Source organism: Nocardiopsis sp. KDC1DS13DA1 (assembly GCF_055632325.1).
The window spans coordinates 52,652-108,890 of the sequence record NZ_JBVMUY010000040.1 but is presented as its reverse complement, the minus strand read 5'-3'; the positions used below and the strand labels follow the sequence as shown (position 1 = coordinate 108,890).

General features: G+C 72.0%; 57 protein-coding genes (1 of these 57 only partly in view). 37 read left to right on the top strand and 20 right to left on the bottom strand.

Annotated features, from left to right (window positions below; genetic code table 11):
- From ACTVAJ_RS26030 to ACTVAJ_RS25980, 11 genes are all read left to right on the top strand, one after another.
- On the top strand, positions 1–476 hold the final stretch of the coding sequence (locus ACTVAJ_RS26030) for a DNA repair ATPase (protein ID WP_470390902.1). The gene continues 4,582 nt to the left of window position 1, outside the view; only the last 476 of its 5,058 coding nucleotides appear in the window; its start codon lies beyond the left edge, outside the window; the stop codon is at positions 474–476.
- Positions 477–723: 247 nt separating this feature from the next.
- Complete coding sequence (locus ACTVAJ_RS26025; RefSeq protein ID WP_470390901.1) at positions 724–906, top strand: thiazolylpeptide-type bacteriocin; 183 nt, start codon at positions 724–726, stop codon at positions 904–906.
- 201 nt (positions 907–1,107) lie between these two features.
- Positions 1,108–1,290, top strand: coding sequence for a thiazolylpeptide-type bacteriocin (locus ACTVAJ_RS26020; protein ID WP_268644742.1), 183 nt, complete (start codon positions 1,108–1,110; stop codon positions 1,288–1,290).
- An 81-nt stretch (positions 1,291–1,371) separates the two neighbouring features.
- Positions 1,372–2,271 carry an ABC transporter ATP-binding protein gene (locus tag ACTVAJ_RS26015; protein WP_470390900.1) on the top strand — a complete coding sequence of 300 codons (900 nt, stop codon included), beginning with the start codon at positions 1,372–1,374 and terminating at the stop codon, positions 2,269–2,271.
- Positions 2,268–3,107 carry an ABC transporter permease gene (locus ACTVAJ_RS26010; protein WP_470390899.1) on the top strand — a complete coding sequence of 280 codons (840 nt, stop codon included), beginning with the start codon at positions 2,268–2,270 and terminating at the stop codon, positions 3,105–3,107. The genes ACTVAJ_RS26015 and ACTVAJ_RS26010 overlap by 4 nt, the downstream gene beginning before the upstream one ends.
- Positions 3,104–5,809: a lantibiotic dehydratase gene (locus ACTVAJ_RS26005; protein ID WP_470390898.1), complete on the top strand. Its 2,706-nt coding sequence runs from the start codon at positions 3,104–3,106 to the stop codon at positions 5,807–5,809. The genes ACTVAJ_RS26010 and ACTVAJ_RS26005 overlap by 4 nt, the downstream gene beginning before the upstream one ends.
- Positions 5,806–6,942, top strand: coding sequence for a hypothetical protein (locus ACTVAJ_RS26000; protein ID WP_470390897.1), 1,137 nt, complete (start codon positions 5,806–5,808; stop codon positions 6,940–6,942). The genes ACTVAJ_RS26005 and ACTVAJ_RS26000 overlap by 4 nt, the downstream gene beginning before the upstream one ends.
- On the top strand, positions 6,935–8,533 hold the full coding sequence (locus ACTVAJ_RS25995; RefSeq protein WP_470390896.1) for a hypothetical protein: 1,599 nt from the start codon (positions 6,935–6,937) through the stop codon (positions 8,531–8,533). The genes ACTVAJ_RS26000 and ACTVAJ_RS25995 overlap by 8 nt, the downstream gene beginning before the upstream one ends.
- Positions 8,524–10,314, top strand: a complete 1,791-nt coding sequence (locus ACTVAJ_RS25990; protein ID WP_470390895.1) for a TOMM precursor leader peptide-binding protein — start codon at positions 8,524–8,526, stop codon at positions 10,312–10,314. Before ACTVAJ_RS25995 ends, ACTVAJ_RS25990 begins: the two co-directional genes overlap by 10 nt.
- On the top strand, positions 10,266–11,660 hold the full coding sequence (locus ACTVAJ_RS25985) for a nitroreductase family protein (protein WP_470390894.1): 1,395 nt from the start codon (positions 10,266–10,268) through the stop codon (positions 11,658–11,660). Before ACTVAJ_RS25990 ends, ACTVAJ_RS25985 begins: the two co-directional genes overlap by 49 nt.
- A complete protein-coding gene (locus ACTVAJ_RS25980; protein ID WP_470390893.1) occupies positions 11,657–13,438 on the top strand; it encodes a thiopeptide-type bacteriocin biosynthesis protein in 1,782 nt (593 codons plus the stop codon). Before ACTVAJ_RS25985 ends, ACTVAJ_RS25980 begins: the two co-directional genes overlap by 4 nt.
- Positions 13,439–13,481: 43 nt before the next feature.
- Here the strand turns inward: ACTVAJ_RS25980 and ACTVAJ_RS25975 are convergent, their stop codons facing one another.
- On the bottom strand, positions 13,482–14,087 hold the full coding sequence (locus ACTVAJ_RS25975; RefSeq protein ID WP_470390892.1) for a suppressor of fused domain protein: 606 nt from the start codon (positions 14,085–14,087) through the stop codon (positions 13,482–13,484).
- A 97-nt stretch (positions 14,088–14,184) separates the two neighbouring features.
- On the opposite strand from ACTVAJ_RS25975, the gene ACTVAJ_RS25970 reads away from it, so the two are divergent.
- From ACTVAJ_RS25970 to ACTVAJ_RS25960, 3 genes are all read left to right on the top strand, one after another.
- Entirely contained in the window at positions 14,185–14,760 is a 576-nt protein-coding gene (locus ACTVAJ_RS25970) for a TetR/AcrR family transcriptional regulator (protein WP_470390891.1), read from the top strand.
- 19 nt (positions 14,761–14,779) lie between these two features.
- On the top strand, positions 14,780–15,388 hold the full coding sequence (locus ACTVAJ_RS25965; RefSeq protein WP_470390890.1) for a DUF4865 family protein: 609 nt from the start codon (positions 14,780–14,782) through the stop codon (positions 15,386–15,388).
- A gap of 269 nt (positions 15,389–15,657) precedes the next feature.
- The gene (locus tag ACTVAJ_RS25960; RefSeq protein WP_470390889.1) at positions 15,658–17,481 is read left to right on the top strand and encodes an acyl-CoA dehydrogenase; all 1,824 of its coding nucleotides are present in this window, start codon (positions 15,658–15,660) and stop codon (positions 17,479–17,481) included.
- A gap of 330 nt (positions 17,482–17,811) precedes the next feature.
- Here ACTVAJ_RS25960 and ACTVAJ_RS25955 read toward each other — a convergent pair whose 3' ends face one another.
- Positions 17,812–19,110, bottom strand: a complete 1,299-nt coding sequence (locus tag ACTVAJ_RS25955; RefSeq protein ID WP_470390888.1) for an MFS transporter — start codon at positions 19,108–19,110, stop codon at positions 17,812–17,814.
- A 573-nt stretch (positions 19,111–19,683) separates the two neighbouring features.
- Here ACTVAJ_RS25955 and ACTVAJ_RS25950 point away from each other — a divergent pair.
- From ACTVAJ_RS25950 to ACTVAJ_RS25940, 3 genes are all read left to right on the top strand, one after another.
- The gene (locus ACTVAJ_RS25950) at positions 19,684–20,067 is read left to right on the top strand and encodes a hypothetical protein (RefSeq protein WP_470390887.1); all 384 of its coding nucleotides are present in this window, start codon (positions 19,684–19,686) and stop codon (positions 20,065–20,067) included.
- Between the two features lie 127 nt (positions 20,068–20,194).
- Complete coding sequence (locus ACTVAJ_RS25945) at positions 20,195–21,244, top strand: aldo/keto reductase (RefSeq protein WP_470390886.1); 1,050 nt, start codon at positions 20,195–20,197, stop codon at positions 21,242–21,244.
- A 370-nt stretch (positions 21,245–21,614) separates the two neighbouring features.
- Complete coding sequence (locus ACTVAJ_RS25940) at positions 21,615–22,166, top strand: GerW family sporulation protein (RefSeq protein WP_470390885.1); 552 nt, start codon at positions 21,615–21,617, stop codon at positions 22,164–22,166.
- A gap of 3 nt (positions 22,167–22,169) precedes the next feature.
- Here ACTVAJ_RS25940 and eccD read toward each other — a convergent pair whose 3' ends face one another.
- Entirely contained in the window at positions 22,170–23,510 is a 1,341-nt protein-coding gene (gene eccD / locus ACTVAJ_RS25935; RefSeq protein ID WP_470390932.1) for a type VII secretion integral membrane protein EccD, read from the bottom strand.
- Positions 23,511–23,730: 220 nt separating this feature from the next.
- Here eccD and eccCa point away from each other — a divergent pair, with 220 nt between their 5' ends.
- Positions 23,731–27,693 carry a type VII secretion protein EccCa gene (gene eccCa, locus ACTVAJ_RS25930; protein WP_470390931.1) on the top strand — a complete coding sequence of 1,321 codons (3,963 nt, stop codon included), beginning with the start codon at positions 23,731–23,733 and terminating at the stop codon, positions 27,691–27,693.
- Positions 27,694–27,737: 44 nt separating this feature from the next.
- On the opposite strand, the gene ACTVAJ_RS25925 is transcribed toward eccCa, so the two are convergent.
- Positions 27,738–28,088, bottom strand: coding sequence for a DoxX family protein (locus ACTVAJ_RS25925; RefSeq protein WP_470390884.1), 351 nt, complete (start codon positions 28,086–28,088; stop codon positions 27,738–27,740).
- A 110-nt stretch (positions 28,089–28,198) separates the two neighbouring features.
- Here ACTVAJ_RS25925 and ACTVAJ_RS25920 point away from each other — a divergent pair, with 110 nt between their 5' ends.
- The 10 genes from ACTVAJ_RS25920 (at position 28,199) to ACTVAJ_RS25875 (ending at position 38,993) form a co-directional block, all read left to right on the top strand.
- Entirely contained in the window at positions 28,199–29,149 is a 951-nt protein-coding gene (locus ACTVAJ_RS25920) for a LysR family transcriptional regulator (RefSeq protein ID WP_470390883.1), read from the top strand.
- Positions 29,150–29,211: 62 nt separating this feature from the next.
- On the top strand, positions 29,212–30,360 hold the full coding sequence (locus ACTVAJ_RS25915) for a hypothetical protein (protein WP_470390882.1): 1,149 nt from the start codon (positions 29,212–29,214) through the stop codon (positions 30,358–30,360).
- A gap of 328 nt (positions 30,361–30,688) precedes the next feature.
- Complete coding sequence (locus tag ACTVAJ_RS25910) at positions 30,689–31,021, top strand: hypothetical protein (protein WP_470390881.1); 333 nt, start codon at positions 30,689–30,691, stop codon at positions 31,019–31,021.
- A gap of 49 nt (positions 31,022–31,070) precedes the next feature.
- On the top strand, positions 31,071–33,731 hold the full coding sequence (locus ACTVAJ_RS25905) for a TPR repeat domain-containing protein (protein ID WP_470390880.1): 2,661 nt from the start codon (positions 31,071–31,073) through the stop codon (positions 33,729–33,731).
- Positions 33,732–33,735: 4 nt separating this feature from the next.
- On the top strand, positions 33,736–34,299 hold the full coding sequence (locus ACTVAJ_RS25900) for a hypothetical protein (protein WP_470390879.1): 564 nt from the start codon (positions 33,736–33,738) through the stop codon (positions 34,297–34,299).
- Positions 34,300–34,495: 196 nt separating this feature from the next.
- Entirely contained in the window at positions 34,496–34,834 is a 339-nt protein-coding gene (locus tag ACTVAJ_RS25895) for a hypothetical protein (RefSeq protein WP_470390878.1), read from the top strand.
- 42 nt (positions 34,835–34,876) lie between these two features.
- A complete protein-coding gene (locus ACTVAJ_RS25890) occupies positions 34,877–35,170 on the top strand; it encodes a WXG100 family type VII secretion target (protein WP_470390877.1) in 294 nt (97 codons plus the stop codon).
- A gap of 14 nt (positions 35,171–35,184) precedes the next feature.
- A complete protein-coding gene (locus ACTVAJ_RS25885; protein ID WP_116246335.1) occupies positions 35,185–35,544 on the top strand; it encodes a hypothetical protein in 360 nt (119 codons plus the stop codon).
- 73 nt (positions 35,545–35,617) lie between these two features.
- The gene (locus ACTVAJ_RS25880) at positions 35,618–37,972 is read left to right on the top strand and encodes a protein kinase domain-containing protein (RefSeq protein ID WP_470390876.1); all 2,355 of its coding nucleotides are present in this window, start codon (positions 35,618–35,620) and stop codon (positions 37,970–37,972) included.
- Between the two features lie 91 nt (positions 37,973–38,063).
- Positions 38,064–38,993, top strand: coding sequence for an AEC family transporter (locus ACTVAJ_RS25875; RefSeq protein WP_470390875.1), 930 nt, complete (start codon positions 38,064–38,066; stop codon positions 38,991–38,993).
- 240 nt (positions 38,994–39,233) lie between these two features.
- On the opposite strand, the gene ACTVAJ_RS25870 is transcribed toward ACTVAJ_RS25875, so the two are convergent.
- The 4 genes from ACTVAJ_RS25870 to ACTVAJ_RS25855 form a co-directional block, all read right to left on the bottom strand.
- The gene (locus tag ACTVAJ_RS25870) at positions 39,234–40,631 is read right to left on the bottom strand and encodes a dihydrolipoamide acetyltransferase family protein (RefSeq protein ID WP_470390874.1); all 1,398 of its coding nucleotides are present in this window, start codon (positions 40,629–40,631) and stop codon (positions 39,234–39,236) included.
- A gap of 19 nt (positions 40,632–40,650) precedes the next feature.
- Positions 40,651–41,631, bottom strand: coding sequence for an alpha-ketoacid dehydrogenase subunit beta (locus tag ACTVAJ_RS25865; RefSeq protein WP_470390873.1), 981 nt, complete (start codon positions 41,629–41,631; stop codon positions 40,651–40,653).
- 3 nt (positions 41,632–41,634) lie between these two features.
- Positions 41,635–42,750: a pyruvate dehydrogenase (acetyl-transferring) E1 component subunit alpha gene (pdhA, locus tag ACTVAJ_RS25860; RefSeq protein ID WP_470390872.1), complete on the bottom strand. Its 1,116-nt coding sequence runs from the start codon at positions 42,748–42,750 to the stop codon at positions 41,635–41,637.
- 405 nt (positions 42,751–43,155) lie between these two features.
- A complete protein-coding gene (locus tag ACTVAJ_RS25855; protein ID WP_017601257.1) occupies positions 43,156–43,767 on the bottom strand; it encodes a sigma-70 family RNA polymerase sigma factor in 612 nt (203 codons plus the stop codon).
- 283 nt (positions 43,768–44,050) lie between these two features.
- Here ACTVAJ_RS25855 and purS point away from each other — a divergent pair, with 283 nt between their 5' ends.
- The 5 genes from purS (at position 44,051) to purL (ending at position 48,869) form a co-directional block, all read left to right on the top strand.
- Positions 44,051–44,293: a phosphoribosylformylglycinamidine synthase subunit PurS gene (gene purS / locus ACTVAJ_RS25850; RefSeq protein ID WP_470390871.1), complete on the top strand. Its 243-nt coding sequence runs from the start codon at positions 44,051–44,053 to the stop codon at positions 44,291–44,293.
- 158 nt (positions 44,294–44,451) lie between these two features.
- A complete protein-coding gene (locus ACTVAJ_RS25845; RefSeq protein WP_470390870.1) occupies positions 44,452–44,928 on the top strand; it encodes an ATP-binding protein in 477 nt (158 codons plus the stop codon).
- Between the two features lie 308 nt (positions 44,929–45,236).
- On the top strand, positions 45,237–45,932 hold the full coding sequence (gene purQ / locus ACTVAJ_RS25840) for a phosphoribosylformylglycinamidine synthase subunit PurQ (RefSeq protein WP_470390869.1): 696 nt from the start codon (positions 45,237–45,239) through the stop codon (positions 45,930–45,932).
- Positions 45,933–45,972: 40 nt separating this feature from the next.
- Positions 45,973–46,497 (top strand): hypothetical protein, encoded by a 525-nt coding sequence (locus ACTVAJ_RS25835; RefSeq protein WP_470390868.1) that lies wholly within the window; start codon positions 45,973–45,975, stop codon positions 46,495–46,497.
- A gap of 77 nt (positions 46,498–46,574) precedes the next feature.
- The gene (gene purL / locus ACTVAJ_RS25830; protein ID WP_470390867.1) at positions 46,575–48,869 is read left to right on the top strand and encodes a phosphoribosylformylglycinamidine synthase subunit PurL; all 2,295 of its coding nucleotides are present in this window, start codon (positions 46,575–46,577) and stop codon (positions 48,867–48,869) included.
- A gap of 54 nt (positions 48,870–48,923) precedes the next feature.
- On the opposite strand, the gene ACTVAJ_RS25825 is transcribed toward purL, so the two are convergent.
- The 8 genes from ACTVAJ_RS25825 to ACTVAJ_RS25790 form a co-directional block, all read right to left on the bottom strand.
- Positions 48,924–49,112: a helix-turn-helix domain-containing protein gene (locus tag ACTVAJ_RS25825; protein ID WP_470390866.1), complete on the bottom strand. Its 189-nt coding sequence runs from the start codon at positions 49,110–49,112 to the stop codon at positions 48,924–48,926.
- A gap of 9 nt (positions 49,113–49,121) precedes the next feature.
- Positions 49,122–49,244, bottom strand: a complete 123-nt coding sequence (locus ACTVAJ_RS25820; RefSeq protein ID WP_470390865.1) for a hypothetical protein — start codon at positions 49,242–49,244, stop codon at positions 49,122–49,124.
- 60 nt (positions 49,245–49,304) lie between these two features.
- Positions 49,305–49,526 carry a hypothetical protein gene (locus ACTVAJ_RS25815; protein WP_470390864.1) on the bottom strand — a complete coding sequence of 74 codons (222 nt, stop codon included), beginning with the start codon at positions 49,524–49,526 and terminating at the stop codon, positions 49,305–49,307.
- Between the two features lie 176 nt (positions 49,527–49,702).
- Complete coding sequence (locus ACTVAJ_RS25810) at positions 49,703–50,020, bottom strand: hypothetical protein (protein WP_470390863.1); 318 nt, start codon at positions 50,018–50,020, stop codon at positions 49,703–49,705.
- Positions 50,021–50,100: 80 nt separating this feature from the next.
- Positions 50,101–51,192 (bottom strand): methyltransferase domain-containing protein, encoded by a 1,092-nt coding sequence (locus ACTVAJ_RS25805; RefSeq protein ID WP_470390862.1) that lies wholly within the window; start codon positions 51,190–51,192, stop codon positions 50,101–50,103.
- Positions 51,189–51,323 carry a hypothetical protein gene (locus ACTVAJ_RS25800; protein ID WP_470390861.1) on the bottom strand — a complete coding sequence of 45 codons (135 nt, stop codon included), beginning with the start codon at positions 51,321–51,323 and terminating at the stop codon, positions 51,189–51,191. The genes ACTVAJ_RS25805 and ACTVAJ_RS25800 overlap by 4 nt, the downstream gene beginning before the upstream one ends.
- 13 nt (positions 51,324–51,336) lie before the next feature.
- The gene (locus tag ACTVAJ_RS25795; protein ID WP_470390860.1) at positions 51,337–51,543 is read right to left on the bottom strand and encodes a hypothetical protein; all 207 of its coding nucleotides are present in this window, start codon (positions 51,541–51,543) and stop codon (positions 51,337–51,339) included.
- Complete coding sequence (locus ACTVAJ_RS25790) at positions 51,540–51,806, bottom strand: hypothetical protein (protein WP_470390859.1); 267 nt, start codon at positions 51,804–51,806, stop codon at positions 51,540–51,542. The genes ACTVAJ_RS25795 and ACTVAJ_RS25790 overlap by 4 nt, the downstream gene beginning before the upstream one ends.
- 92 nt (positions 51,807–51,898) lie before the next feature.
- Here ACTVAJ_RS25790 and ACTVAJ_RS25785 point away from each other — a divergent pair, with 92 nt between their 5' ends.
- Positions 51,899–52,246: a hypothetical protein gene (locus tag ACTVAJ_RS25785; RefSeq protein WP_470390858.1), complete on the top strand. Its 348-nt coding sequence runs from the start codon at positions 51,899–51,901 to the stop codon at positions 52,244–52,246.
- Between the two features lie 60 nt (positions 52,247–52,306).
- On the opposite strand, the gene ACTVAJ_RS25780 is transcribed toward ACTVAJ_RS25785, so the two are convergent.
- Positions 52,307–52,486, bottom strand: a complete 180-nt coding sequence (locus ACTVAJ_RS25780; protein ID WP_470390857.1) for a DUF397 domain-containing protein — start codon at positions 52,484–52,486, stop codon at positions 52,307–52,309.
- Positions 52,483–53,301, bottom strand: coding sequence for a helix-turn-helix domain-containing protein (locus ACTVAJ_RS25775; protein ID WP_470390856.1), 819 nt, complete (start codon positions 53,299–53,301; stop codon positions 52,483–52,485). Before ACTVAJ_RS25775 ends, ACTVAJ_RS25780 begins: the two co-directional genes overlap by 4 nt.
- Before the next feature lie 111 nt (positions 53,302–53,412).
- Between ACTVAJ_RS25775 and ACTVAJ_RS25770 the strand changes: the two genes are divergently transcribed.
- From ACTVAJ_RS25770 to ACTVAJ_RS25760, 3 genes are all read left to right on the top strand, one after another.
- Complete coding sequence (locus ACTVAJ_RS25770; RefSeq protein ID WP_470390855.1) at positions 53,413–53,607, top strand: hypothetical protein; 195 nt, start codon at positions 53,413–53,415, stop codon at positions 53,605–53,607.
- Positions 53,608–54,020: 413 nt separating this feature from the next.
- Complete coding sequence (locus ACTVAJ_RS25765) at positions 54,021–54,824, top strand: hypothetical protein (RefSeq protein ID WP_470390854.1); 804 nt, start codon at positions 54,021–54,023, stop codon at positions 54,822–54,824.
- A 132-nt stretch (positions 54,825–54,956) separates the two neighbouring features.
- Complete coding sequence (locus ACTVAJ_RS25760) at positions 54,957–55,094, top strand: DUF397 domain-containing protein (protein WP_470390853.1); 138 nt, start codon at positions 54,957–54,959, stop codon at positions 55,092–55,094.
- Positions 55,095–55,150: 56 nt separating this feature from the next.
- Here the strand turns inward: ACTVAJ_RS25760 and ACTVAJ_RS25755 are convergent, their stop codons facing one another.
- The gene (locus ACTVAJ_RS25755; protein ID WP_470390852.1) at positions 55,151–55,594 is read right to left on the bottom strand and encodes an ATP-binding protein; all 444 of its coding nucleotides are present in this window, start codon (positions 55,592–55,594) and stop codon (positions 55,151–55,153) included.
- Positions 55,591–56,052: a hypothetical protein gene (locus tag ACTVAJ_RS25750; protein ID WP_470390851.1), complete on the bottom strand. Its 462-nt coding sequence runs from the start codon at positions 56,050–56,052 to the stop codon at positions 55,591–55,593. The genes ACTVAJ_RS25755 and ACTVAJ_RS25750 overlap by 4 nt, the downstream gene beginning before the upstream one ends.
- Positions 56,053–56,239 lie beyond the last annotated feature (187 nt).

The window sequence follows — 56,239 nt, the reverse complement described above, 5'->3', positions numbered from 1 at the left end:
CGGCCGAGGTGGACCGGATCGTGTCGGTGCTGCGCAAGATGCTGCGCGTGCGCGAGGTGGTGCTGGCCAACAACCAGGCCTACATCGCCTCGGCCGGCCAGTCCGAGGACGCGCGCACGGAGCCGCCGTTCCAGCTCCAGGGGTCGTACCGGAACATGAACCGGCTGGCGGAGAGGATCGTGCCGGTGATGAACGACGCCGAGGTGGAGGCCGCGATCGACGACCACTACCTGGGCGAGGCGCAGACGCTGACGTCGGGCGCGGAGGCCAACCTGCTCAAGCTCGCGGAGCTGCGCGGGGTGATGACGCCCGAGCAGGAGGCCCGCTGGACGGAGGTCAAGGAGGCGTTCCGCCGGAGCCGCTTGCTCGGCGGGGCCGAGGACGACCCGATGACGCGGGCGATCGGCGCGATGGGGCTGCTCGCCGACCGGGTGGGGTCGATCGGCACCGCCATCGACCGCGCCGCGGAGCGGTAGCGCGACCTCCGCGTACGCGGGCCGTCACTCCGGGAGGGGTGGCGGCCCGTCCGCGTCCCCGGGCCGTGACGCCGCTGATCCGGAACGTGTCCAGCGGCGCCTCGCGGACCCGCGTTCGGCCCACAGGCGTGAACCGGGCACTACGACCGGATAAACACCCGAAAGCCCCCATGTTCCGCTGACCTGACATGTGCTATTTTCGCTTCCGCCCGGGGGTCAGAGAAGAACTCCGAACAAAGAGGACGCCATGCACCATTCGGCGGCACCAGAGATCGACCTGCCCGAACTCGACTTCGACGACATGGAGGTCATGAGCGTCCGCGAGGCGGTCGCCGTCCCCGAGACCGGCGCCACCAGCGGAAGCTCCAGCTGCACCTCCACCTCCTGCTGCGGCAGCAGCAGCTGCTGCTCCGGCGGGTCCTGCGGCTGAGCCCCACACCAGCCCCGCCCGTCCCCCACACCGGCCCGCCCCACCAGAACCAATCCCCACCGATTCACTTCGCATTAAGCGATCAAAGCGTGAATCGTTTCGGACGTACTCAAGCTGTGGGTGCGTCGGTCACATAACCGACACACCCATTTCGTGGTGTACGCACACCACGCCCCCGACAACTCCAGAAGAAGGTGTTCGATGGCCACGCAGGAATCCCCCACGATCGACCTGCCCGACCTGGACTTCGACGACATGGAGGTCATGAGCGTCCGCGAGGCGGTCGCCGTCCCCGAGACCGGCGCCACCAGCGGAAGCTCCAGCTGCACCTCCACCTCCTGCTGCGGCAGCAGCAGCTGCTGCTCCTCGGGGTCGTGCGGCTGACCCCTCTCCCGGGCGGCTCCCCCCTGTCCCCGGCGGAGCCGCCCCCCACACGCCCGTCTCCACGAACACCGAGGGCCGTACGTGCACGCGATCAACGCCATCGACATCACCAAGGACTACGGGAGGGGCCAGGTCCTCCACGGGGTCACCTACCAGGTGCCCACCGGGCGGATCGCCGCCCTGCTCGGCCCCAACGGAGCAGGGAAGACGACACTGATCGAGATCCTGGAGGGGCACCGGGGCCGGACGTCCGGCCGGTTGTCGGTGCTCGGCCTGGACCCGGGCGACCGCCGCGACTTCGCACGGCTGCGCCGCCGGATCAGCGTGGTCCTCCAACAGACGATGCTGGAGCCGGGGCTGTCCGTCCGCGACGTCCTGCGCCGCCACGCCTCCTACTATCCCGACCCCCTGGACGTCGACGAGGTCCTCGAACAGGTCGACCTCACCGAGAAGCGCACCGCCCTGGTCAAGTCACTCTCCGGCGGCATGCGCCGCCGCCTGGACCTGGCCCTGGCCCTGACGGGCCGGCCCGAACTGCTGTTCCTGGACGAGCCCACCACCGGTCTGGACCCCGTGTCCCGCCGGCGCATCCACGCCCTCGTCTCCGGGCTGCGCGACAGCGGCACCACCGTGGTCCTCACCTCGCACGACCTGGTCGAGGTCCAGGAACTCGCCGACCGCGTGGACGTCATCCGCGACGGGGAGTTCATCGCCTCGGGATCCCCCGAGGAGCTCGTCCGCGGCGCGCGGGCGTCCACCGTCGTGGAGTTCGCCGCGCCCGACGGAGTCGACGACCGCCTGCCCGAGGGGGCCTGCCTCGTCAACGGCCGCGTCCGCATCCACACCGACGACCAGGACGCCGTGGTACGCCGGGTCCAGGAGTGGGCCGAGCGGGAGCGCACCGAGATCACCGGCCTGACGATCGTCCCGCCCAGCCTGGACGACGCCTACGTAGCGATGCTGGAGGGCGGAGGGAAATGACCACCGCGACACGACGCCGTCCGAGCAGCTTCCTGCTGCATGTGGACAGCGAGCTCAAGGAGTTCTGGCGCTCCCCCATCACCCTGGCCTTCATCGTGCTGATGCCGGTCATGTTCTACGTCGGGTTCGGACTGGCCTTCCGCTCCCAGGCCGACGCGGTGCGCGTGGTCGGCGAGTACGAGATCACCCAGGCCAACCTGAGCTACGGCGGTGTCCTCGGCTTCGCCCTCATGTCGGTCGCCTTCGCCAACGTGGCGATCGGACTGGCCATCCGCCGCCACCACGGCCTGTTCAAACGCTTCCGCACCACACCGGTCAGCCCGGCGACCGTGATGGGCGCCTACCTGGTGAACACCCTGCTCACCGCTGTGATCGTGCTCGTGGTGGTCACCCTGATCGGTCTCCTCGGCATGGGTGTGACCCCGGATCCGGCCCGACTGCCCCAGCTGCTCGCGGCCCTCCTGCTCGGCTTCGTGTGCCTGGCCCCGCTGGGTGCGGCCGCCTCACTGCTCCCGCCGAACGCCGACGCCGCCGTCCCCATGGTGAACGGCATCTTCTTTCCCGCCGCGTTCCTGGCCGGAGGGTTCGTCATCCTGCCCCTGGGCGACACCGTGGGCGCGGTCGTGGACCTGCTCCCGGGCCGACCGCTGACCGTGCTCATCCAGGGCGCGCTCGCCGAGTCCGGCCCCGTCTGGGACTGGCCGTCGGTGTGGCTGCTGCTCGCCTGGTCGGCGGGGGGCACCGTGGTGGCGCTGCGCTGGTTCCGGTGGGCCTCGGAGCGCGAGCCGCGCGGTTTCGGATCGGGGAGGCGCAGGACCGCCGGAGGCGAGGAGTGAGCCTCCCCGGTATCGACTGCGTGGAGGGCCCCTACCTGGTCTCCCGTGTGAACCTGTTCCCCTACCGGCCGCTGCGCGCGCCCGGTCCCGCCGTGGCGGCGGACCGCTCCCTGCTGCTGACCCTGGCGGAGGAGGAGCGGCGGAGGGAGGGCCTGCGCCGGCGGTTGGTCGACGAGCTGCACCGGGCCGCCCCCGGGCTGGAGTCCGAGCGGCACCGCCGGGAGGCGCTGGCCGTCAAGCGCGACGTGTTCAACGACCGCCCGCCACGGCGGCTCTCCGAGGGCCCCCTTCTCGAACGGGTACCGCTCCTGGCCGCGTGGGCGCAGAGCTGGGCGGCCACCGCGGAGGCCGCCCAACGCCTCGACGCCGCGCACCCCGGAGCCCTGGCGGACGAGCGCGCCGTGCTCGCCGCGTGGGCGCGCGACCCCTCCGTGGACCGGAGCACGGCGCTGTCCAGCCCGGACCTGCACCGGGCGGTGGCGGCGCGCGCCGCGGCGGACGGACCGCCGGACAAGCGGGCGCGCAAGGCGGAGGCGGCGCTGGTCCGGTACTTCTCGCGGTCGACGGTGAAGGTCAGCCCCTACTCCCTCTACACCGGGGTCCACTTCGACGACCTGGAACACCCGGTGTCGGCGGACCACGAGGGCAAACCGCTGGACTTGTGGACCAGGGCCGACCTGCGTCGGCTCCTGCCCCGGCAGGCGGCCCGGGTGCTGGCCGCCGACCCGGAGGCCCGGTCGGGCCTGGAATGGGTGCTCACCGGCAGCGCGCGCCGTGAGGGCGATCGGCTGGTCCTGCGCCGGAAGCGCTGGTCGCCGCCGGGACCCGGGCTGCGCGCGGAGGCCTTCGGCGAGGAGGAGGTCCGCCTCCCGATGACCGGTGCGTGGGGCCCGCTGCTGGCCTCCCTCCTGGAACGCGCCCGGGTCCCGGTCCGGCACGACCGTCTGCGCGACGGCCTCGCCGCGGACCTGGACCGCCCCCCGGAGGCCGCGGCGGCCCTGCTGGACCGGCTCGTCGGGGAGGGGATCCTGGTCCCGTGGGCCCCGGCCGCCGAGCAGTCCCCCGACTTCGCCCGGAGCTGGCACGACCTGGCGGCGCGGCTGCCCGGGGCGGCCGCGGCCAGGGTGGCCGCCGCCCTCCGGAGTACCGGGGAGGTGCTCGACGGGTTCGGCGCCGCCGACGGTGCGGAGCGGGCACGCGGGATCCTCCGCCTCCAGCGGTCCTGGTCGGCGGCCCTCGGCGAGCCGGGCACGGCGACGTCGCCGGTGGTGGAGGACTGCTTCGTGTCGCACGGGGCGCCCGTCCCCCGCGCGTGGACCCGCGCCTGGTCGTCGGACCTGCACCGGCTGATGCCGCTGCTGTTCGCGCTGGACGACCAGCGGGTGCTGTCGGGCGCCCTGGAGAGCGTGTTCACGGCCCGCTACGGCCGGGGCGGCCGGTGCGCCGACCTGGACGGGTTCGCCGAACACGCGCGTGCGGCCTTCCCCCTGACACAGCGCCTGATGTCCGACGGAACCGGGGCCGGGGACACCGGCGCCGACGGCGCGCTGGCCGCGCTGCTGGCGGCCCGGCGGCGGGCGGTGGAGCACCTCACCGCGCTGGCGCGGGAGGACGCCGGGTCCGTCGAGGTGGACCCGGAGGTCGTGGACGAGATCGCCGGGCTCCTGCCGGAGCGGGAGTTCGCGGTGACCAGGTCCTTCGCGGTGTTCGGCCACCCCGACCGGGGCGGACTCGTCCTCAACCACGTGTACGGGGGGCGCGCCCGCTACTTCAGCCGGTTCCTCGCCGACCTCCCCCCTGACGTCCGCGCCCGCGTGGCCGACCACGTCCGGCGCCTGTCCCCGGAGGGCGCGGCCACCGTGCACATGAGGTCCGCCCTGGGGTTCAACGCCAACCTGTCACCGCTGCTGGCCGACGGGGAGCTGGCCCTGCGCGACGAGCCGGTCCTCGCCGACGGCCCCTCCACCCGCGACCTGGAGCTGGTGCACACCCCGAACGGCCTGCGGCTCGTCCTCGCCTCCACCGGCCAGGAGGTCGACCCCCTCTACACGGGGTTCCTCGTGCCGCACGCGCTGCCCTACGACGAGATGCTCGTGGCCATGGTGGCGGACTCGCCGTTCTTCTCGTTCGGCGACCTCGCCCTGGACCTGCACGAGCGCTGGTCCGAGCACCACATGGGCAGGGCAGCGGCCGAAGGCCGTCCGTTGCGGGTGGACGCCCCACCCTCCGCGCGGCGGCCCGGGGGCGGTGGCGGGACCCCGCGGATCTCCTTCGGCGACGTGGTGCTGTTCCGCCGCCGCTGGGCCGTGGACGCCTCCTCCCTGCGGGCGGAGCCGGGCGAGTCGGCCGAGGCGCTGTACCGCCGGGTCAACACGGAACGCCTGTCCCGCGGCATCCCCGACCAGGTGTTCGCGCGCCCCCTCCAGGGCGCCCGGCTCGGACCGCTGGAGCGCGCCATGGCGCCCAAGCCCCAGCACCTCGACTTCCTGAGCAGGCTGCACACGGCCACCGCGGCCAAGCGGCTGGCCCACCTGGGACAGACCCTGATGCTGGAGGAGTTCCTGCCGAGCCCCGAGGACGGCGGTCTGCGGGGGCCGGACGGCCACCACGCCACCGAGGTGTTCCTCGAACTCTCCGCCGTCCCCCGGCCCCCGTCCCCTCCGATGCCCGACCCCCCAGGCGAAGCGAGGCTGGTCCCTTGACCGTCGGACTCCGAGTGACCTACTACGACAGCGACAAGAGCGCGCTCCTGGGCGAGTGCCTCGTCCCGGCCGCCCTGCGGATCGCGGCCCGGGAGGGCGTCGACTCCGCGTGGCTCCACCTGCACTGGCGGCTGGGCCCGCACTGCGTGCTCTACCTGGACGGCGACCCCGTACCGGTGGCGGAGGCCGCCGGGTGCGCCGAGGCCGACGTCCGGGAGTTCCTGGAGCGCAACCCCTCCGGGAGCGCCCTCGACCCGGAGCGGTACGCGGCCTTCTCCGAGCGGATGGGCCGCTTGGAACTGGTGGCGCCGCCCTACGCGCCGCTGGAACCGGACAACTCCGTCCGCTGGCTGCGGGACGATCCGGTCGACACGTTCCTGCGCGGCCCCGAGGCGGTCGCGCTCAAGGGCCGGGTACTGACCGACGGGCTCTCCCGCGTGGCCGACCGGATCGGCGGGAACGCGGTGTCCTCGCACGTGTTCGCCGGGATGGGAGCGATCGCCACCCGCTACCCCGAGTGGGGGCTGCGCTCCGGATACCAGGCGTTCCTCTCGCACTGGAAGGAGTACTTCCACTGGTCCGACCCGGAGGGCACGGCGCAGGAACGGCTCGCCGCCTCCTACCGGGACCAGCGCGAGGGGCTGGTCGCCGCCCTGCGCGAGGTGCACGGGGGCACGACGGCGGACCCGTCCGCGCTGACCTGGCTCGAATGGACCGGGCGCTGGCTGCCCGAGGCGGTCGCGCTCGCCCGCCGGGGACACATCCTGCCGTTCCCGCACCCGGACCGCCAGGAGGCGGCGGCACGGTTCGGCGACCACACGCGGGTGCGCTGGAGCGGGTCGGACGAACGCTCCTACAGCGACTTCCACCAGGAGTTCAGGAAGCTGGACTTCACCAGGCTCGGCGACGGGCACGGTTTCGCGGCGTTCCGGTTCGTGATCAACTGCTTCTTCGACCTGCTGCCCCTCATGGGGGTGACGCCGATCCAGCGGTACTCCCTGGCCTACCTGTTCACCGAGGCGGCGCAGGAGGTGGTCGGCGAGACCTGGGAGCAGACCGTGGGCCGGGTCGTCGACCACCAGCAGAGCGACCCCGAACTGCGGCCGACTCTTCCGTGGGTGGGCGATGCCTGACCACACGGTTCCCACCCGTCTCAAGAGCGCCGTCCGCGCCCGTTCCCTCCCGGAGGAGGGGGTCGCCGTGAGCATGGGCGCGACCGCCGTCGTCGTCCGCGGGGCCCAGGCCGACACCGTGTGGCGGGCCCTGGAGCCCACGCTGCGCGCGGGTTTCGACCGCGGGGCCCTGACCGCCCGGTTCCCCGCCCGGGGGCGGCCCTTCCTGGAGGGCATGCTCGACCAGTTGGAGGAGCACGGCTTCCTGCGCGAGGTGGAGGAGGAGACCGAGCCCGCCGAGTCGGACCGCCCGGCCTTCGCCCACCTGGAGGCGATGACCCGCCGGCCGTTCGCGGCGCTGCGCGCCCTGCACCGGAGCACGGTCCGGGTCCGCTCCTCCTGCCCGCGTCTGGAGGCGGAGACCCTGCGCGCGCTGCGGCGCGCGGGCTTTCGCTCCGTGCGGACGGAGTCCGGGCCGGACCGCGGAACACTGCTGACCACGCGGCTCCTCGTCCCCGGGCACGAGGAGGCCCTGCACCTGGTCGCGGCCGGCGGGGGCGTGTGGGTGTCGGGACCCCGCGACGCCGCCGCCGGTCCCGCACTGGTCGAACGCGTCCAGGCCTGGTTCCGCGACCGGCCCCCGGAACAGGGCCGGCCCCCGCTGGGGGAGCCCGCGCTGGGGATCACCCGGTCCCTCGTCGCCGCCCAGCTGGCCCTGGCGCTGGTCGCCCACGTGGCCCGCTGCGCGGACGGGGCCGCCGCGGGCCCCGCCCCGGCGGCGGACCCGGAGTTCATGGTGACCACCGACGACCTCGTCAGCGAACCGCACCCCTTCGTCGCCCCGCCCGCCCTGGACCCCGCGCGCACCGCTCCCCCCGCCCCCGTGAACGCCGACGGCACGCCCCCCGCCGAGGCCCCCGAGCAGCTGGAGGCGGTCGCGCACCTGTGGGACCGGGTGTTCGGTCCGGTGGGGGCACCCGTCCCCGGCGACCTTCCCCAGCTCCCCGTGGGCCTGGCCCGGGTGGACCGCTCCGACCTCGTCGGCTGCGGTCTGACCACCGCGCAGGCCAGGGTGGACGCCCTGCTCGGCGGCCTGCACGCCACCGCGTGGCGGGACGGCCCGCGCAGGGACGACGGCGACGGGCTCGGACTCGGTCTGACGCCGACCGCCGCGGTCGGCGCGGCCGTCGGAGACCTGGTCCTGGCCGACGGGGCGGACGGGTGGAAGGACGTCGGTCCGCCCGCCCCGTCCGCCTCCGCGCGTCGGCTGTGGGCGGCGCTGACCCTGCGCTTCGGGGTGTCGGCCCGGCTCCTGGTCCGCACCTGGGAGGGGTTGTGGCTCGCCCGGGCGCTGACCCCGGAGGGCGACCTCCTCGGCTCCGGTGCGGCGGCCGACCCCGACGCGTGCGTGCGGGAGGCCCTGCTCCGCGCCGTCGCCGGGGTCCAGGCCGACCACGGCTCCGTGGTCCGCTCCGCGGCCCGGACGGACGCCGCCACCGCGTCACTCGCGCGGTGGGCCGGGGAGACCGGGCTGGTCCGGGTGGAGGAGCCGGTCGGCGCCGGGGAGTGGCGGCGGCGCGGTGTGTTCGCGGCGGTGGCCCGATGGTCGTGACCGCGCGCGTCCCCCACCCGACCGGCGCCACGATGGCCGCGCCGCACACCACCCGGGTCGGCGGGGGTGTGCTGTACACCGGGATGAACGGCGCCCTCGCGGTCCTGGGTCCCTGGACGCCCGACGGAGGCACGGGCTGCGCCCGCTGCGCCGGGCTGTGGCGGCGCGACCTGGAGGGCGGCGTCGACCCCGACCTGGCCGACGCCGACCCGTCCCTGTTCGTCCTGTGGTCGGACACCTTCGCCCGGCTGGCCGACGCCGCCCTCGGCGCCCCCGAGGAGCTGCGGCTCGCACTCGTCGCGGTGGACTGCCGTACCGGAGAGGTCACCCGGCACCGGTTCGTCCCCCACCCGCACTGCGCGTCCTGCTTCCCCGACGGGGCCGGTCTGGCCCCGCCGGGGACGCTCGACCCGCACACCCCCCAGCCGACCGTCGGCGACGCGCTCCGGACCCGGTCCATGGACCGGACCGGCCTGCGCGAGCGGCTGCTCGACTTCCGGTTCGGCCCGGCCGCGCACGTCTACCGCGACGAGGAGTCACCGCTGTCCCTCGTCACCTGCGAGACCGTGGCCCCCGGGCACTCCGCGCGCGAGGGCGGCTACGGCCGGTCCACCCGCTTCTCCGACAGCGAGGTCCCCGCCCTCCTCGAAGGCGTGGAACGCGTGACCGGCGGCCGCCGGCTCTCCGGCGCGGCGACGGTGTCCGGCTCCTACGCCCGGCTCGCCGACGACGCCGTGGACCCCGCACGGCTCGGCCTGCACGAACCCGGGTGGTACGGCCACCCCGCCTTCGACCCGGTCCCCTACACCCCGGACACCCCCACCACCTGGGTGTGGGGCTGGTCCACCCTGGAACGGCGCCGGGTCCTGGTGCCCGAACACGTGGCGTACTGGCACACCCGCGGGACCCGCTTCCTGTACGAGTCCTCCAACGGGTGCGCGGTGGGGGCGTCCCTGGAGGAGGCCGTCCTGTATGGCCTGTTCGAGGTGGTGGAGCGGGACGCGTTCCTGCTCGCCTGGTACTCGCGCACCCGGCTGCGGGAGGTGGACGTGAGCCGGAACCCCGACCTGGTCCACCTGCTGGACCTGCTGGAGGAGCGCCGCCTGACCCTGCGCATCCTCGACCTCACCTCCGACCTGGGCGTCCCGACCGCGCTGGCGACGGTGACCGCCCGGGAGGAGGACGTCCGCGACGGCCTGGCGCCCGCGCTCAGCCTCGCCACCGGCACGCACCCCGACCCCCGCCGCGCGCTCATGGCGGCGGTCGAGGAGACCGCCACCAACGCGCTCATGTACCCGAAGTGGGTGCGGATGCGGCCGTCGGTGGGGGTCGAGCGCTGCCGCCCCATGCTCGACGACTTCACCCTGGTCCGAACCCTGGAGGACCACACGGGCATGCACGGGCTGTGGGAGGCGTGCCCGCACTGGGAGTTCCTGGACGCTCCTGCGGGGACCGTGTCCGAGGAGGGGTTCCGGGCCGGTCGGCCCTCCTCGTTCTCCGGCGCCGACCTCACCGCCCTGCTCCGCGACCAGCTGGCCCGGATGCACGCCCTCGGCCTGGACGTCGTGGTGGTGGACCAGAGCAGCACGCCCTACGTGGCGGCGGCGGGGGTGCGGTCGGTGAAGGTGATCGTCCCGGGCGCGCTGCCGATGACCTTCGGCCACACCCACCGGCGGACCCGCTCCCTGGAGCGGCTCACCCGCGCGCACACGCTGTTCGAGGGAGGAGTCCCATGGGAGAGGCCCGGCACGATCCATCCGGTCCCGCACCCGTTCCCGTGACCGGCGGCCTCGGCCCCGTGCTGGCGGCCTTCCACGCGCAGTCGCACGGCAAGGACGTCGCCCAGCCGGAAACGCTGTTCTCCGGCCCGGCCCTGTCCGTCGGCCCGGCCGACGGCGCCGGGGAGTGGACGCCCGCGCTCCCCGCGCTGGAACCGCTGCGCGGTCTGGCCGCCGCCGGTCCCCCGCTCGGCGGTCCCTGGTCCCCCGTCCAGCGGATGCTCGCCGCGAGCGTGGAGGCGGTGCGGGTGCGCAGGCTGTCGGCCGCCGACCGCTACCCGGTGCACCGCGCCTACCCCTCCCCGCGCGGACTGTTCGGCGCCGACCTGTTCGTGGTGCCCGCCGGGACCCGGCACGCGTCGGGCTGCCTGCGGGTGGACCCGCGGTCGCACGCGCTCCGGCCGGTGGCGGGGGCCCGCGCCCCGGACGACCCGGAGGCGGTCCTGTCCCGGGGCCCCGGCCCCGCCCGCCTGGTCGTCGCGGTGGACCACCGGCGCTACCCGCCCGAGTACGGCCGGCTGCGGCCGTCGCTGGCCCTGCTGGAGGGCGGACACCTGGCGGCGACGCTCGGGCTCACCCTGACCCGCGCCGGTCTGCGTCCGCGGACACGGCTGGGACCCGCGGCCGTGCCCCTGCCCGCCGGGTACTCCCCCTGTGCCAGCATCACCCTCGACACGGGCGGCGGCGGGGACGGACCGGAACTGTCCCCCGAGTCGGTGGCCCGGGTCGCGGCGGCGGCCGCCCCGACGGGAACGCACCTGCGCGGCTGGCTGGACGACCGCACCAGCGGGATCTCCACCGCCAACCTGGTGACCAGCGAACACGTCTCGCCCGAACGCGGCGCCGGGGTCACGGCCGCGCTCACCGCCGCGCTCGGCGCGGCCCGGTCGGCCGCACCCGGCCCCGACGCCCTGCGGCTGTACCGGCAGGGGCTGACGGACGGCCGGATCGACGACCGCACCGCACACGAACTGGACTCCGACGGGGTCCGGCACCCCGGACGGCACGTCCCCCGGAGCACCGACACCGCCTTCTCCTCCTCCCTCGGCTTCACCCTGACCGCGGACTTCGCGCGCTGGGCCCGCGAGCACGGACAGCACGCGGAGTCCGTCCTGCACACCCTCCTCGGCTGGATCGCCCAGTGGGGGTGCCTGGGCGCCGCCGCCACCGGACTGTGCGCACGCCCCATGCGCAACTACGAGGAGGCGGAGTGGGCCGCCGCGCTCGGGTTGGCACCCGACCAGACCCCCGCCTACCAGCTGTGGGTGCGGGTCGAACGCGGCACCTACATGGACGTCCCCGTCGACGCCGCCGCACCGGTCCCCGACAACGGAGGGAGCACACCATGACGCGCGCCTGGTCGGCCGTGTACGTCCACCTGCACCGCGACCGCGACCGCATCGACGCGTTCCTGCTCGACCACCTGGCCCCCGACGCGGAGGAGCTGGTGTCGGCGGGGCTCGCGCGCGCCTGGTTCTTCCTGCGCTACTGGGACGGCGGGCCGCACCTGCGGGTGCGGTTCCTGGACGCGGACGCCGACGCCGTCCGGGGGTTCGCGGAGCGGATGCGCGCGGCGGCGCGCAAGACCGCCGGGGACGCGGTCGAGCTGCGGAGTTCCGACTACTACGCGCGGCTGCCCCAGGCGGACCCGGACCGCTGGCACGACGACGGCGACGTGGTCGACGCGGTCTACGAGCCGGAGACCGGGCGCTACGGCGGCCCCGGCGCACTGGAGGTGTGCGAGGACTTCTTCTGCGTCAGCACGAGGATCAGCCTGGCGGTGCTGCGCGCCGCGCCCCGGCCGGACCAGCGGCTGGTGGTGGCCGCCGACCTGACGGCGCTGGCCTTCGGCGTGCTCGGGTTCTCCGACGCGGAGGCCGTCGGGCAGACCCGGGGCTACTACTACGGCTGGGACTACTCCGCCGAGGTCACCCGCGGCGACGACCGGGCCAGGGAGGCGGCCGAACAGCTCTTCCACTCCTCGCCGTCGCGGTGGTCGGGACGGCGCGACCGGGTGGAGCGGCTGGTCGCCGCCGAGGGCGACTCCACGCACCACCTGTGGCACCGGGCGCTGCGGGAGACCGTGGAGCGCCTCCGGGGGATGGAGCTCACCAACGACCTCACCCGCATCGTGTGGTCCCTACTGCACATGACCCACAACCGCCTCGGGCTGGACATCGAGGACGAATGCCTGGTCGCCTGGCTCCTGTCGCTCGCCTACCCGCGCCGGGAACCGCCCGGCGACTACTTCTCCCCCGAGCTGACCGCCCCGGACCGGGTGTACGCCGAGGCGAGCAAGTACCGGGCGGAGACGATCGGCGACGCGCACCTGCCCCGGCCGGTACCGGCGCAACGGCCCCTCCCGCCCGCCATGGACGCCGCCGTGGTCGGCCTGCCCGACCCCGGTCCGCTCACGGCCGAGCTGGGGGAGGTCCTGGCCCGCCGGTCGAGCGCGCACGGGGACTACGGCTCCTACCTCGCCCTGGCCGACCTCTCCCGGCTCCTCGCCCACGCCGCGGGGACCAGCACGGCGCGCGCGGGCGGGTTCGGACGCCCGTCGTCCCCCGCCGTCCTCGACGGACGGCCTCCGGCCGCGGCACCCGCCGTCCCCTCACCCTCCACCGGCCCCCGGCGGAGGGCCGCCGACTCCGGCTTCTCCCCCCGCAACCACCCCAGTCCGGGCGCCGCCTACGCCACCGAGGTCCACGTGGTGGCCCGGCACGTGGACGGTCTGGCACCCGGCACGTACCGTTACCTGGCCGAGGAGCACGCGCTGCTGCGGACCGACGGCCCCCGGGACGCGGAGCGCCTGGCGGGCCTGTCCCCCTTCCTCCGGGAGGAGGCGGACGGACGCCCCGGGGCGGTGGCGGACACGGTCGGGGCCCTGGTGATCCTGGTGGGCGACGTGGGGCGGCTGCGCACCGGCTACGGGCAGCGCGCCCTGCGCCTCCTCCTCCAGGAGGCCGGGCACGTCGCGCAGAACCTGACGCTGTGCGCCACGGCGCTGGGGCTGCGGAGCCTGGTGGTGTCCGGGTTCGTCGACGACGCGGTCCACTCCCTCCTGCACGTGGACGGCGTCGACCGGGTGGCGCTCACCCTCGTGCCCGTGGGCGCGCCGGACCGCTGACGCACGGCCCCGGCGGCCCCGGGCGGTGCCGCGGCCCGTCGGTTCAGAGGCGGACCGACGCGCGCCCCGGCTCCGTGAGCAGTCTCGGGTCGCGGTCGCGCAGGAGGGCGACGAGCGGGGCGGCCGTGCCCGCCTCCTGCGCGTGCGCTCCCTCCTCGGCGGTCAGACCCACGAGCTGGAAGAACATGACCAGCCCGTTCTCCGTCCGCATGGCGCGGACCTCGGTGTCGGGGACGATGACCAGCGAGGTCATGTCACCGTTCGCGGGCTCCCCGCCGAGCGGCGACGGGGTGACGATCCAGTGGCCGACGTCCAGGTCGCTGCCCGCGAGGAAGCGCTCGGCCAGCGCGTGCAGGACGCGCAGGATCCAGGCGGGGACGGAGCGGTCGTCGGGGTCGCGGGGGATCCGGCAGGTGAACTCGAACCCCGCCCCGGAGATCCGCTTCTCCTCACTGGTCTTCTCGCCCAGCTCCGTCAGGCCGAAGCCCACCAGGAGCCAGTGCCCCTCCAGGGGGTAGGCGAGGACGCCGTCCAGGCCCTCCCCGCCCCGGCCGTCCGCGGCGAACTGGACGGTGAGGGGCTGGACGTCGGGGTACCTCAGCGCCCACTCCTCGTAGATCCGGGTGAGCCCGGGCAGCATCTCCAGCATGGTGTCGTGGCTCCCCACATCAGGTGTCCGTGCACGTCCGAGCATAGGAGCACGACAGGGCGAACATTCTGTACCTCATGGTATGTACAGTACGGGTGTGAACACAGCGGAACGACTCATCGAGAGCACCCGGGAACTCCTGTGGGAGCGCGGATACGTCGGCACCAGCCCGCGGGCCGTCCTCGAACGGGCCGGAGCGGGGCAGGGCAGCATGTACCACCACTTCCGGGGCAAACGGGAGCTGGCGCTGGCCGCCATCCTGCGGACCGCCGAGGAGCTGCGCGAACGCGCCGAGGAGCAGCTCCGCGGCCCGGGCACCGCGCTCGACCGGATCACGGCGTACATGCGGCGCGAGCGCGACGTCCTCAGGGGCTGTCCGGTCGGTCGGCTGACGCAGGACCCGGACGTGATGGCCGACGCCGAACTGCGCGCCCCGGTGGACGACACCCTCCGGTGGCTGCGCGGCCGCCTGGCGGAGGTGGTGGCGGAGGGACGCGACCGAGGCGAACTGGACCCGGCGACGGACCCGGACCTGATCGCCGCCGCGCTGGTCGCCGCCGTGCAGGGCGGCTACGTCCTGGCTCGCGCGGCGGACTCCACCGAACCGTTCCACCAGGCCGTGGCGGGTGTGCTCGGTCTCCTGGCCGACCGCTCCGCGACCGGATCCCGCTGACCCCGGAGGAGATCTCCCCGTGTACGCCAAGCAGTACGAGATCACCCTGCCCGCCGACCACGACATGAACACGATCCGCGCCCGCGTGGCGGCGGCCGGGCCGCTCCTGGACGACCGCGCCGGGCTGGGGCTCAAGGCCTACCTCATCCGGGAGCGGGGGGTGCACGGCTCCCCCGTCAACCAGTACGCGCCGTTCTACCTGTGGAACGACGTGGGCGCGATGGCCGAGTTCGTCGTCGGCGGGGGCGGGTTCCAGAACATCGTCCGCGACTTCGGCCGTCCCGCCGTCCGGCACTGGACCGGCGTGGCCCGCGAGCGCGGCCCCGCGCGCGACTCGGCCCCCCGGTGGGCCACCCGGCGGCTGACCGACCTCCCGGCCGGTTCCGGCACCGACGGCCTGGGCACCGCGGAGGCCGTCCGCCGGGAGATCGACGCCCTGCGCGGGCTCGCCGGGCACGACGGCGTGCACACCGCGGCGCTCGCCGTCGACCCCGAGCGCTGGAGCCTCGTACGGTTCGTCCTGTGGCGGGACGCGCCGAGCGAGCCGGACGGGGGCACCGAGCGGTACGAGGTCCTCCACCTGTCCGCCCCGCGCCCGGACCGCCTGCCCGACGGCCGCGCCTGGTGATCCCGGGAGGCGGTGCCCGGCGGCGGTGACGCCAGCCGCTACCGTTGCCCCGACCCCGTGCCGGACCCCGATCGGGAGCGGTTCCATCACCCTCCGCGACAGCGGGATTGCCGCCCCTGACCTGCGGCGCCGCCACACATCACTCGCCCGCGCGCCAGATGTGCCTTCCCCCACTGGCGCACAGTGCTACTGAGTAGTAACATTGACTTGTTACTAGTCGGTAGATCCGCGTGTACAGACACCGCGGCCGGGACACAGCGGAGCTGTCCATGACGCATTACAAGAGCAACCTGCGCGACATCGAGTTCAACCTCTTCGAGGTGTTCAACCGCCAGGACGTGCTGGGCAAGGGCCCGTTCGAGGAACTCGACGAGGAGACCGCCCGCACCATCCTCGACGAGATCAACCGGCTCGCCACCGGCGTCGTCGCCGAGTCCTTCGAGGACGCCGACCGCAACCCGCCGGTCTTCGACCCGAAGACGAACACCGTCGCCATCCCCGAGAGCCTGAAGAAGTCCTACCAGGCCTACATGGACGCCGGCTGGTACAACCTCGACCTCTCCCCCGAGCTCGGCGGCCTGGGCGCCCCGCGCTCCCTGGTCTGGTCCGCGGCCGAGCTCATCCTGGGCGCCAACCCCGCCATCCACATGTACTCGGCGGGTCCGGGCTTCGCGAGCATCCTGCACTCCGAGGGCAACGAGCAGCAGAAGGAGTTCGCCCGGCTCGCGATCGAGCGCGGCTGGGGCGCCACCATGGTGCTGACCGAGCCGGACGCCGGTTCCGACGTCGGTGCCGGACGCACCAAGGCGGTCGACCAGGGCGACGGCACCTGGCACATCGAGGGCGTCAAGCGCTTCATCACCTCGGCCGAGCAGGACATGACCGAGAACATCTTCCACCTGGTGCTCGCGCGCCCCGAGGGCGCGGGCCCCGGCACCAAGGGCCTCTCGCTCTTCCTGGTCCCCAAGTACCTGGTCAACGAGGACGGCTCCCTCGGTGAGCGCAACGGCGCCTACGTGACCAACGTCGAGCACAAGATGGGCCTCAAGGCCTCCACCACCTGCGAGCTGACCTTCGGCGACAAGCACCCCGCCATCGGCTACCTCGTCGGCGACAAGCACGACGGCATCCGCCAGATGTTCCTCATCATCGAGTACGCGCGCATGATGGTCGGGACGAAGGCGATCGCCACCCTCTCCACCGGCTACCTCAACGCCCTGGAGTACGCCAAGGAGCGCAAGCAGGGCTCCGACCTGACCGCCGGCGGCGACAAGAACGCCCCCAAGGTCACCATCACGCACCACCCCGACGTGCGCCGCAGCCTCATGACGCAGAAGGCCTACGTCGAGGCCATGCGCTCCCTGATCGTGTACACCGCCACCCAGCAGGACGCGATCCAGATCGCGCAGGCGGCCGGGGACGACGTCAAGGAGCTGGAGGCGATGAACGACCTCCTGCTGCCGATCGTCAAGGGCGTGGGGTCCGAGCGCTCCTACGCGCTGCTCGCCGAGTCCCTCCAGACCCTGGGCGGCTCCGGGTACCTGCAGGAGTACCCGATCGAGCAGTACATCCGCGACGCCAAGATCGACACCCTCTACGAGGGCACCACCGCGATCCAGGCGCAGGACTTCTTCTTCCGCAAGATCGTGAAGAACGGCGGCGCCGCCATCGGCAAGCTCGCCGCCGAGATCAAGGGCTTCGCCCAGAGCGAGGCGGGCAACGGCCAGCTGAAGGAGGAGCGCGGGCTGCTCCTGGAGGCGGTCGAGCACGTCGAGAAGATCGTCGAGATCATGATCGGCCACGCGATGGGGTCGGCCGAGGAGCCCCGTGAGCTGTACAAGGTGGGCCTGAACTCCACCCGCCTGCTCATGGCCTTCGGTGACGTCGTCCTGTCCTGGCTGCTGCTGCGCCAGGCCGAGGTGGCCCTGAACAGCATCGACGGCGCCGAGGGCGCGGACAAGGACTTCTACACCGGCAAGATCGCCGCCGCGCGCTTCTTCGCCGAGCAGTTCCTGCCGCGCATCGCCGCCGAGCGCCGGATCGCCGAGGGCGTGAACCTGGAGCTCATGGACGTGCCCGAGTCCGCGTTCTAGGACCTGTCCCGAGCCCGGAGGGGCGGGGCGGCCGGCGGCCGCCCCGCCCCTCGCGCGTTCCCGGGGCCGGACCGGCCGGACGAGCCCCACCTCCCGACCGGCTGTGCGGTGACCTCAGCGGTCAGCTCGACGCCCTGGTCACGGTGGAGCACGGTCGGACCGGCGCGTTCCGCCACCGCCGCGACGAAAAGGTCCGGCCCCCCGGGAGTCCGGTGCCGTCCTGTGTCCGCGAGCAGGGCCTGGACCCCGACCGCCCGCTCCTCCGCTGCGGGTGTGACGTACTCGACCGGCGTCGCGGAGAGCGGGGGACGGTCGGGGTGGTTCCCCGACTCACCGCCGGACCCCGCCGGCCGGACGCCGAAGGACGAGGCGCCAGAGCACCGCGGTCGCGCAGAGCGTGGTCAGGCAGAGGGGCGCGAACGCCCACTGGAAGGAGGTCGGCGACTCCGGCAGGACCTGGAGCACCGCCCCGGCCAGGACGGTGCACAGGACGGCGGTCGAGAAGCCCGCCATGTTCACCAGACCGGAGGCGACACCGGTGCGGCTGGCGGGGATACCGTCCCGGGCGAAGTCGAAGGAGACCGTCGGCGCCAGCGTCTGCCCCAGGGCGGTCACCGCCAGGACCGCGACCCCGACCTCCGTCGGAACCCCGCCCGGCCACAGCACCAGGAGCAGCAGACCCGCGCTCAGCGACGTGCCCAGGGTCAGCCCGAGCCACACGCGCGCGTTCGGCCGACGGCCGATGGCGGCGCCCGCGAACGGCGCGACCCACAGCCCTCCGGCCGCCAGGCCCGTCAGCGTGAGCGCAGCGGCCCCCTCAGGCAGCCCCAGGCCGCCCACGAGGAACGGGTAGCCCCACAGCACCATCATCATCGTGAACGGTGCCATGACGGCCGCGTGGTGGGCCATGCCGATCCTCGGCCCCCGCGCCCGCAGCGCCTCGCCGAGCGCCTCCCACACGGGGATCGGCTCGGCCGTGGTCGACCGCCCGGCCGCACCCGCGGGCCGGTCCCGCACGACCATCAGCACCAGCAGCGCCATGAGCGCCGTGAGGCCCGCCGTGGCGAGGAAGGCGGCCACCCAGCCCACGCCCTCCAGCGCCCACGCCAGCGGCGCCGCGCTGGCCACCTGACCGGTCCCCCCGACCACACCGGTGAGGCCGCTGACGAGGGCGTAGCGCGCCCGGGGGAACCAGAGGGCCGCCAGACGGATGACGTTGAGGAAGACGAGGGCGTCGCCGAGCCCGATGAGGAACCGCCCGGCGACGGCCGCCTCCACCCCGGGGGCGAGCGCGAACAGGCACGCTCCGGCGGTCATCGCCCCCATCCCGATCACGAGCGTGTAGCGCGGGCCGAGGCGGTCCGCCAGCAGCCCGGCGGGCACCTGGAGGAGGACGTAGACGAGGAGCTGGAGCATCGGCAGCAGGGACAGCAGTGCCGGGCCGACGTCGAACCTCTCCTGCGCCTCCAGCGCGGCGACACCGAGACCGTTGCGGTGCAGCATCGCCAGGAAGTAGCCGCCGACGGCGACACCCCAGACGATCCAGGCGCGGGCGCCGCCCGCGGGTTCGGCGGGGACGGAGCCGGAACCGGTCGTGGTCGGGTCACCGGATGTACTGGTCTGTGTCACTGCGCGGCTTCTCTCCTCGTTCGGGCCCGTCCCAGTGTCCTCCAGCCTCGTGACCACCCCATACACCGGGGTCGACGGGGACGCAAAACGGACGCGGCGGTACGTGGACCCGCGGCGGCGCAAGGCACAAGACCCGACCCGATCCGGGTAAAGACTCCCTCACCTGCGTAAAGTCACCGTGAGTGAGATATCGGCGCCCGGGCGTCGCGAAAACGGGTGAAGATCGCGACAGCGAGCGTGATACCCCGCATCTCTTCCAGCCGCGAAAAGACTCGCAAACCAGTTCGACACAACCATCCTGAACTGGGGGTTCTCTCCGTCTCGAAGCTGATACCCATTCGTTAATTGTGAGATTGGTCACACCCAAAAGCCTCGACCACGGAGGGTCGGTTGCTGCTAGCATCCGGAGCGCAAAGAATAACTACGAGGTAACGACACGGTTCACGCCTCACCAACTTTGCGGAGGAAACCCGCTCACGCGGTAGCGGAGACGGCACCCCTCGAACCGCGGCCCGTGGTCGCGACAAGCGCACACGGTCCACCCGCGGTACCCGACACACACTGGAGACGACCTTGAGTCACTGGCGCCTGAACAACCCCCGGGCCTCCCGGGCGAAGTCGGCCCTCGCCAGGCGAGTCAAGCACAAGCCCCGCCACGCCTTCTGCGCCGAGCGCGCGATCACGGCGCTCCTGGGTGAGCTCGCGTCCCTGACGTCCCGGCAGCTCTACTGGTCCGGCACGTCCGAGATGGCCGTCGTGTCGGTCCAGCGCGACGTCAACGTCTGGTGCCGCGACGGCCGGTTCTTCTGGAACGACCTCTTCCGCGGTGGCGCGACCGTCTCCCACCCCGCGAGCGACCCGGTGGGCGCCGCCGCCCTCCTCAACCCGTTCGCCCGGGTCCCCGAGCCCTCCTACCAACACCACCGCCGCGCGCTGGCCGGACTCACCGCCGCCTGACCCGCGACGCGCCCACGCGTCCCGCGGGCTCCCCTCGCACACGGTTGGCTCCACGCACCGATAACGCCCGGAATGTCCTGGTCTGCGAAACTGTCTCCTCAGAAGCAGACGGACGAAGGGACACACCGTGGGCACACACGTCGCCAGCGAGGACCGCTACGACTCCGTGGAGTACCGCCGCTGCGGCGACAGCGGCCTGCACCTGCCCCGCCTGTCCCTCGGGCTGTGGCAGAACTTCGGCGCCGACCGCGACTTCGAGGGCCAGCGCCGCATCCTCCTGCGCGCCTTCGACCTCGGCGTCTTCCACCTCGACCTGGCCAACAACTACGGCCCGCCGCCCGGCAGCGCCGAGGAGAACCTGGGCCGGATCCTCGACCGCGACCTGCGCCCCTACCGCGACGAGCTGGTCATCACCACCAAGGCCGGATACGTCATGGGCCCCGGTCCGCACCAGACCGGCGGCTCCCGCAAGTACCTGCTCTCCTCCCTGGACAACTCCCTCCGGCGGATGGGGCTGGACCACGTCGACATCTTCTACAGCCACCGTCCGGACCCGGACACGCCGCTGGAGGAGACCATGCTCGCCCTCCACCACGCGGTGACCTCCGGCCGGGCGATGTACGCCGGGATCTCCTCCTACGCCCCCGCCGCCACCCGCGAGGCCGCGCGGATCATGCGCGAGCTGGGTACGCCCCTGGTCGTCCACCAGCCCTCCTACTCCATGCTCAACCGGTGGGTCGAGGACGGCCTCCTGGCCGCCGCGGCGGACGAGGGCATGGGCGTGGTCGCCTTCTCACCACTGGCCCAGGGCGTTCTGACCTCCCGTTACCTGGACGGGAACGTGCCCGCCAACTCCCGCGCCGGGGTGGGTCGTCCCAGCTGGCGGGAGAACATGCTCTCCGAGTCCGTGCTGGAGCGGGCCCGCGCGCTCGACGGCATCGCCGCCGAACGCGGCCAGAGCCTGGCCCAGATGGCGATCTCCTGGGTCCTGCGCGACCAGGGTCCGCGCACGGTGACCACGGCGCTCGTCGGGGCCTCCAGCGTCGAGCAGCTCGAACACAACCTGGGCGCCCTGGACGCCCCGGAGTTCACCGACGAGGAGTTGCGGCGCATCGACGCCTGGGCCGTCGAGTCCGACGTCAACATCTGGGCCGGGGCCACCGCCTCCCGGCCCTGAGGGGCGGAGCCGGCCCGCCGCCGGAAGGGGCGGCCCGCGCCCTGGACGGCGATCGAGTACGTCCCCGGGCCCACGAACGCGTCCGGTGCGTCCGGGGGCAGCACCTCGCACAGGTGGTCCGGGGCGGGCGGCCCCTCGTGGAGACCGGGATCGGCCGGGTAACGTGAGGACGCATCGGTGCCGGGGCCCGTTCCGTGGATGCCGCTCGTCGCGAGCGGCGTCTTGGGCGCGGATCCCGCGAGGCCGAAGAGGGAGTCAGCCCGGGGTCGGCTGTCGACTCACGGGAACACGGCGAGGGTTGTGCCGGAGCGTCGCGCGGCGGAGTGTGTGTCCGCGAAAGCGCGCCCCGGCCCGGCGAGGGAGCAGGACCATGCTGAGATCCGCGATCCGACGTGCCCGACGCACCGCCCGGAGCGTCGGAGCGGCGCCCGACCGGCGTTCCAGCCCGGCGCTGGACGCGCTCGTGCGCGTGGTGGAGGGCACCGGTACGGCGGCGAGGGCGGCCACCGTGTTCGGCGACCCGGTCGTGTCCGGCGCGACCACCGTCGTCCCCGTCGCACGGGTCAGCGCGCTCAGCACGATGGGCGGCGGTTCGAGCCGTATCCCGAGCGCGGACGGGGCCGGGGGCAGCGGTCTGGCGCGGGTACGGCCCGCCGGGTTCATCGTCCTCGACGGCGTGGGCGCCCGCTTCCACCCCATCCGCCAACCCGTGACCAGGCTCGTCCTCCCCCTCGCCGTGATCACGGCGGTGGCGGCCACCCGCATCGTCGGCGTCTCGCTCAGGGAGGCCCGGCGGCGGAGGCGGTGCGCCGACGCACGGGGGCTGGCGGCGACGGCGATGGTGGAGGCGTCGAGCACGCCGTCGGCGCGGCCGGAACCGGCCACCGAGGACGGGGCGGCCCGCTCCCGGTCCCCGGAGTGAGCCTCACCCCACCCCGGACATCCGGGCGACGAAGGCGAACAGGCCCATCCCCCAAGCGAGGACCGCGCACATCGCGATGATCACCACGACCTCGACCCCGTTGAGGACGCGGCGCAGCGACGCGCGCGGCACGTCGGTCAGGCGCACCCAGCTCAGCACGCCCAGGACCATGCAGGCGACCAGGGCCGCGACCGGCAGCCACGGGCCCAGTACGGGGTACTGACCGATCGCCGCCACACCGGTGGCACCGAGCCCCAGGACACCGCCGAGCCGCAGCGGCAGCACGTGGCGGATCCGGTCGAACAGGCGCGAACGCATGATCAGCAGCACCGACAGCAGTCCGCTGAGCAGCAGGTCCGGCAGCCCCTCGGCCATGAGGGTCAGGAGCACGGTGACCGCGCCGCCGCTGAGCGCGGCGCCCGTCACGATGCCCAGCAGCAGGCGGTCGCTGTTGGTGAAGGTGTCCTCGAAACGCTCCGTGGCGACCTGGCCCGAACGCCCCACCTCGTAGTCCAGCCCGGACAGGCCGCCCATCACCATGGCCACCCGCGGCAGCGCGCCGACGCACAGGGTCAGCGCCAGTCCCATCGCCCGGACCCCCTGCACCGGGTCCACGAACACCCCGACACCGACCAGCACCCCGGCGGCCACGGTGATCACGCCGAGCGCGGCGATGTAGGCCAGCCCCGTCTCGTGCAGGGCCCAGCCGACCCCGGCCGCCAGGAGCGCGCCGGTCAGCGCGAACGCCGACATCACCAGAGGTCCGGCACCGGTCACCAGGCCCGCGGCGAGCACGGCGGTCACCGCGCCCCACACACAGGACGCGGTGAACAGGACGTGGGCGACGACGGGCAGCGGACGCCGGGCGGCGAGCAGCATGGTCGCGATCGAGAACAGCGTGCCGACGCTCGCCACACCCAGGTGGCCGACCGACGGGCGCAGCCACATCATCAACAGCAGCATCAGCAGGGGGCCGGTTCCGGCCACGAGGAGTCCGAAGGAGAGCGTCGTCGTCGGGTTCCAGATCCGGGCGGTCTCGTCGACCCGGTCCTCCACGGCACCGCGCACGTCGTCCACGTGCGCGGGTCGGCCGGGCGCGGTCCGCCGGTCGAGCACGAGGACGTCGCCGTCGTAGACCCCGGCGCTCTCCAGCGGCTCCTCGGGTCGGACCGGCGAGCCGTCGACCGTGGTCAGCGCCCAGTGTGCGGGCTCGGTGCCCTCCTCCCGGGGAGCGCACACCTCGACGATGCGCGGCATCAGCGTCGCCACGGGCACACTTCCGGGCAGCGCCAGATCGGCCCAGCGGTCCGGCCCGGTGACCGTGACCCGGCAGTATCCACTCACACCCATGATTCCTTTGCCGTCGCCGTAGGGGGTTGTCGCCGCTCGGGAGCACAGACCGACGTGAATTAGGTGATTCGCGGCGTTCGCGAGATCATTCCTAGCGTAGTCACCGAGACATCCAACCCCCGCAGGTGGACGGAAAGAGGTCACCGTGGCGACGAGACCGGTCTCCCGCCCCGCCCGCAGCACCCCGACTGCCCCCGGGACCACGCCCCTGGTCATCGCGACTCCGCCACAGATGCCGGAGAACCCTCCCGCCTCCAGTTCGGGCGCGATGATCATCATGCCGATCATCACCGGCTCGGGTTCCCTGCTGATGTCCATCACCATGGGCCACCGCCCGCTGATGGCGGTCGCGGGCGTGATGATCATGATGGCGAGCGTCGTCGTCGGCATCATCATGTTCGTCGCGCAGCACAACGGGCCGCGCAAGCGGATCCGGGAGCAGCGGGAACGGTACGTCGACTACCTCGACCAGCTGCGCGAGATCGTCCGGGGCGTGGCCGCCACGCAGCGCGCGGACAACGCGTTCCGCCACCCGGACCCGCAGCTGCTGACCGAACCCGCGCGCTCGCGCGCCCGGCGCTGGGAGCGGCGCGCCTCCGACCCCGACTTCCTGGACGTGCGCGCCGGTTCGGGGACCCGGCCGCTGGCCCGGGCGCTGAAGCTCAAGGTGGACAACTCCAACCCGCTGATCGTCTACGACCCCGTCTGCCAGGGCGCCGCCGACCAGCTCATCGAGCTGTACGGCGACGTGCCGGAGATGCCGCTGGTGCTCCCGCTGCGCGAGTACGGCGTGGTGTCGGTCGTCGGCAACCGCGAGGCCGCACGCGGGCTGGCCCGGTCGATGATCGCGCAGCTGTCGACCTTCCACTCCCCGCACGACCTGCGGATCGGCGTGGTGCGCGACAACAAGGTGCGCACGCGGTGGGAGTGGCTCAAGTGGCTGCCGCACAACACCTTCGACGAGGCCAGGGACGGCCCGATGCCCGCCCGGTTCGTCGCCGGGAACACCGTGCAGATCGCCGAACTGCTGTCCGAGGAGATCGAACGCCGCACGGTCGACCTCCAGCGGCGGCGCGGCAGGCCGCCGGGCCCCGGCACGCAGCGGCTGGTCGTCGTGCTGGACGGCGAGCACCAGTCGACGCTGTCCGGACTGCACGCGGAACCGCCCGTCACCTCCCTGGCCGACCTGGGGATCCACGTGATCGCCCTGGTGAGCGACCGCCGCGAGGAGCCGGAGGCGGTGGACCTGCGGCTGATGGTCGACGCGGACGGCACCCTGACCGAGGACACCGAGCTGCCGGGCAGGGACGAGGAGGCCGAGCGCGCCCCCGTCGAGGGCAGGGCCGACCGGTCGAGCGTCGCCCACCTGACGAGCCTGGCGCGTGCGCTGGCGCCGTTCGGGATCGCGGTCACCGACTCCGACGACGCCATGCACGAGACCGTCGGGCTGCCGGAGATCCTGGGCGTGCCCGACGTCGCCCAGCTGGACACGCGGAGCACCTGGCGCAAGCGCAGCACCGGTGACTACCTGCGGGTCCCGATCGGTATCGGGCCGAGCGGCAACACGGTGCTGCTGGACCTGAAGGAGTCGGCGTTCGGCGGCATGGGCCCGCACGGGCTGGTGGTCGGCGCGACCGGTTCGGGCAAGTCGGAGATGCTGCGGACGATGGTGGCCTCGCTGGTCATCAACCACTCACCGGACAACCTCGCGCTGCTGCTGGTGGACTTCAAGGGCGGCGCGACCTTCGCCGACACCGACCGGCTGCCGCACAGCGCCGGGCTGATCACCAACCTGGCCGACGACGACGGCCTGGTGACGCGGTTCCGGGAGGCGACCTTCGGCGAGCTGCTCCGGCGCCAGCAGATCCTCAAGAACGCGGGCAACCTGCCCAACCTGCACGCCTACGAGGCGGCGCGCGAGACCAACCCCGAGCTGGAGCCCCTGCCGCACCTGCTCATCATCATCGACGAGTTCTCCGAGCTGCTGACCGCCCACCCGGACTTCGCGGAGCTGTTCGTCGCGATCGGGCGGATCGGCCGGTCGATCGGGGTGCACCTGCTCCTGGCCACCCAACGGCTGGAGTCGGGCAAGATCAAGGGCCTGGAGTCGCACCTGTCCTACCGCGTGGGTCTGCGCACCTTCTCCGAGGCGGAGAGCCGCGAGGCGATCGGCGTGGGCGACGCCTACCACCTGCCGCCCGAACCCGGATCCGGCTACCTCAAGGTCGACACCTCCGTCTTCGAGCGGTTCAAGGCCGCCATGGTCTCCCAGCCCTACGAGCCTCCCCAGAAGGAGGAGAAGGACGAGCACGAGCCCGTCCTGCCGCTGCTGTCCTACAACGCCCTGGAGAAGGTGACGGGCGCGGGTTCGCTGGTGGACTCGCTCGTGGGCTCGATCAGGGCCAAGGAACAGGAGAAGCGGCCCAAGGAGAAGCGGACGACCCTCCAGGTGACCGTGGACCGGCTGGTGGACTCGGGCGCCGAGCGCGTACGGCCGGTGTGGCTGCCGCCGCTGCCGGAGATACTGACCTTCGACTCGGTGCTGGCCGACCTCGGGGAGGCCGACGACCTGGAGGGCGAGGGCACCGAGCCGGACCCGGCCGAGGCCAAGGCGGTCATCGGCCTCACCGACATCCCGCGCGAGCAGCGGGTGATCCCGGCGGAGCTGGACTTCACCGGCGGTGAGGGCAACATCGTCGTCCTGGGCGGCCCCCAGTCCGGCAAGTCGACGCTGCTGCGCACGATGATCGCCAGCCTGGCGTGGCGGTACCCGCCCGGCCGGGTCGGGGTGTACGCGATCGACTTCGGCGGGGGCGCGCTCCAGGCGATGGACGAGCTGCCGCACGTGGCGGGCGTGGCGGGTCGTGCCGACCCGGAGCGGGTGCAGCGGATCCTGACCGACGTGTCGGGTCACCTGGACCGGCGCCAGCGGGTGTTCCGCAAGCACAAGCTGGACTCCCCCGCGGCGCTGCGCCAGGCGCGGGCCGACGGGAAGCTGCCCGCGAGCGTGGTCGGCGACCTGTTCCTCATGATCGACGGGTGGTCGGCGGTCCGGGACTCCTTCGACGCGGCCGACGACTTCCTCATGGACATCGCGACCCGGGGTCCGTCCCTGGGCGTGCACACGATCCTGACGGGCGCGGCGTCGTCGCAGATCAGGTCCCGGTTGCAGGCACTGTTCGGCGGGCGCTTCGAGCTGCGGCTCAGCGACCCGATGGACTCGGGGATCGGCCGCAAGGTCGCCGAGGAGATCCCGAAGGACACCCCGGGCCGCGGTCTGACCTCCGAGGAGCACCACACGCACGTGGCGCTGCCGCGCGTGGACGGGGTGGCCGGAGACGAGGACGTGACCGACGGGATCCGCGACCTGGTCAAGCGGGTCCGGGAGCGCTGGCCGCAGAAGGCCGTGCAGGGCGTGCGGACGCTGCCCCAGCGGGTGGAGCTCGACGATCTGCTCAAGGGACGCAAGAGCGGCAGGGGCCGTATGCGCGAGCTGGTGCTCGGCATGGCGGAGAGCTCGCTCGCCCCGGCCACGACCAACCTGGACCGGGACCCGCACCTGGTGGTGTTCGGCGACCCCCAGACCGGCAAGACGACCCTGCTGCGCGGGCTGGTCAAGCAGATCGTCCAGCGCCCGGCCAAGGAGCTGGGCATCGTGCTGGTCGACTTCCGGCGCTCGCACCTGGAGCTGGTGCCGGAGGAGCACCTGCTGGCGTACTGCACCACGGCGGAGCAGACCAAGGCCGTCGCGGACAACCTGGCGGGGTCGCTCAAGCAGCGCCTGCCGGGGCCGGACGTGACACCCAAGCAGCTGCGGGAGCGCAGCTGGTGGAAGGGCCTGGACCTGTACATCATCGTGGACGACATGGACATGATCGCCTCGCGCAGCAACCCGCTCGCGCCGCTGGCTCCGTACATCCCGCAGGGCGCCGACCTGGGTCTGCACGTCATCGCGGCCCGGCGTACGGGCGGTACGGCGCGGGCGATGTTCGAACCGGTGCTCCAGGCGCTCAGCGACATGGCGACGCCCGGTCTGCTGTTCTCCGGTGACCGGATGGAGGGCCGCCTGGCCAACGGCGCGGCCTCCAAGGCGCTGCCGCAGGGCCGGGCGCAGCTGGCGCTGCGCGGCAGGCGGCCCGACCTGGTGCAGGTCGGGTGGAGCGAGCCTCCGGGGTAGCGGACACGGGGCGGGGGCGGCCGCGGCGGCCGCCCCCGCCGGGGTCACACCGGGAGGGCGAGGGCCAGCGACGCGACCGCCAGCGCCAGGTAGGCGCCGGGGAAGGCGATGTTGTACAGGACCCCCGCCCGCACGTGGGCGGCGACGGCGCCGACGTAGAACAGGACGAGTCCCGCCGCGGCGGCCTCCCCGACCAACGGCACCCCCAGGAGTCCGAGCAGGAGCCCGGCGACCCCGGCCAGCTTGACCGCCCCGAGCGGCCGGAGCGTCCACCGCGGCAGCCCCACCTCCGCCGAGTTGGCCAGGACGAACCGCGCCCGGACCAGGTCGGCCGCCGCGATCGCCGCGTTGGCCGCGATGGTGACCGCGGTGACGGCCACGTACGCGATGAACACTTCCGCCCCCTCGACTCGCAACGCCCCCGGAGGCCGTCCCTCCGGGGGCGCCTCCAGCCTCACGCCCCGTCTGCGGAACCGTCCAATACCCGCGTCCATAACCTGGAGGCATGGACGTCGACACACGGCTGCTGCGCTCCTTCTCCGCCGTCGCCGAGGAGGGCAACCTGACGCGCGCGGCGGAGCGGCTGTACGTCTCCCAACCGGCGCTGACCAAGCAGGTCCGACGGCTGGAGCAGCTCCTCGGCGTCCGGCTCTTCACCCGCTCCCATGCGGGCATGGCGCTGACCGGGCCGGGCCGCGTGCTCGCGGAACGCGTGCCCGGTCTCCTGACCGCGTGGGACGACGCCTTCCGCGCCACCAGGGGCACGGCCGCCCGGGAGACCCGCGTCCTGCGCGTCGGCTGCGTGGCCAGCGGCGCCAACGAGGCGACCCAGGACATCGTCGCGGCCTTCGCCGGGCTCCGCCCCGGCTGGCGGGTCGATCTGCGCCAGGCCTCCTGGGCGGATCCCTCAGCCGGGCTGGCCGACGGTGCCGTCGACGCCGCGCTCCTGCGGCTCCCGTTCCCGGGTCAGGCGGAGCTGTGCGTGGAGCCACTGTTGACCGAGCCCCGCTGGGTCGCCCTGCCCTCCGCGCACCCGCTCGCCGCACGGGAGACCGTCGACGTCCGGGACCTGTGGGACGAGCCGTTCGTCGCCGCCCCGGCCGAGACCGGTGCCTGGCGCGACTTCTGGTTGGCGGTCGGCGAACGCGGTGACCGCCCCGTCCGGATCGGCGCGGTCGCCGAGCACCCCGACGACTGGCTCAACGCGGTCGCCAGCGGCTACGGGATCGCGTTCGCCCCCGAGTCCGCCGCGCGCTTCTACTCCCGTCCCGGCGTGGTCTACCGCCCCACCCGCGGCCTCTCCCCGAGCCGCGTCGCCGTCGCGTGGGCCGGCGAGGACGAGGCCGACCCGGTGATCCGCGACTTCGTCCGCTGCTGCCTGGAGCGGACGTGCCCGGCGCCCGTGGCCGACTCCGGCCGCCGCGCCCGCACCACCCGGCCGGAGGTGGAACCATAGGGAGTCCGGGTTGGTCCCACTTGTGGCAACTCCACCGTTTCCCTCCCCCGAAAGGCAGATTCGTGCGGCGTTCCCTCGCCCTCACGTCGGCCGCGTGTCTGGTGGCCGTCACCGCCTGCGACGTCTCGTCCACGGACCCGGACGAACCACCGGAGACCGTGGAGGAGATCACCGAGCAGGGACTGGCCGGGCTCGCCCTGCTGCACCGCGGGTACGAGGGCGGCGACCCGGAGACCGACCAGGTCCTCGTCTTCCACGACCCCGCGACCGGCCGGCCCGTCCACGAGCTCGGCCTGCCCGAGGGGGCGGTGGACCCCATGGCGTCGGCTCTGCCGGTGCACTCCCAGTTCTCCGCGGACTGGCAGTTCTTCGCCTACGCGACCACCGAGCCGTCCGCGATCACCATCGCCGCGCTCACCGACCCGGAGGACGCCGGGGGTGCCGCGGTCGCCGAGGCCACCGACGAGGAGGGCGAGACGCCGGCGAGGGTCACGTACCAGCCGGTCGAGTCGGTGACCGCCTCCTCCGGCGAGGTGGTGTCACGACCGGTCATCCACGGCGGCCGTCTCTGGTACGTCTCCGACAACGAGCAGGACGGCCAGCCGCCCCAGGTGATGTCGGTGCCGCTGGACGCGCCGGGCGGCACACCCAACCAGGAGGGCACGCTCCCACCGGACGAGTACCAGAGGCCGAGTGACTGGGCGCTCACCCCCGCGGGTGAACTGCACATCCGCGTCAGCCGCCCCACCGAACAGCTGCCCGGTGCCGACGGCCGGACCCTGGTGGTGCGCCGGACCAACGGCAGTATCGTCAACGCCTCCCTGACCACGGCCGAGGGACAGTGGCAGACCTTCGACCAGGGCCTCGTGTGGGGCGAGGGCACCGCCGTGCTGGCCCCCGACCCGGACGGAACCCAGCCGGTGGCGGGCGCCTACCTGGTGACGGTGGACGGGCAGGCGCACACGGCCACCAGGATCATGGCGGACAGCGGCGGTCCGGTGCTCCAGTACGCGCCCGCGCCGGAACGTGACGCGGTCCTGCTCCAGACGGAGGAGGCGTGGTTCCGCGTCGATCTGGAGGAGGGCGGGGTGACCGGCACGGAGGAGGTCTTCCCCCGGTTCCACGACGCCTCCATGGACGGCTACCCGCTCGTGGTCCGCTGGGCCGAGGAGCCCCCGGAGGACCAGGCCAGCGCCAGCCCGTCCGGGTGAGTTCCCGCGGCCCGTGGGCGGGGAACCCGGTTCGACACCGGGCGGCGGCCGACCGCGGGAGCCTCCGCCCCTCTCCCACAGGGAACGCCGTCCTGGCGGGAACACCCGACGGACAGAGCACTCCGGGCGCCGATAACATCTCCGAACACCGCACGCACAACAGAACGCATCGACCCCTTCGGGCGTCTGAACCCGTAACCCGTAACCCGTAACCCGTAACCCGTAACCCGTAACCCGGCCGTCCCGTCGCCCCCCGGCGAGACGGTACTCGCGTGTGGAGGACGGAACCCGTCCTCCTGGCCACCCCGCACCCACGGAGGAGACCCACATGACCACAGAGGCGGGCGGCAACCCGATCGAGGCGATGCGGGGCGGCGAGTACGCCGAGACCCTCGCGGCGGCCATGGCCGGGCTCGCCGACATGTTCGACCTCCTCATGGAGGACGCCGAGACGGGCTCCGGACACTCCGACGTGATGGCCGGGTTCCGCACGTACAAGGACGAGTACGGCCAGAGCATCGTCGACGTCCAGCGGCACGGCCTCTCCCTGGCCGACAACATCCAGGCGGGCGCCTCCGAGATCGCCCGCAATGACCTTGAGGGCGCGGAGGGGTACGACCACCCCTGGGAGTCACACCGCGACATCAACTTCGCGGACTGACACCGGCCTCCGCCCCCCAGCCCCCACCCCGTGCACCCCGAGGAAGACCGTGGCCAGCTTCGACCTCTCCTTCTCCCCCCGCACCATCGACTACGACTCCGGTGCGATGCAGACCTGTGCCAGCGACCTGGAGATCCTCAACGCCCGGGTGCTCGGCCGCGCCGACGACCTCGGGGGCGGCTTCGACTCCGCCGCCACCCAGTTCACCGACCTCGTCGCCTGGGACATCAAGGACCTCTCCGAGGAGGACCAGCAGTACTGGCGCGACGCCGCGGTCACGGTCACCTACGCCGCCTCGGTCGCCGAGATGTGGGCCGACAGGATCGACGCCTTCCGCACCGAGCGCGACGAGCAGACCACCGCCTGGGAGAACACCCGCGCGGAGAAGGTGGCCGCCGTTCCCGCCACGTACCAGGGCCAGACCATCACGTTCTCCTATCCCGAGGCCGACGGCTTCCTCAGGACCGGTTGGGGGGCCGGGGACGAGGTCAGGTGCCGCGAGCTGTACGACGAGCTCAGGACCACGCGCGACAACCTGGCCGCCCGGGAGCAGACGAACTGGCAGAACCTCCAGGACGGCGCCTCCGAGATCCGGGAGATGCTCGAACAGGGCCCCACCCCCGTCAACGTCCGGAAGCTCATCGAGGCGGGCAACGCCGCCTGGGCCTTCCTCAACCTCGACCCCTCCCGTTACTCCTCCCTCATCGCGGACGGCGAACTCACCCCGGAGAACGCCCAAGAGTTCGCAGAGGAGCTCAACGCCTACTGGAGCGGCGACAAGCCCCTGGACGACCGCTACCACGAGATCATGCTGGTGGTCTCGGTGCTCGGGACGAGCGCCCGGCAGCACCAGCAGAACGGCACGGAGCTCGCCCCCGGGGAGATCGCCTTCCTGGAGGAGTTCTACAGCCGGCTGGAGGAGCCCTACCAACGCGACGGGCTCGGCGCGGGCATCATGGTCTACCCCGATCTCATGGCTGAGTCCGGTATGAGCGTCGAGGAGCGGGAGGAGGCCCTCGGCACGCTGGGCGACGGCCTGCTGGCCCTCTCCGACCCCCGGATCGGCGGCGGCTACGACCTGCTGCCCGAGAGCTTCCGGTACGCCGTCGAGGGCCCCTGGGTCAACCCCGACGTCGAGAGCAAGCTCACCGGGACACAGGTGTCGATGGGCATGGACATGCGGGCGCTCTCCGCCTTCCTCGAACACACGGACGAGAACATGGAGGGGGGCTACGGCCTGTCCGCCAACCTCCACCTGGCCACGGGCGCCTTCCTCGACGCCTGGGGCGACACCGACGACCCCAACGGGGTGCTGCCCGACTCGGAGCAGGTCTCGCACCTCATCGACGTGGCCAGCCGCAACGAGGACGCCAACTACTACATGCTCACCGGCGACCACCTCGACCCGGAGCCGGGCGTCGAGTACGGGGACGAGGAGCTGCGCACGCGGGCGCTGGAGGGCACGCTCACCTACGAGTGGCACGACGACGGCGCCACCGCCCGCCAACTCGTCGACTGGATGCACGAGGACCTGGCCAGCGACGACTACCAGGAGGTCAACCGGGCAGGGCGCGCGTTCGCCGGGTTCATGGAGACCATCACCGACCCCGATACGCACGACGCGCTCGTCAACACGGGCGTGGACGTGACCGAGGGGGACAACGAGTACTCCAACGCGTCCTTCACCCAGTTCAACGGGGAGCTCGCCGACGGCCTCGCGGACCTCTTCGACGCCCACATCTACAGCTTCGCCAACGGGGACGTCCTGGACCACGGTGACGAGGCGACGGACAGCATCGGCGCCTACGAGCCGGACAAGAACTACGTCCGCATGGGTGCCGACGAACGTGCCATGTACATGCAACTGCTGATGGGCAACGACGAGTCCGCCGGCCGTGCGGTCAATTCGGTGGACGTCTACCAGCAGATCGAGTCCGTCGCCTTCCTGGAGACCGGGAACGAGGCCACCGCCGCGCGCGGTGCGGGACAGCTCCAGGGCCTGCTGGAACGGGCGCTGTACCTGGAGTCGGAGAACCGCAGCGCCGATCTCGACGAGCAGATCGAGCGCCGGACGCAGATCACCGAGTTCGTGGTGGGCGAGGCGACCGGCCTGACGGAGAAGATCCCGGTCATCGGTGCGGCGGTGTCGAAGGGGGTGGGACTGGCCGAGGAGAGCATCGTGAACGCGATCGTCGACGGCGAGTACCAGGTCTCCCCGCGCCTTCCCACCTACACGAGCGACGAGTCGATCCAGCGCAACTTCAGCGTGGAGACCCTCGACTACATCGTGCACAACGATCCCGACACGCTCAACGGCCAGACCCAGCGCGCCGACATCCGGACCCTGGTCGCCGGTGGCGCCCTCACCGTCGAACAGGACGGCCGGGTGCTCGACGCCTCCGACATCACCAACGACTTCGTCGTCGACGAGTCCGTCACCATGAGTTTCGAGAAGGACCCGAACGAGTGGTCGGACAACGAGGATGACGAGCTCGCCGGGATGGACGACGCGATCAGCAACATCATGGACACCGCCAGCATCAGCGCCAGCTACGCCGACCCGCACACCGGGGAAGCCGTCCACCGCTCCGGCCCCGGCCGCGCATGGGTGGAGGACTTCACCGGCGCGTACGGGGACGCCTACAACGAGACCCGTGACTACTTCGAGGGCGACCTCGAGGCGTTCGGAACCTCACCCAACGACGGATGACGGCGTGACCGCCGCACGTACCCCGCCACGACCCGTTCTGGAGGACCCGTTGCCCCGCGAGAGCCGTGTACCCGCCCTCCTGGTCACAGCCCTGTCCGCCTGCCTGGCCCTGACCGCGTGCTCGTCCCCCGCGAACGACGGGGAGTCCGCCCCGGAGGAGGAGCCGACCCCGGCCTACGTCTCGCGCTCCTGGGTCGAGCGCGAGGCCAGCGTGCGCACACTGGACCGCATGTTCGCCGAGGGTGACCCGGACGGGGTCGTCGCGAACATGGGACCCACCCGCGACCACCTCTTCGACTCACGCGTGGTCAGGGAGAACGACGACGGGTACTACGTCGAGCTGGACAAGGGCGAGTGGAACACCAGCGGGGTCAGCCACCTCGGAGAGCTCGACGGCGCACTCGGAAACGCGATGTACCAGAACGAGGTCACGTGGTGCGGCGAGACCGTGTCCGGTGAGGACTTCGTCAACGCGTACCTGGACGAACACTGGGAGACCCTCGACACCCACGACGCGTACGAGGCGAGCGTCACCGACTACGTCGACTGCGGTGACGGCCAGCCGTGAACCGGCCATGAATAACACCACATTGGCCGACTCCGGCCGTGATGTGGCGAAGGGCGGGTGAGCATTGACCCGCAGATGAGATCCTTACTATCGTCCGTAATCTCCCCTCCTCCCGTGTTCCGCCCCATGAAGAGCACCCTGCCCACGGAGGACGGGATCACCGCACAGCTCCTCTCCCACACCCGGAAGGGTTCAGATGTCCAACCACGCCGGTCTTGAAAATGTCAACGCACTCGGAACGGGCGGCGAGAACCTCGGGCAGGAGTCCGACGGTCTCCGCACCCAGATGAACCAGCTCATCCAGGACATGTCCAATGACGGAGACGCCCTCCAGGGTCAGGCGCTGAACGATTTCCGCGCGGCGCGCAGCGCGCTCACCGAACGGTTCGACGAGCTCATGACCTGGTGCAGCCAGAACGGCATCAAGTTGAACGAGGGCCAGCAGCAGTTCAACATCACCGACCAGGATTCCTCTGGAGACATGTCGCAGGTCGGAAACGACCTCGGCGGCCTCTCCCGCCCGATCAACGCGTAACTCTCCCCCACCTTCTTCCCGCCACGAGAAAGGCGCGCAGTCATGAGCAGCCAGTTCGATGTCTACGGCAATGTCGGCCAACTGGAGGGCCTGGCCTCCGACCAGCAGGCGCACCTGGCCCGTTTCACCGCGATCATGAGCCAGATCAACGAGCAGTCCGAGAGCACCGTGAACCAGTGGGAGGGCTCGGGCAGCTCGCAGTTCCAGGCCAAGGCCCAGGAGTTCGACTCCCATTTCGCCGAGGTCAACTCCGCCTTCTCGAAGATGATCGAGGCCACCAGCGGCACCGCCGAGAAGTACGGCCGTCTGACCAACTACCTGAACAGTCTGTTCTAGTAGGCTGATCGCCGATGTCCTCCCCCACGCCACCCCCACCGGCCCCAGCGGATCCGGACCCGCAACTCCCCGAGGCGTTCCACTACACGCCCGACGAGGAGAAGTACGTCCTCCAGGCGGACGCCCTGCGGCACCGCCAGCTGCGGTCGGCCCTGCTGTACGGTTCGAGCCGCTACTGGCGGCGTCGGCAGCAGGTGTGGCCGGCGGTGATCGGCGGTCTCATCCTCACCGCCCTGATCTGCGGCGTCATCGCTCTCATCGGAGCGTTCGGCCGCCAGCAGGAGGTCAACGAGGAACGCGGGTTCGGAACGTTCCGGCAACAGGTGGTGCAGGACCCCGCGTTCGACGCCCCGCGACTGCCGGAACTGCCCTGAACCACCGCGTCACCGTCCCCCGCGCCCGAGCGTCGGGGCCTGCGCCACGACACCACGAGGGGGTCGCTCACCCATGTCCGGCTCCGAACACGCCGCATGGGCGCCCGGATACGACACGTCCACCGTGCTGCGGCAGGGCCGCCGCGCCAGGATCGTGCGCGCGACCCGTGCGACCAGCGGTGCCGACGTCGTGCTCAAGGTGCTGCCCGCCGCCCAGGGGCGCGCGGAGCTCGACCGGCTGCGCGACCTCAGCGGGGTGCCCGGCGTGGTGCCGCTGCTGGACGCGGGTACCACGGCCGAGGGTGACCTGTTCGTGGTCCTGCCGTTCTACGCCGACGGTTCCTTCGCCGACATGCTCGCGAACAGGGGGCCGGCTCCGATCCAGGAGGCGGCGGCGGTCGCCCGGAGCGCGGCCGCGGCCCTGGGCGCGATGCACGGTCGGGGTCTGGTGCACAACGACGTCAGCCCGGGCAATGTCCTGAGGGCGGGCCGTACCCCGGTGCTGACCGGCTTCGGCTCCGTTCACCCGATCGGTGCGGCCGTGCCCCCGCCGCCCCCGGGGTCGGAGTCGTTCCTGCACGCTCCCCCGGAGGCGCTGCGCGGCGAGCCGCGGACGGCGGCCTCGGACGTGTACCAGCTCGCGTCGACGATCTGGACGATGCTCGTCGGCCGCACGCCGTTCACCGCCGGGGACGCCTTCGACGCGCAGGAGTACGCGCGGCGGGTGCTGACCGAGGAGGCCCCGCCGGTCGGACGCCAGGACATCTCCCGCAAGCTCCGCGGTGTGCTCTCGCGCGCCCTGGCCAAGGCGCCGCGGGAACGCCACGAGAGCGCGGCGGACTTCGCCGCCGCGTTCGAGCAGGCGCGCACGTCGCGACCGGCGACGACGGTCTCCGGTCCCAGCGGCGCCCAGACTCCGCTGACCGGGGCTGCCGCCCCCGTCGACCCGGCCGCGGTGCCCGGTGGGGCGCACCCGCCGACCTCGGTGCTGCCGACCACCGGCTCCGAGACACCGTCCACGGGGCCGCAGCGCCCGTACTCCGCCCCCAGCGGGGAACAGCCGCCCCACACGTCCCAGGGACACGCCCCCGCCACGGCTCCCCACGCCGGTGAGCCCCACCGGGCCCCCTCCGGGCCGCAGCACCCGCACACCCCGCCCACGGGTCCGCGGACGCCTCTCCAGGAGCCCCACCGGGCTCCCTCCGGTGCGCGGACACCTCCCTCGGGGCCTGACGCCGCACCCTCCGGCCCGCAGACTCCGCCCACCGGCCCGCAGACTCCGCCCACCGGTCCGCAGTACCCATCCCCGTACTCCGCCCCCAGCGGCGAGCAGGCACCCCACACGCCCCAGGAGCACCTCCCCGCACCGCCCTACGCGGTGTCGGGCCCCGCGCCCGCGTCTCCTGCGCGGCACCCCGGTACCGGCCCCCAGAACGCTCCCGCGGGGCCGCCTCCCGCGCCCGACGCCCCGCTGTGGCCGCGGCAGGAGCCCGGCGCACCGGCTCCGCACGGCCCCGGGCAACCCGACGCGCCCGCGTCGGCCCGCCTCGACAGCGCCCGCCGACTGCGCGGCGACCAGCCCGCGGCGGTACCCGAAGACCAGCGCGGCAGCAGGCTCCCCGCCACCGACGCGGGCGGCACCGCCGAGATCATGATGGCCAAGCTGCGCGGTGAGGAGATCTCCCCGCTGCTGGCCTGGTCGCGTGTGGAGGGGTGGAGCGGTACGGCCGAGTCGGGCCGGCTGCCCGAGGACGGACCCGCCGCCCGGCGGGACGAGACCCCCGAGTGGTCCGCCGCGCTCAGCGAACCGGACGTCTCCCCGGCACGCTGGCGCAAGCACCTCCACCTCGCCGCGAGCGTGTGCGGCATCCTGTTGCTCACCTCCGTGTCCGGCGCCTTCGCGTCGACCGGCCCCCAGGCCCCGATCCTCTCGGCGGCCGAGCCCGAGGAGCCCACCGCCGAGCCCAGCGCCGGAACCGAGGGATCCGCCGGTGACGAGGAGGGCACCGGCGACGGCACGGGCGGGACGGTCGAGCCGACCGTCCCGGACCCGGTCGGCGCTCCCACGGACGTGCGGCTGGAGGACGGCCTCAACGCCGTCCAGCTCAGCTGGACCGACAACAGCGGCGGTACCGCGCCCTTCTTCGTGGTGGGCGGGCCGCGCAACCGCGAACCCGCGACGCTGGCGCGGACCGGCGCCGGGGTGACCTCGGCGCAGATCACCACCGCCGACACCTACGGCGAGTACTGCTTCACCGTGGTCGCCGTCGACGGCGCCGCCGCCCCCGCCGAGCAGGTGTGCACCACCCGCGAAGCCGACCGGGCGGCCGCCGCTGCCGCCGAGGCGGAGGCTGAGGCAGCCGAGGAGGAGGCCGCCGAGGAGGAGGCCGAACCGTCGGACGCCCCCAGCCCGGGCACCGGGGAGTGACCGCGCTCCCCTGACCCCCGGCGGGTGGCCGCCGCGCCCGCTCGGATAGCGTTTCTCCGTTCGTGTCGCTTTTTCGCACGAGGAGCGCCGTTTGTCCGGGGTGATCGTAGGGTTCGGCGTCATCACCAGCGTCGTCGTCATCGGCTACATGCTCGGACGGATCCCCGTGCTGGGGCCGGGCGCCAAGGACGTCCTCACCAGACTCGCCTTCTACGTGGCCAGCCCCGCGCTGCTGTTCACGATCCTCGCGCGCGCCGACCTCTCCTCCCTGGTGTCGACCCCGGCCCTGGCCAGTGTCCTGACCGTGCTGACGATCGCCCTGGCGTTCGCCGCCGTCGCCGCACTCCGGAGGTGGGGGCTGGGCCGCTCCGCCATCGGCACCCTCGCCGCCTGCTACGTGAACGCGGGCAACCTGGGCATCCCCATCGCCGCGTACGTGCTCGGCGACGCGTCCCTGGTGGCCCCCATCCTCCTCGTGCAACTGCTCGCGCTCGCCCCCGTGGGGGTCACCGTCCTGGACCTGTCCCAGGGGGGAGTGCGCGGGGTGGGTCCGGTCCTGCGACGGGCGCTGGGCACGCCCGTGCGCAACCCGATCGTCATCGGGTCCCTCGCCGGCGTCCTGGTCTCCGCCTCCGGATGGACCCCGCCCGCGCCGCTCATGGAGCCGTTCGACCTCGTCGGCGGTATGGCCGTTCCCGCCATGCTGCTGGCGTTCGGGATCTCACTGCACGGCAGCGGCGTGCCGGGGCGCGGTCCGGAGCGCGGCCCCGTGTTCGCGGCCGTGGTGCTCAAGTCGTTCGCGCAGCCGCTCGTCGCGTGGGCGATCGGCGCGCTCCTGTTCGGCCTGACGGGCGCGACGCTGTTCTCCGTGGTGGTACTCGCCGCCCTGCCCACCGCGCAGAACGTGTTCACGTACTCCGTCCAGTACCGGACGGGGGAGGACCTGGCACGCGAGGTCGTGCTGATCAGCACGCTCCTCACCATCCCGGTCCTGTTCGGGGTCACCTTCCTGCTGGGCTGACCCCGGAGCAGAACGGAGCGCGCACTCCATGTGTCGGTCAACGCCCGCCCGGGAATACCCCAATGGCGGGGTCCGTCCCTCTCCCCCTTGGGGGGCGGGCCCCGCCGTCATGTCCGGCCCGGCCGGGGCCGGAGCGGCACGAGGCCCCCGGCGGACGTGTCATCCGTCCACCGGAGGCCTCGTTCACGTGCGAACGGCAGCGCCGCACCGGCCACGCGCCCGGGGTCCGGGCAGGGGCGGCTACCCCCAGGCGAGGGCGGTCAGCTCGGGGTCCTCCAGCGCGGTGCCGATGTCCCGCAGCACCTTGGAGCCGAGCTCGCCGTCGACCAGCCGGTGGTCGAAGGACAGCGACAGCGTCGTCACCCTGCGCACCGCCAGCTCACCCTCGTGCACCCAGGGCATCTCCCGGATCTGGCCGAAGGCGAGGATCGCCGCCTCGCCCGGGTTGATGATCGGGGTGCCCGCGTCCACGCCGAACACGCCGACGTTGGTGATGGTGATCGTGCCCTGCGACATGTCCGCCGGGCTCGTCCTGCCCGTCCGCGCGGTGTCGGTCAGCGCCTTCAGTGCCCCGGCCAGCTCGGGCAGGGTCTTGGCGTCGGCGTCCTTGATGTTGGGCACCACCAGACCCCGGTCGGTGGCGGCCGCGATCCCCAGGTTCACGTAGTCCTTGACCACGATCTCCTGGTTCTCCTCGTCCCAGGACGCGTTGATCTCCGGGTTGCGGCGGATCGCCATGAGCAGCGCCTTGGCCACCAGCAGCAGCGGCGAGACCCGCACGTCGGCGAAGTCGGGCCGCTCGCGCAGCCGTGCGATCGCCTCCATCGTCCGCGTGACGTCCACCTGGAGGAACTCGGTGACGTGCGGCGCCGTGAACGCGCTGCCGACCATCGCCGCCGCCGTGTGCTTGCGCACCCCCTTGATCGGGATGCGCCGTTCGCGGGCGGCCCGGTCCACCGTGACGGCCGGGGCCTCGGCCACCGGAGCAGCCGGAGCCTGGGCGGGCTCGGCCGCCGCGCGCACGTCCTCGCGGGTCACGATCCCCCCGGAGCCGGTCGGCGTCACCGACGCCAGGTCCACCCCGAGGTCGCGGGCGAGCTTGCGCACCGGCGGTTTGGCCAGCGGGCGCCCGCCGGCCGGTGCCGCGGGCGCGGCCGGGGCGGCGGGCCTGGCGGGCGCGGCCGGAGCCGCTGCCGCGGGCTTGGGCGCGGGCGGCGACACCGGGGCCGACGGGCCCGGACGGCGACGGGCGCGGCGCTTGGTGGCACCGGCCTTCTCGCCGTAGCCGACCAGGGGCTTCTCCCGCTCCTCGGTCTCCTCCGCGGCCGCGGGAGCCGGTTCCGGACCGGCCGCGCCGGAACCGCCGCTGCCGTCGTCCACGGTGATGATCACCGTGCCGACGTCCACCGTCTGGCCCTCCTCGACCAGCAGCTCCCGCACGGTGCCCGCGAACGGGCTGGGCAGCTCGACCACGGCCTTGGCCGTCTCGATCTCGCACAGGTTCTGGTTGACGGTGATCTCGTCACCGGGCTTCACGTACCAGGTGAGCAGCTCGGCCTCGACGAGGCCCTCACCGACGTCGGGCAGCTTGAACGACTGCACGCCGCCGACGGCGGGTGCGTTCTTCGAAATCCCCATGTCTCCTGTTCCCCGATACCTAGAACGCGAACGCCCGGTCCACACCGTCCAGAACCCGATCAAGGTCCGGAAGATAGTGCTCCTCCAGCCTGGACTGCGGGTAGGGGGTGTCGAAGGCGGCAACGCGGATCACCGGCGATTCCAGGTGGTAGAAGCACTCCTCGGTGACACGGGCCGCGATCTCCGCGCCGGGCCCCCCGCTCATCGGGGCCTCGTGCGCCACGACCAGACGGCCGGTGCGCTTCACCGAGTCCACGATGGTGGGGTAGTCGACGGGGGACAGCGACCGCACGTCGACGACCTCGATGGAGTGGTCGGTGTCGGCCTCGGCCGCCTGGAGGGCGGTCTTGACCATCGGCCCGTAGGCCAGCAGGGTCACGTCGGTGCCGGGCCGGGCGATCCGGGCGGCGTCCATCCGGGTCGCCTCGACGATCGGGGCCGTGGTGTCCACCTCGGCCTTCTCGTAGTAGCGCCGCTTGGGCTCCAGGAAGATGACCGGGTCGTCGGACCGGACGGCCTGCTGGATCATCCAGTAGGCGTCCTCGGGGTTGGCGACCGTGACCACCCGCAGGCCCGCGGTGTGGGTGAAGTAGGCCTCGGGCGACTCGCTGTGGTGCTCCACCGCGCCGATGCCGCCGCCGTAGGGGATCCGCATGACGACGGGGACGCTGAGCTTGCCCGCCGAGCGGCGGCGCATCTTGGCGAGCTGGGTGAAGGTCTGGTTGGCGGCGGGGAAGAAGAATCCGTCGAACTGGATCTCCACCACCGGGCGGTAGCCGCGCAGGGCCATGCCGATGGCGGTGCCGACGATGCCGGACTCCGCCAGCGGGGTGTCGATCACCCGGTCGGCGCCGAAGTCCTTGTGCAGTCCGTCGGTGACCCGGAAGACGCCGCCGAGTCGGCCGACGTCCTCGCCCATGACCAGGACCTTCGGGTCGTGTTCCATGGCGGCGCGCAGACCCGCGTTGATCGCCTTGCCGATCGTGAGGTTGGTTCCCATGGCCTAGCGGCCCCCTTCCGCGCCGGCGTCCTCGAAGGACGCGAGGTACTCGGCGAACTCGGACCGCTGCTGGTCGATGTGGACGTTGGGCTCGGCGTAGACCTCGTGGAAGATGTCCAGCGGCTCGGGGTCGGGCAGGGACCGGCACTCGGCGCGCACACGCTCGCCGATGGCGTCGGCCTCGGCGTCGACCGAGGCGAAGAACTCCTCGTCGGCCATGCCCTCGCGCTCCAGGTGGCGGCGGAGCCGCAGGATCGGGTCCTTGGCCTTCCACTCCTCCAGCTCGGCCGTCTCGCGGTACCGCGTGGGGTCGTCGTTGGTGGTGTGCGCACCCATCCGGTAGGTGAAGGCCTCGATGAGCGTGGGGCCGTTGCCCTCGCGCGCGTTGCCCAGCGCTGCGCGGGTGACGGCGAGGCACGCGAGCACGTCGTTGCCGTCCACGCGCACGCCCGGGAAGCCGAATCCGGCGGCGCGCCGGTAGATCGGCACGCGGGCCTGGCGCTCCAGGGGTTCGGAGATGGCCCACTGGTTGTTCTGGCAGAAGAAGACCACGGGGGCGTTGTTCACCGAGGCGAAGTTGAACGCCTCGTTGGTGTCGCCCTGGCTGGTGGCGCCGTCGCCGAAGTAGGAGATGACCGCGGTGCCGTCCTCCCCGACGGCACCGTCGCGCTGGACGCCCATGGCGTAGCCGGTGGCGTGCAGGGCCTGGCTCCCGATGACGATCGTGTACAGGTGGAAGCCGTGCTCGTGCGGGTCCCAGCCGCCGTTGGTGACCCCTCGGAACATGCCCAGCAGTTCCTTGGGCTCGATACCGCGGCACCAGGCGACGCCGTGCTCCCGGTAGGAGGGGAAGGCCATGTCGTTGTCGCGCAGGGCCCGGCCGGACCCGATCTGTGCGGCCTCCTGGCCCAGCAGGGAGGCCCACAGGCCCAGCTCGCCCTGGCGTTGGAGGGAGACGGCCTCGCTGTCGACCCGGCGGACGAGCACGAGGTCCCGGTACAGGTCGCGAATCTCGTCGGCGCCGATGTCCAGGGGGTAGTCGGGGTGTGCGGTGAACTCCCCTTCGGGTGTCAGGAGCTGGACAAGCTCCGGTTCTGCGTGTGCGGTGGTGTCCGACACGTCGCTCCTCGGGTTCTCGGGGCCGAATTCGCGTGGGTGAACGCTGATCGGCCAAATCAAGGTCCGCTCACCCGGGGTGGTGGGCGCAGCGGACAGCCCTCCCCATATCGTGACAGAACTCACTACGGGGAGCGCAAGACCTCAGCGTCACCTTTTAACCTGTCCGCCCCATCATCCTGATCCTCCGCACACGTGCAACTACCAGGGCTTCCTATCAATTACAAGGACTTCCAACAACTTTGTGGACCCCGCTTGGCGACGGAACGGAAACGCCCGGGCGGCCTCGCGACGAGGCCGCCCGGGCGTGACGTGGAAGCTCACGGCGACTACGGAGAGAGACCGCGGCGGGCCGTGGGGTGGAGGCGGCGGACCCGAGGGCCCGCCCGACCCGCGGTGCGGGGCGGCTCAGGCCGGGACGCGCATACCGCGCTCGCGGCCGTAGTCGGCGAGCATCTCGCGGAGCTGACGGCGTGCGCGGTGCAGGCGGGACATGACGGTGCCGAGCGGGGTCCCCATGCGGGCGGCGACCTCCTTGTAGGCGTAACCCTCGATGTCCACGAGATAGATGACCTCCTGGAACTCCTCGGGCAGGCGCGCGAGCGCCAGCTTGATGTCGGAGTCGGGCAGGTGGTCCAGGACCTCGGTCTCGGCCGAGCGCATGCCGGACGAGGTGTGCGCCTCGGCTGCGGCGAGCTGCCAGTCCTTGATCTCGTCGGTGGTCTCCTGGCGCGGTTCGCGCTGCTTCTTGCGATAGGAGTTGATGAACGTGTTGGTCAGGATCCGGTAGAGCCAGGCCCTCAGGTTGGTGCCTGCCCGGAACTGGTGGAAATTCGCGAAGGCCTTGGCGAACGTCTCCTGGACGAGGTCCTCCGCGTCCGCCGGGTTGCGGGTCATCCGCAGAGCCGTCGGATAGAGCTGGTCGGCGAACGGTGTCACCGCGGTGGCGAAGTCCAGGGTCTGCTCTTCGGCGCGGGTCTCACCGGTCGTGGAGGTCTGGTCCGCTGCGATAGTCGTCAAGATTCCCCCCTCAGGACGACCGGACGATCACTTCCACACTGGTAGACGCCACCACACGCCTCCAATGATGACATCAATCGGGGTGATACGAGTCACGAAGATACCGAAACCGTCTCCAGTACGCGTAAGCATGCGGTAAAGGACCAGCGTGGCGCCTGGCCAGGACCCGGTCGCGGGCCGGTGTGGCATACGCTGGCGTCGCCCCCTCCGAGCGGCTCGGAGAGGCGCCCGCCCACGCCGGGGCGGGCGAGTGCGGCACACCCACATTCTTCTGGAGGACGCTGTGGCCCGCGTCGTTGTTGACGTCATGCTCAAGCCCGAGATCCTGGACCCCCAGGGCCAGGCCATCGCCGGGGCCTGCTCCCGGCTGGGCTTCGGAGGGGTCGAGCAGGTCCGGCAGGGCAAGCGCTTCGAGGTCGAGGTGGACGGCGAGGTCGACGACGCCAAGCTCGCCGACGTCCGCCGCCTGGCCGAGACCCTGCTCGCCAACACCGTCATCGAGGACTTCGAGGTCCGCGTCGCCTGACCCCGCACGGGTGCCGGACACCCCACACCCGGTGTGTCCGGAATTGGCCAGCCGCGTCCCGTATCGGGCGCGGCTGTTCGTTTTGCGCCAACCCAGCTCGGGAAGGTTCCTTAACGCGCCGAACCGGTAACCGACCACGGAGCACGAGAGGTGTACGTATGGACGCCGTCTTCTCGATCTCGCTCCCCCGCCAGGCGTACACGGTCTCCGTCGTACGCGACGTCCTGGGCACCCTGCTCCTCCGGCTCGGGCTGTGCCAGGACTGCGCCGACGACATCATCCTCGCCACCTCCGAAGCCTGCGCCAACGCGATCGAGCACGGCGACTCCGCCGCCGACTACCGCGTCGAGGCCGACCTCGACTCCCGGCTGTGCGAACTGAGGATCTCCCACAACGGGGAGGCACCCGCCGAGACGGTCCTTCCCCTCCGGTTCTCCCAGGACCGCGTGCCCCTGCCCCGCCTCAGCGCCGAATCGGGCAGGGGCATCTTCCTGATGCGCCGCCTCATGGACGAGGTCGCCTTCCGGAGCACCCCGCGCACCACGGTCCTCCTCCGCAAGCGCCTCGCCCAGTGCGACCACGGCGCCGACCCCGGGCCCCTCCACCCGCACGCGCGGGACTTCGCCGCGCTCTGACCGCCGCCGCGGAAGGGCAGCGGACGCGGAACACCGCCGCGGCCCCGCCCGCACCGGGGTGTGGCGCACACCACCGCGACTGTCGGGTCGCACACCCCGACCGCGCTTCCGACCGCCCGGATTGGGAGAATCGCACAGGCCAGGAGTCCGGAAACAGGGTGAGGGTCGTACCCGAGCACAGTCGACCGGGTACGCTGCGAGGTGCGGACGCGCCGTCCCGCGACGGCCCGGCGTCCGCGGACTCCTCGCCCAACCACCCGTACTCCCGCACGCGCGGGAGCGGACACACAATGACCCGGAGTGTGCTCATGGCAGCCCGTGTGGGCGTCGTCACCTTCCCCGGCTCCCTCGACGACAAGGACGCCGCCCGCGCCGTCGCGCTGGCGGGTGCCGAGCCCGTCGCGCTCTGGCACGCCGAACCCGACCTCAAGGGCGTGGACGCGGTCGTCCTGCCCGGCGGCTTCTCCTACGGCGACTACCTGCGCTGCGGCGCCATCGCCCGGTTCGCGCCCCTGATGTCCGAACTCGTCCCGGCCGCCCGCTCGGGCGCGCTGCCGGTGCTCGGCATCTGCAACGGCTTCCAGATCCTGTGCGAGAGCCACCTGCTCCCCGGAGCGCTCACCCGCAACAGCTCACTCCGCTTCGTCAACCGCGACCAGGTGCTGCGCGTGGAGTCCACCGCCACCGCCTGGACCGGCGGCTACACCGACGGCCAGGAGATCCTCGTCGTCCTCAAGAGCGGCGAGGGCAGCTACGTCGCCGACGAGGAGACCCTGGACGAGCTGGAGGCCACCGGCAGGGTCGTGGTCCGCTACGCCGGGGACAACCCCAACGGCTCGCGCCGCGGCATCGCCGGGATCACCAACGAGCACGGGAACGTCGTCGGCCTCATGCCGCACCCCGAACACGCCGTCGAGGCGCTGACCGGGCCCTCCACCGACGGACTCGGCTTCTTCACCTCGATTCTCAGCCACCTGGCGGCCGGAACCCCGGTGCACGCCTGACCCGACGAACCCGCCCAGGGACAGGGGGACGAACCTCGCGATGATGGCGCTGCTGCGCTCCCGCCGTTTCAAGATCGCACTGGCCGTCGCGGTCATCGCCGGCCTGGTCGCGTCCGGCGCGCTCGGACTGTTCCAGACCCTGCGCGCCCCCCTGCCCGCGGCGTCGCCCGAACCCCCCGCTCCGGGGTCGGCCCAGGCCCCCGAGCGGCTGGAGGCGCCGGACGTCGACGTGTTGGGCGACGCTCCGGACGGGCTCTCCTACGTCTCCGGGGACGAGGACGTGCAGTGCACGACCGCCGAGTGCGTGCGGCTGGTGCGGGTCGTCCCCGACGGGGGTGAGGGCGCCGCCGACTCCGAGGAGGCGGTCGAGGCGGTCTACCACCACCTCCTGGACGCCAACTGGGGACAACTGCTCCCGGAGGGCGCCGAGTCGCCCGACGACGTGCCCCTGGGCCAGACCGTCCTCAGCGACGGCGACGTCCTGGTCGCCGACTCCTCCGACCACGACGCGGAGGGGGCCGCCGCGCTCCTCATGCTCGGCAACGCCGTCCAACCCACATCCTGAGCCCCGCACGACCTTCCGCGCCGTTCGGCGGACGCCACGGCCCGGCCCACATCCGCACATCCCGAACGGAACCACGCATGTCTGAAGTACCTGGTCTCGACACCGTCGCCACGGCGCTCGACACCCCGGACACCCACCAGCCCTACGCCGAGCTGGGCATGGCCAAGGACGAGTACGAGCGGGTCCGCGAGATCCTGGGCCGCCGCCCCACCTCCGCCGAGCTGGCGATCTACTCGGTCATGTGGAGCGAGCACTGCTCCTACAAGTCCTCCAAGGTGCACCTGAGGCAGTTCGGGGAGAAGGCCCCCGAGAGCGACGCCCTGCTGGTCGGCATGGGGGAGAACGCCGGTGTCGTGGACGTGGGCGACGGCCGCGCCGTCACGTTCAAGATCGAGTCGCACAACCACCCCTCCTACGTGGAACCGCACCAGGGGGCGGCCACCGGGGTCGGCGGCATCGTCCGCGACATCCTCACCATGGGGGCCCGCCCGGTCGCCGTGATGGACGCGCTGCGCTTCGGCCCCGCCGACGCCGACGACACCAAGCGCGTGCTCCCCGGGGTGGTCTCGGGCATCTCCTTCTACGGCAACTGCCTGGGGCTGCCCAACATCGGCGGCGAGATCGGCTTCGGCGCGGGCTACCTCGCCAACCCGCTGGTCAACGCCCTGTGCATCGGTGTGATGCGGCACGAGGACATCAAGCTCGCCCAGGCTCCGGGCCCGGGCAACAAGGTGGTCCTGTTCGGCTCCACCACCGGCCCGGACGGGATCGGCGGCGCCTCCGTGCTGGCCAGCGCCAGCTTCGACGACGAGTCGCACGCCAAGCGCCCCAGTGTGCAGGTCGGCGACCCGTTCATGGAGAAGCTGCTCATCGAGTGCAGCCTGGAGCTGTACGCCCGCGACCTGGTCGTGGGCATCCAGGACCTGGGCGCTGCGGGCGTGTCCTGCGCGACCACGGAGCTGGCCGCGGGCGGTACCGGCGGTATGGACATCCAGCTCGACCGCGTCCCCCTGCGCGACCACCGGCTCACGCCCGAGGAGATCCTCATGAGTGAGTCGCAGGAGCGCATGATGGCGGTGGTCGAGCCCGCCAAGATGGACGAGTTCCTCGCCATCTGCGAGAAGTGGCAGATCCTCGCCACGGAGATCGGCGAGGTCACCGAGGTCACCCCCGAGGAGGCCGAGCGCGGTGGCCGCCTGGTGATGACGTGGCACGGCGAGACCGTCGTGGACATGCCGCCGCGGACCGCCTCCGACGAGGGCCCGGTCTACCAGCGCCCCTACGCCCGCCCCGCCGAGCAGGACGCGCTCCAGGCCGACGACGCCGCGGCGCTGCCCCGCCCGGCCGACGACGCCGAGCTGCGCGACCAGCTGCTCCGCGTGCTGGGCGCCCCGGGTGTGGGCGACCCCACCTGGGTCACCCAGCAGTACGACAGCTACGTGCGCGGCGACACGGTCGTCTCGACCCCGCACGACGCCGGGATGATCCGCGTGTCCGACGACTCGCACCGCGGCGTGGCCCTGTCCACCGACGGCAACGGCCGCTACACGCGCCTGGACCCCTACGCGGGCACCCAGGCGGGCTACGCGGAGGCGTTCCGCAACGTCGCCGCCACGGGCGCCCGCCCGCTGGCGGTCACCAACTGCCTCAACTTCGGCTCACCCGAGGACCCGGGTGTCATGTGGCAGTTCGCCGAGGCCACGCGCGGCCTGGCGGACGCCTGCCAGCAGCTGGGCACCCCGGTGACCGGCGGCAACGTGAGTTTCTACAACCAGACCGGCGACGTGGCGATCAACCCCACGCCCGTGATCGGCGTGCTCGGCGTGATCGACGACGTCCGTCGGCGGCTGCGCTCGGCCTTCGACACCGACGGAGCCGCGGTGTTCCTGCTGGGCCGGACCCGCGCCGAGTTCGGCGGCTCGGCCTGGGCCGACGTGGTCCACGGCCACCTGGGCGGGCTGCCGCCCCGGGTGGACCTGGCCGCCGAGGCAGCGCTGGGCGAGGTGCTGGCCACCGCCGCCGACCGCGGCCTGGTGACCGCCGCCCACGACCTGTCCGACGGCGGCCTGGGGGTCGCGCTCGCCGAGTCGGCGCTGCGCGGCGGCCGGGGTGTGCGCGTGGCGGTGGACGGCGACGCGTTCACCGCCCTGTTCAGCGAGTCCGGCGCCCGGGCCGTGGTCGCGGTGGCGGCCGAGCACGCGGACGCGCTCCGCGCGCTGGCCGCCGAGCACGGCGTGCCCGTCGCCGAGATCGGCGCGGTGGGCGGCGACGCCCTGGTGGTCACCCACCCGGGCGGGTCCGTCGAGGTGTCGCTGGAGGACCTGCGCACCGCCTACGAGTCCACGCTGCCCGCCCTCATGGACGGCGTGTAGGACCCGTGGACGACCGGAGCGGGGGCACCCACCGGGCTCCCCCGCTCCGTCGTGTCAGCCGACCTTCAACTGTTCGTCGCCGAAGTCCGCGACGATGACCAGGGTCCCACCCAGTGCCGTGACGTAGCGGTCGAGGACGTCACGCGTGGAGAGGTCGCCCGACTCGATCTGGGAGACCCGAGCGACCGACACTCCCATGCGCTGCGCGACCTCGGCCTGGCTGAGCCCCCGGTGCTTGCGCATCTCGACCAGTCACCAGGCACGAGCCTCGTCCCGGAGGCGCGCCACACCGGCCTCGAACGCCTCGACACCTCCAGCGGTCTCGATCGCCCGTTCCAGGTGACCGCTGTCCCGCCACCGCCGGTGAACATTCATTCGCACATCCCCTCCACCCCTGACGCGGGCTCCAGACCTGACGTGTCGGCAGGGCAGCGTTCACACGGTGAGCAACGGAACATGCGCGCCAACGGAATCGGCGATCTTCGCGATGTCACCGGGATCGGAGGTGACGACGGTGGCTCCCGTGTCCATGGCGGCCAGCACCACCATGGCGTCCACCACGTCGCGGGTGCCGGACATCCCCAGCAGCTTGCCGACGCGCCGCGCCATTGTCTCGTCGAGGCCGACGATCTCGCAGCAGTTCACGACCTGAGCCATCCCCGCCTGGCGAGGCCCTCCGCGCCAGATTTGAGCCAGGACCACCATCGGCAGCAGTGGTTGCCGTCCCGCGATGAGCTCCTGTCGGCACATCCCCCACACAGCACCTCTGGGGCGGGCCTCCGCCGAACGGAGGGCACCCGCGTCCAGTAGGACGCCTCGCGGCCGCAACACCGTCACTCTTCGCTCTCCTCGTCCAAGCCGTCAAGGTAGGCGAGCGCCGCCTGATTGGCCTGTGCGTCCTCGATCGGGACCGGGCTCCCGATTCCCGTGGCCTGAATCGCCTCCCGGACCCAGGCCTGTGCCTCCTCCGTGGGTTCACCGTGCTCGGCGAAGTGCTCTTCGAGAGCGATGCGCGCCTCGTCCAGGGCCGCCTCTCTACGAGCGGCACCGTCCAACCATCGGGACAACGGGATGCCCGCGCGACCGGCCGCGCGACGGGCCCGCTCAAGGGTCTCGGAGTCGAGGGACACGGACAGCTTCTCAGCAGACATGCCCCCACCATAGCTCCACCGGTAGCACCAGAGTAGGAACATTGGGATTCGCAGCGACGACGAGGCGGGCCTGTTCACCCTCAGGCCACCCGGTGCTCCCACTCTCCGAACGGCGAACGCACGTGGCACACCCGACTCGGCGGGCTGACCTCCAGGGAGAACGCCGTCACGTCCACCCCGTCGACACCCTTGAGGGTTACGTACGCCTTCCCGAGCCGTTCGATCAGGTCCTCCCGACCGCCGCTGTGCGTCGTGCCGTCCGGCCACAGGTAGGCCCACGACCCGTCCGGGGTACCGAGGTAGACCATCCAGCCGTGCCCGCCTTCCCAGGGGCGCACCCCCACTCCCAGACGCACCCCGGGCAGCATCAGCATCAGGGGTGTCATCAGGTCGGATTCGAGGAGTTCGTCGGAGGTGAGGACGAACCGTGACACCTCCTCGGGCTCGCGGTCCACTCCGGGGAAGGGCGCCGCACCGGGCCGCTGGGTGCGGTTGGTCATGAACGACGCCTCCCGGACGAACGGCCCACGGGCGCACGTCCATCCGGCCTTGGTCAGGGCCACCACGGGCGTGCTGTCGGAGGTGCGGTCCGGGGTCCACGGGGCGACGATGGCGGCCTCCGGCCCGACCCGGTCGAGCCAGTCCACGGGCACCTCCGACACGGCGCAGGTGGCGATGAGCGCGTCATAGGTGTCCGGGTCAGGGGTTGCGGAACCGGTGATGACCCGAACGCCCGTTCCGGCCAGGCGTTCCTGGGCGGCGGAGGCCATGTCCGGGTCGATCTCCACGCTCGTGACCGCCCCCGTGGGGCCGACCAGTGTGGACAGGATCGCCGCGTTCCAGCCCGTGCCGGTGCCGATCTCCAGCACCCGCGCCCCCGGCCTGATCCTCGCGGCGGCGATCATGTCCGCCATGAGCTGGGGCGCCGAGGACGACGACGTGGCCCAACCCTTGACGGCGGGGTCGGCCTGCGTGATCACCGGTTCGTCGGTGTAGACGAGGCTCGCCCACCGGTCAGGGTCGGTGTCGACGTCAACGGGGGGCTGCGTGGGTCGGACCAGGATCCGGCCGGGGATGTAGCGGTGCCGGGGGTGGGCGGCGAACGCCGCCCGGATCTGCTCGGGGGTGTCCAGATCGGCGACGAGCGCGTCGTGCTGATCGTTGAGGTTCACTTCTTCTTCTCTCCGGTCCCGTTGCAGTCGGAGCAGGTCACGATCTCCTCGTCCTTACCCCACCCCTTCTTCTTGCCATCGCTTTGGATGACGAAGGTTCCCTGACCGTCGCAGGATCCGCACTTGGCCATGGTGTCCTCTTCTCTATCGGTGTTCGTGGTCGTGTTCGGTGGCGACGTCCGCCCAGCGGGCTCGGTCCATCCGCAGGGCGTTCGCGAGGGCTTCGTTGGTCGTGGAGTGCCGTAGCCCGCAGACCCGGGTGAGGTAGCGGTAGCACTCGTCCCAGCCGCCCTCCCGGCCGTCCACGAGCCAGCGGGAGTTTCCGAGGTAGGCGACCGCGTGGCGGGTCATGGCGTCGCCTCCGACCGGGGGCGGGGCACGTACCGGGTCAGGTGCAGGCGCGCGCCCAGGACTTCGAGGGTGTCGGCGCGGACGACGTCGTCGGCGTCGGGTCCGTGCACGGCGGTCCAGGCGGGGCCGCCGTCGGAACGGTGTGCCCCGTGCACGGCGGTGGTCGCCGTGGTGAGGCACACCGCGTCTGGGGCTGGGCGTGCTCGACGTGCGTGCGGTCGGGCGCGGTCCTGGTCGATCTCGACGTGATCTGACGGGTACACCCATGCGACGGGACCCCGGACACCCTGTCCGGGGTTCCTTGTCGTCGGATTCCCCAGCATCTCGGGCACACCGCCGGATAGGCTCCCGGGCCATGGACGAGACCGCACCTGAAGAGAGCCGTCCCACCCACCGCATGGACCTGATCCGTACCGCCGACGGGGTGAGCGTGGGCTGGATCTCCCTCGACCCACGCTTCGATGATCTCGACGTGCCCGATCATCTCGACCTGGACGCGGTCGCCGGACGCCTGAGTCAGACCATGATCGACTTCGGCTACGACCGCGTCCGGGTCGACGGCACCGAGGCCGAGTTCACCCAGTCCCTGAACCGTGCGGTGTGGGGACTGGAGCTGCTGAGATCCCACAGCAACCCGAGCGTGGCCATGTCCCGCCACGTCCACGTGGACCTGGCCACGGGCAGCGCCAGCGCGATGGGGTAGAAGACACGAAGGGACCCCTCCCACTACGCCTGGGAGGGGTCCCTTACTGCGCTCCGAGTCCTACCGCGTCACGCTCGCCAGAAGCGCCGCCCACTCAGACGAGGGGAACGGCAGGTGCCCGGCCTCGCGGTTCTCGGTGTCGCGCATGTCCACCGATGTCATGTCCGATGAACGTGCCTCGACGCAGGCACCCCCCTGGGTGTTGCTGTAGCTGGACTTGTGCCAGTCCTTGCCGATCATGACTCTTCCATCTCCTTCTTGATCTTCTCGATGAGTCCCAGGGATTCGGGCACCGGAAGCGCCACCCCCTTCAACTCACTCCACACCGCCATGTATCCGTCGGTGACCTCGCGGTCGTCCCGTGGATCACTCGTGTACCGCGACTCGGTGTAGGCGACCATCCCGCGTTCGGGCACTGTGAACAGGATGAAGCCCCCGTCCATCCCGGGGTGGAGTGTGGACCCCATCGGGATCACCTGGATAGTGACCCGAGGGAACTCGGACATGTCCAACAGGTGGCCGAGCTGGTCACACATGAGCGCCACGGAGCCGATAGGCCGACGAAGAACATGCTCCTCGACGATGAACTGAGCAACCGGACCGACGTCCCCCGTGATGAGTCGGGACCGTTCGCGCCGACCCGTCACCAGCTTGGACACCTCGTTCGGGCTCAGAGTCGGGTTGCCCTGCTGGGTGATCTCGCGGGCGTAGCCCTCCGTCTGGAGGAGTCCGGGCACGGACATCGGGTTGTACTCCCGGCTCTCCGATGACTCCGCTTCGGTCGCCACGACATCGCGAAACCAGGCGGCGTAGGCGTTGCGCGTGGTCAAACTGTGCCACAGCCTGACGAGCGCTCCCCCCGTGCTGAGGGCGGAGTCCAGGCGTTGCAAATCGTCCGTTTCGGGAAGTCGTTTACCGCGCTCCCACGCGCTCACGGTGTTCTGCTTCCGGAGTACCGCCTTACCCAACTCGTATTGGGAAAGCCCAGCGTGGTCCCGCCATCGGCGGATCTCACGCCCGATCCTCTCCTTGATCAGCCGGTCGTTCGCGCTCATATGACTACGGATAGCACGGCCATAGCGCACCCCACCACGCCCTAGTCAAGGCTGGTACCGCTTCGTGCTATCCCCTGTACGGTCCGCGCTCACGCGTTGACGATGAAGGGCATGCAGACGTGGACCCGCAAGCCCGCAAGAGCGCTTCGCCGCCATGACATCGTGCTCGTCGGTACCGGGCACCTCCGCGTGGTCACCGCCGTGGAGCCCGGCCCCGAACCCGGCTTCGTGAACCTTCGTTTGGGGAGTGCCTGGTACCGCTACCCGGCCGGTCAGTTGGTGGTGGTGGACGGTGGCAGGAGGTGACCCCGTGGTCGGCTATCTGGGAAACGGGGTCTGGCGCGTGGGCGGCGTGGCCGGAAACTGGCACACCTGCCACACCCACCTCACGCGTCAGTACGGGATGCGGCACTCCGAGGCGAACGCCGTTCTCGCGTCTGCCTCACGGACGGGAAGCAGGACACCTATCATCCGGAAGGGACACTGAGCATGGCCACCTGCGACACCCGTAAGTGAGTTCGACATGTAAAACGGGCAGGTTCTGCCCTGACCCTCATGAGTTCTTCTGCGAAGGAGTTGCTATGTCCGGTGAGGTGTGCGGAGACTGCGGCAAAGAGATGAGCGACTGCACCTGCGAGGGCGTCGGAAACCCCAGCTACTAGCGAGCAACGGTGTACCAAACTACTGACACAGCGTGGAACGCAGAAACCCTACGGCGAGTGGAGATCTCTCGGGATGAGATTCTCGACGAGGTCGAACGCCGCCTCGGGGTGCACCTGGACCGCGATGGCCAGACTCCAGGTAACAGGAATCCGTCCATAGGCATGCCGACACTGGGTCGAACCTGGGTTCGGATCAACTGGTATGAACCAGACAAGATCTTCCCTCGGGAACTCAGTGGTCTGGAGACGTCCCTTGGGATCAAGGGTGTCCCACGCCCCGAATTCGTCCAAGCGTGTCACTGGGCGCACTCAGGTGTCATCTTCCGGGCTGAGGAGATGACGCTTGCCGACGGTCCGGTAGCTTCCCCCCGTTCCCTGCCGACCCAGCCCCCGGACGTGGACGAACAGTGGTGGGAGGATCTGTCACAGGCGCTGAAGAACCTGTCCCAGGTGAAGACCAACCGGATATCACTACCCCCAGCACCCATCAACAGGGAGATCAAGGAATTCACGGGGCTGGAGCTGGACACTCGTATCTCCGAATGGGTTACCGGACATGGTGACCTGCACTGGGCCAATCTCACCGCTCCGCGCCTGTGCATTCTGGACTGGGAGTGCTGGGGCAGGCTGCCCAGGGGAGCAGATGCGGCGACACTGTGGGCCTGCTCCATCTTCGTTCCCGAGTTGGCCGAAGAAGTACAGCGTCGTTTCCATGACGATCTGTCCTCCCGGGACGGGAGGATCTGCAAACTGTGGATCTCCTACAAACTCCCGTTGGCTGATCTAGAGGAGACACACGGACCAGAACACCTCGACCGGCTCCGCTCGGCTCAGATGGACTTGATCGAGTCCTTGTCCTGAGCTTGCCCCGACCCCCGGCCGCTGTGCTTGAGTTCTAGCAGTCGTTGCAACACCCCACTTCTGAAGGGGTGCGATGGACGGCGGCGAATTGGCCTACAGACACCGCACCGCCCCGGATCACCGTCCGGGGCGGTGCGCCCGAGTGGATTCGCCGACATCAGAGAACACGAGAACGGCGCGGAGGTGCGCGACACCAAGCACCGCGAACTCGGCGCACTGGCCTTTGACACCGACCAGTGGGTCACGCTGATCGCCAGCGTGACCCGCTGACACCCCGACCGGTGCCCCCTGGACGGTCCCGTCCACGGGGCACCGGTGTGTCCCACTCAGCCGGAACCGACGTCGAAGGCCGCCCAGACCTGGGTGAAGTAGCCCGACCACTCCGGGAAGGCGTGGCAGCCCCAGTCGGCGGCCAGGCTCTCCACCAGGAGCAGGCCGCGCTGCCCCTCGGCGAGGTCCCACTCGTCGGCGGTGCGCTCCGTGGGAATGCGGGGGCTGTTGGGCCCACCGGGATCGCTGACCGTCACGCGCAGCGTGCGCGGGTCCGTCAGGCACATCGTGCGGACGACCTCGCCGCCCGGGCCGGCGTACTTGGCCGCGTTCGCCACGAGTTCGCTGACCACGAGTTGGACGGTGTCCACCAGGTCCGGGTCGAACCCGACCAGGTCGCGGCCGAGGTCGGCACGGACCCTGGCGAGTTCGGACAGGTCACCGGCGTAACCGCGGTAGGGCCACCAGAGGCCGGGCAGGATGATGTCCAGGGTGCTCACGCCGCCACCGCCCCACACCGCCGGACCCGCTGGTCGTTCCAGACGCGGACCAGCGCGGCGAGCTCGTCGAACTCGCCGGGCCGGGGCTCCACGGGGGCGGCGAGCAGGTCGCCCGGGGGTGGGGGCTGCTTCGGCATCCAGGCGTGCAGGCGAGCGGTCGCCTCGGCCTGGACCCGGTCGAGTTCGCGCTCGTGGGAAGCGTAGTAGGGGCGGACGAGGGCGATCTCGTCGGCGGGGAAGTTCTCACGCGGCGGCGCCAGACACGGCGCGTGAACGGGCGCGGGCTTCGGGGCGGGAGGCGTGCTGGCCTCGACCGGGGCGGGCACCGGCGCGTAGCGGCGGACCCGGGTGGAACGGCGACGGCGGGCGGCGGCCGAGTGGCGACCGCGAGCGGGGGTGAACAGCGCCTTCACGTACGCCGCGAGCAGGGCGAGGAAGGCAGCGCTATAATCGCGCATGCTGGCAATCCTTGTCTTAAAGGTTTGAGTTGCTGGCCACGACCCCGGGCGATCTTCAATCGTCGCGGGGTCTTCCGAGTTTTTGGTTGTGTTGGTTAGAAGGGTAGGGGATGGGAGGGACGGAGGCGAACTTTTTCGTGAGGGAATTCCGAAAAAGTTCGACCCATCGGACGCCACCCCAGTTCAT

What these genes read in the sequence shown, in the direction of transcription:
- ACTVAJ_RS25960 (WP_470390889.1), top strand. Translation starts at nt 15,658, where the DNA reads ATGACGCATTACAAGAGCAACCTGCGCGACATCGAGTTCAACCTCTTC.
- ACTVAJ_RS25895 (WP_470390878.1), top strand. Translation starts at nt 34,496, where the DNA reads ATGTCCAACCACGCCGGTCTTGAAAATGTCAACGCACTCGGAACGGGC.
- ACTVAJ_RS25800 (WP_470390861.1), bottom strand. Translation starts at nt 51,323, where the DNA reads ATGGCCAAGTGCGGATCCTGCGACGGTCAGGGAACCTTCGTCATCCAA.
- ACTVAJ_RS25845 (WP_470390870.1), top strand. Translation starts at nt 44,452, where the DNA reads ATGGACGCCGTCTTCTCGATCTCGCTCCCCCGCCAGGCGTACACGGTC.
- ACTVAJ_RS25920 (WP_470390883.1), top strand. Translation starts at nt 28,199, where the DNA reads ATGGACGTCGACACACGGCTGCTGCGCTCCTTCTCCGCCGTCGCCGAG.
- ACTVAJ_RS25770 (WP_470390855.1), top strand. Translation starts at nt 53,413, where the DNA reads ATGCAGACGTGGACCCGCAAGCCCGCAAGAGCGCTTCGCCGCCATGAC.
- ACTVAJ_RS25775 (WP_470390856.1), bottom strand. Translation starts at nt 53,301, where the DNA reads ATGAGCGCGAACGACCGGCTGATCAAGGAGAGGATCGGGCGTGAGATC.
- ACTVAJ_RS26010 (WP_470390899.1), top strand. Translation starts at nt 2,268, where the DNA reads ATGACCACCGCGACACGACGCCGTCCGAGCAGCTTCCTGCTGCATGTG.
- ACTVAJ_RS25985 (WP_470390894.1), top strand. Translation starts at nt 10,266, where the DNA reads ATGGGAGAGGCCCGGCACGATCCATCCGGTCCCGCACCCGTTCCCGTG.
- ACTVAJ_RS25870 (WP_470390874.1), bottom strand. Translation starts at nt 40,631, where the DNA reads ATGGGGATTTCGAAGAACGCACCCGCCGTCGGCGGCGTGCAGTCGTTC.
- ACTVAJ_RS25825 (WP_470390866.1), bottom strand. Translation starts at nt 49,112, where the DNA reads ATGCGCAAGCACCGGGGGCTCAGCCAGGCCGAGGTCGCGCAGCGCATG.
- ACTVAJ_RS25995 (WP_470390896.1), top strand. Translation starts at nt 6,935, where the DNA reads ATGCCTGACCACACGGTTCCCACCCGTCTCAAGAGCGCCGTCCGCGCC.
- ACTVAJ_RS26025 (WP_470390901.1), top strand. Translation starts at nt 724, where the DNA reads ATGCACCATTCGGCGGCACCAGAGATCGACCTGCCCGAACTCGACTTC.
- ACTVAJ_RS25980 (WP_470390893.1), top strand. Translation starts at nt 11,657, where the DNA reads ATGACGCGCGCCTGGTCGGCCGTGTACGTCCACCTGCACCGCGACCGC.
- purQ (WP_470390869.1), top strand. Translation starts at nt 45,237, where the DNA reads ATGGCAGCCCGTGTGGGCGTCGTCACCTTCCCCGGCTCCCTCGACGAC.
- ACTVAJ_RS25885 (WP_116246335.1), top strand. Translation starts at nt 35,185, where the DNA reads ATGTCCTCCCCCACGCCACCCCCACCGGCCCCAGCGGATCCGGACCCG.
- ACTVAJ_RS25785 (WP_470390858.1), top strand. Translation starts at nt 51,899, where the DNA reads ATGGACGAGACCGCACCTGAAGAGAGCCGTCCCACCCACCGCATGGAC.
- ACTVAJ_RS25940 (WP_470390885.1), top strand. Translation starts at nt 21,615, where the DNA reads ATGCTGAGATCCGCGATCCGACGTGCCCGACGCACCGCCCGGAGCGTC.
- ACTVAJ_RS25990 (WP_470390895.1), top strand. Translation starts at nt 8,524, where the DNA reads ATGGTCGTGACCGCGCGCGTCCCCCACCCGACCGGCGCCACGATGGCC.
- ACTVAJ_RS25910 (WP_470390881.1), top strand. Translation starts at nt 30,689, where the DNA reads ATGACCACAGAGGCGGGCGGCAACCCGATCGAGGCGATGCGGGGCGGC.
- ACTVAJ_RS25795 (WP_470390860.1), bottom strand. Translation starts at nt 51,543, where the DNA reads ATGACCCGCCACGCGGTCGCCTACCTCGGAAACTCCCGCTGGCTCGTG.
- ACTVAJ_RS25820 (WP_470390865.1), bottom strand. Translation starts at nt 49,244, where the DNA reads ATGAATGTTCACCGGCGGTGGCGGGACAGCGGTCACCTGGAACGGGCG.
- ACTVAJ_RS25865 (WP_470390873.1), bottom strand. Translation starts at nt 41,631, where the DNA reads ATGGGAACCAACCTCACGATCGGCAAGGCGATCAACGCGGGTCTGCGC.
- ACTVAJ_RS25835 (WP_470390868.1), top strand. Translation starts at nt 45,973, where the DNA reads ATGATGGCGCTGCTGCGCTCCCGCCGTTTCAAGATCGCACTGGCCGTC.
- purL (WP_470390867.1), top strand. Translation starts at nt 46,575, where the DNA reads ATGTCTGAAGTACCTGGTCTCGACACCGTCGCCACGGCGCTCGACACC.
- ACTVAJ_RS25810 (WP_470390863.1), bottom strand. Translation starts at nt 50,020, where the DNA reads ATGTCTGCTGAGAAGCTGTCCGTGTCCCTCGACTCCGAGACCCTTGAG.
- ACTVAJ_RS25975 (WP_470390892.1), bottom strand. Translation starts at nt 14,087, where the DNA reads ATGCTGGAGATGCTGCCCGGGCTCACCCGGATCTACGAGGAGTGGGCG.
- ACTVAJ_RS25890 (WP_470390877.1), top strand. Translation starts at nt 34,877, where the DNA reads ATGAGCAGCCAGTTCGATGTCTACGGCAATGTCGGCCAACTGGAGGGC.
- ACTVAJ_RS26020 (WP_268644742.1), top strand. Translation starts at nt 1,108, where the DNA reads ATGGCCACGCAGGAATCCCCCACGATCGACCTGCCCGACCTGGACTTC.
- ACTVAJ_RS25815 (WP_470390864.1), bottom strand. Translation starts at nt 49,526, where the DNA reads ATGGCTCAGGTCGTGAACTGCTGCGAGATCGTCGGCCTCGACGAGACA.
- ACTVAJ_RS25880 (WP_470390876.1), top strand. Translation starts at nt 35,618, where the DNA reads ATGTCCGGCTCCGAACACGCCGCATGGGCGCCCGGATACGACACGTCC.
- ACTVAJ_RS25750 (WP_470390851.1), bottom strand. Translation starts at nt 56,052, where the DNA reads ATGCGCGATTATAGCGCTGCCTTCCTCGCCCTGCTCGCGGCGTACGTG.
- ACTVAJ_RS25780 (WP_470390857.1), bottom strand. Translation starts at nt 52,486, where the DNA reads ATGATCGGCAAGGACTGGCACAAGTCCAGCTACAGCAACACCCAGGGG.